Below are 57,671 nucleotides of genomic sequence, written 5' to 3' on the forward strand. Positions count from 1 at the left end.
ATCTGGCGCAATAAAATGGCCGATGTTGCGAGCATTTTAAAGTAAATCGCTTATGCATTAAGGGCATAGCGCACACTAATCGAAAATAGTGCCAAGCTTTTCACGATCGCGTTAACCGGCGGTTACATTACACCCTTACGTAACATCAGAACAACATCATTTTAATAACATTTTCGTTACCGGAGAGCTGACTCGCTTCCCGCACCGAAAGGGCATATTCATGAGCAACGGATTTTGTTAAAATTGCGCTCTTGCCTTTCTGTCTGGGCATTTTTGATTTTCCAGACGGCCCCCATATTGCATAAAAATGCATTTATATGCATAATAATCAGCTCTATTACCAACATTCCACGGTGCAAAATGCGTAATCCCGCAAAGCAAGAAGATCTGATCAAGGCGTTTAAGGCGTTATTGAAAGAAGAAAAATTCAGTTCTCAAGGCGAGATCGTTTTGGCGCTGCAAGAAGAAGGCTTCGAGAACATTAACCAGTCCAAGGTATCACGCATGCTGACCAAGTTCGGGGCGGTACGCACGCGTAATGCAAAAATGGAGATGGTGTACTGCCTCCCGGCCGAACTCGGTGTCCCAACCACCACCAGCCCGCTCAAGAATCTGGTGCTGGACGTGGACCATAACGATGCGGTGGTGGTGATCCATACCAGCCCAGGTGCGGCGCAGCTGATTGCCCGTCTGTTGGACTCACTGGGTAAATCCGAAGGGATCCTGGGCACCATTGCCGGTGACGACACGATTTTTGTCACTCCGGCCAGCTCCTTTACCGCACGCCAACTGTTTGAAGCCATTCTCTCCTTGTTCGAACAGGAACTTTGATGCATTCAGCACAGCCTGCGGCTTTCCGTCGCGGGCAGTGCACCCTTTATTAACCCCTCGTTTACTTCTCCAGCGCTGCCTACCACGTTTAAAACTGCCAATAAGCCGACCTGCAGCACATTTCAATGACATTTCTTGGTGACTAGTGTTAGTGACTGGAAGCTTCCGCACTTTTAGTCAAAAGCACTTAGCTCATTGAAATTACATAAATTTAACATCGGAAGTGCATTTTATCGCCGTTTTTTATTCCATTAGGTTATTAAAAGTAACGGCCACCCCAATAAAGTTTCACTAGAAACTGTTAGTCAGCTATTAATTTTTGCCGTTACTAGATGTATACTCATTTTCGTGACGTAAATCACAGTTCACTGGAACTGATAAAAGAATACGAAGAGGATAAATCATGAAAATTAAAACTACTGTAGCGACAATTAGCCTGCTGTCCATGCTGTCTTTCGGTGCATTCGCAGCACAATCCATTGATGCTTCGCAGGCTGAAAAACTGCAGTCTGCCGGTACCATCACCGTGAGCGGCGTCGGTGCAGCGCCTTCTGATATCCGTCAGGCACTGTCTGCTAAAGCCGATGCCCAAGGCGCGACCGCTTACCGCGTGATCGAAGCTCGTAATGAAGGCAACTACCACGCTACCGCCGAGATTTACAAATAAGTACAAGATGTTATCTGAGCATTGCACGACAACTCTCTGGTAAAAACCAAGTAGATAACCGCCTTCAAGTATAAGAAACGCTGTAAAGCCCTTCCAGGCCGTTATCTCTGAACGATTAAGGATCCAAGTATCATGAACATGAAAACTACTCTCGTTGCACTTAGCCTGCTGTCTGCCGTTTCTTTCGGTGCTTCTGCGGCTAACCTGGTCACTGATGCCCAAGCCAGCAATCTGCAGTCTGTCGGCACCATTACCGCTAGCGGCGTGGGTGGTGCACCTTCTGATATCCGTCAGGCGCTGTCTGATAAAGCGGACCAGCAAGGGGCCAAAGCCTACCGTGTGATCGAAGCCTATGAAAATGGCAACTGGCACGCAACGGCTGAAATCTACAAGTAAAAATCCAAGGTCGCGCTTACTGAACTGACTACCCTCGTCACTGCCACTGCCGAGTTCTCAGGTAAACGCCAGTATCTTGGAAATTATCGTCGTCCTATCCGACGAACCCCATTGCCCTCGCTCGCGAGGGCTTTTTTATTGGGGCAAAAAAGGCCGCATCAGCGGCCTCATAGTGGTAGGGTCGCCGCATGCGGCACCCGTTTAACTAAACGTCAGTAGGTTTCTTTCGGTTCGGCCTTGTTAGCCAGCCCTGCCAGCAGTTTGTCATGAATGCCGCCAAACCCGCCGTTGCTCATCACCAGAATATGGTCACCCGGCTGCGCGGTTTTCACAATCATCTCCACCAGCGTATCCAGATCGGCACTCCAGTGCGCGGGCTGAACGCAAGCTTCGGCAACTTCCGCTACCTGCCACGGGATGTGGTGAGGCTGGAACAGGAACACTTCGTCGGCACGCCCCAGTGAGGGGGCCAGATCGTTTTTGCTGATCCCCATTTTCATGGTGTTTGAGCGCGGCTCCAGCACGGCCAGGATGCGTGCGGTGCCGCCCACTTTGCCACGCAGCGCCGCCAAGGTAGCCAGAATGGCGGTCGGATGATGGGCAAAGTCGTCATACACCGTGACGCCGTTGGCTTCACCACGCAATTCCAGACGGCGGCGGGCATTGATAAAGTCACCCAGCGCACGGCATGCATCGGCTGGCTGTACGCCAACATGGCGGGTGGCGGCGATCGCCATCAGGCCGTTATGCATGTTGTGTTCGCCCACCAGCGCCCAGTTAACCTCGCCCACCTTCTCGCCGTTGAGGAACACTTCGTAATGGCTGGCATCTATCGTCAGTTTGTGTGCACGCCACGCGCCCCCTTCCCCGACCCATTCCTGTTCGCTCCAGCATCCCATTGCCATCACCTGTTTCAGATGGGTGTCGTTTTCCGGCAGGATAATCTTGCCTTGGCCCGGCACCAGACGCACCAGGTGATGGAACTGTTTCTGGATGGCTTTCAGATCGTCAAAAATATCGGCGTGATCGAACTCGAGGTTGTTCATGATCAACGTGCGCGGGCAGTAATGAACAAACTTGGAACGTTTGTCGAAGAAGGCACAGTCATACTCATCGGCTTCGATGACAAAGAACGGGCTGCCGCCAAGACGGGCCGAGACATCAAAATTGCCCGGTACGCCGCCGATCACAAAGCCCGGCTGATAGCCGCAGGCTTCCAAGATCCAGGTCGCCATCCCGGCGGTGGTGGTTTTACCGTGTGTTCCCGCTACCGCCAGTACCCAGCGATCGCGCAGGACATAATCATGCAGCCACTGAGGGCCAGACATGTAAGGAATGCTCTGTTCAAGCACCGCTTCTACGCAAGGATTACCACGGCTCATGGCATTGCCGATAATCACCAGATCCGGAGCCGGATCCAACTGGGCAGGATCGTAACCCTGGATCAGATCGATCCCCTGCTTTTCCAGTAAGGTACTCATCGGAGGATAGACGTTGGCATCTGAACCGGTGACCTCATGCCCCAGTGAACGAGCCAACATGGCTAGCCCACCCATAAAGGTGCCGCAGATCCCAAGAATATGTATGCGCATTAGGTCTCTCATTTTAGTGCATCGATTTACTGCCTATTCTAGCGCTCAGAATCGCTCAGAAGAAATGGATTTGCCTATGAATCGCAAGTTGCTTTGGGCTACACTGCTGACGAAAACGTTGGCGGTATGTTAACAAGCCGCTATCCATCCGTAGATTCAGGGATTGTGTCATGAAAACGTTAGGCGAATTTATCGTCGAGAAACAACACGACTTCTCTCACGCCACCGGTGAGCTGACCTCATTACTTTCTGCCATCAAACTGGGTGCCAAGATCATTCACCGTGATATCAACAAGGCGGGTTTAGTTGATATCTTGGGGACTAACGGCATTTCCAACGTTCAGGGCGAAGTTCAGATGAAGCTGGACCTGTTCGCGAACGAAAAGCTGAAAGCAGCTTTGAAGGCTCGTGGTGAAGTTGCAGGCATCGCGTCGGAAGAAGAAGACGAGATCGTGATTTTCGACGGCGAGCGAGCTGAGAATGGTAAGTATGTGGTGCTAATGGATCCGTTGGACGGCTCGTCCAACATTGATGTGAACGTCTCTGTCGGGACGATCTTCTCTATCTATCGCCGCATCACCCCGATTGGCACGCCAGTCACCGAAGAAGATTTCCTGCAGCCTGGCCATGCCCAGGTAGCGGCCGGTTATGTAGTTTATGGCTCCTCCACCATGCTGGTATACACCACCGGTTATGGCGTACATGCCTTCACCTACGATCCGTCTCTGGGGGTGTTCTGCCTCTCGCACGAGAAAGTGCGCTTCCCGGAAAAAGCCAATATGTATTCCATCAACGAAGGTAACTACATCAAGTTCCCGCTCGGGGTGAAGAAATACATCAAATACTGCCAAGAGCAGGATGAAGCCACCCAGCGCCCTTATACCTCACGCTATATAGGTTCACTGGTTGCCGACTTCCACCGTAACCTGCTCAAAGGCGGCATCTATATCTACCCAAGCACCGCCAGCCACCCGCAGGGCAAGCTGCGTCTGCTGTATGAATGCAACCCGATGGCGTTCCTGGCTGAACAGGCCGGAGGTAAAGCCAGCGATGGCAAAAACCGCATTCTGGATATCGTGCCACAACAACTGCACCAGCGTGCGCCATTCTTCGTCGGAACCAAATCGATGGTAGAAGACGCCGAACGCTTTATTGCTGAGTTCCCGGACCAGTAACGAGTTAAAAGGGGCGGCATGCCGCCCCTCCACATCACAGTTTGAACACAGCCATACTCTGTGCCAATAGCTGCGCCTGCTCTTCCAAAGAGCGCGTTGCCGCCGCAGACTCTTCCACCAGCGCCGCATTCTGCTGTGCCACCTGATCCATTTGCACTACCGCCAGGTTAACCTGCTCGATACCACTGCTTTGTTCGCGAGTGGCCGCCGAGATTTCACGCATCAGCGCCGTGACACGCCCTACTTCCCCGGTTATTCCGTTCATGGTCTTCGCCGCCGTAGCCGCCATCTGTTCACCCTCCCGCACGCGGTGTTGTGAAACCTCGATCAGCCCTTTGATCTCTTTGGCCGATTGCGCACTGCGTTGGGCCAGGCTGCGTACCTCACCGGCCACCACGGCAAAACCACGGCCTTGCTCACCGGCGCGTGCTGCCTCTACTGCCGCGTTGAGCGCCAGAATATTGGTCTGGAAGGAGATACCGTCCATTACGCTGATAATGTCGGCGATGCGTCGTGAGCTGTCGGTAATGGCCTGCATCTTGCTCATCACCTGGCTGACCACGTCACTGCCCTGCTCGGCAATATCAGAGACGCTCAGTGCCAACTGGTTGGCCTGTTCGCAGTTTTCAGCATTCATTTTCACCGTAGAGGTCAACTGCTCCATACTGGCGGCGGTTTGCTCCAGCGAAGCGGCCGATTCCTCCGTACGCTGCGCCAGATGAACATTACCCGCAGCCAACTCGCGGGAGCCGGTATCGATCTGGCTGCTGGCATCGCGGACTTTACTGACTGACATCACCAGCGATTGCTGCATACGCTGCATGGCGTGCACCAAGCGCCCCATTTCGGTATCACCTTCACCGCTAATTTCGTGGGTCAGATCCCCTGCGGCGATATGTTCCAATTGGACGATCGACTCATCTAACGGGCGCAGCAAGATCACACGCATAGCAAACCAGGCCAGCACCGCCAGTAACACGCTGAGCAGCCCAGCCGCAACGATCAGGATAATCTTGGTGCTGGCATTACTTTCTGCCTCATGCGCATGCTGCTGGCCAATCTCCATGGCAAACGCGCGGAACTCACTGAGGTCGGCTTCAAAAGCAATGCTCAGCTTAGAGATATGATTTTCTTGAATGGCGTAATAATCATCCAACTTCCCCGCCTTTATCGCCGCCGCCATGGGCGCAATGCCTTGTTCCAGATAGGCGCGATAGCTCGCCTGCATGCGCATTGAGAATTCGCGACCCCGTTCGGTCACCGTTCCCACGTCGACAAAGCGCGCCATTTCCTTTTTCGACTGTTCCAGATAGCCATAAATGCGCCCCACCGAGGCGTCAGCAACCTCAATCTGACCAATCTCGCGCTGGCGTACTGCAAGCGAGGCCGCCGTTCTGGCCCGTAGCGCCAGGTTCGAGCTATTGGCCAATGAACCCAGCTCTTCTCCCAGGATCTGGTTCAGAGTCTGTAGCGAACGTGTTCCGTCGTTAATGGCTTTAACCCCGATGATGCTGACAACAATCAACAGCAACGTCATCAGGCTCAACAAGGCAATCAGCCCGGCCTTAACGGTGATCTTCTTTAACATGAGTGTTTCCCGGCTTTAGAAAAAAGTAGCTTCAGATGTAGAGGAGGCAAGAAGGCAGGGCCAGCTAGCGGCTGGACCATTATTATTTGAGGAAGTTATCGGCAGCCGGGGAGTAAACTTCAATCAATAGAGGATTAATCTGGAAAAGTTGCTGTTACAGGCCAGGCAGCAGCTCAATGATGAAAAGGACGGGAAATCGCAAAAGACTCCGCTATAATAGCCGCCACTCCATTTCTGGTTTGATTAAAGGAAACCGACATGAGCTTGAACCTGGTCCCTGCTGGCAAAGACCTGCCAGAAGACATCTACGTAGTTATCGAAATCCCGGCTAACGCCGATCCAATCAAATACGAAATCGACAAGGAAACCGGCTCGCTGTTCGTTGACCGTTTCATGTCTACGGCGATGTTCTATCCGTGCAACTACGGTTACATCAACCACACCCTGTCACTGGATGGTGACCCGGTAGACGTGTTGGTGCCAACTCCATACCCACTGCAACCAGGCTCAGTGATCCGCTGCCGCCCAGTTGGCGTGCTGAAAATGACCGACGAAGCCGGTGAAGACGCAAAACTGATTGCCGTACCGCACAGCAAACTGACCAAAGAGTACGATCACATCAAAGATGTGAACGACCTGCCAGAACTGCTGAAAGCGCAGATCAGCCACTTCTTTGAACACTACAAAGATCTGGAAAAAGGCAAATGGGTGAAAGTGGAAGGTTGGGCAGACGCTGCCGCAGCCAAAGCTGAGATCGTTGCCTCTTTCGAGCGCGCCAAGAAGTAATTCTCGCCCGAACTGATAAAAAAACACCGCCCAGATGAGCGGTGTTTTTTTTACTGCTTTTCGTCAAGACGCTTGAGCCAGTCACCGCTTTCAATCCGCGGGAAACCGTCCACGCTGTGTCTATACAGGTAGATCCACGCACTGCCATAAGGCGTGCGGATCAGCTCGCGCTTGTAGTCTTTGGTATTGCTTTTCAACTCGTCCAGCTCGGCCAGAATCGATGAGTTAATACGATACACTTCGCAGTGTACCGTGCCCTCTCCAGGGATCGCCGCCGGGTAGTGCCCCAGATTATAAAGCTGGTAGCCTTCTAACTCATGTTCACCCAACCATTGGGCGTTGGTCATCCAATGGCTGTTTCCCTGTTTGCGTCGTAAACTGCCGTAGACAATTATTCGCATAGCTAAAACTCAAACTGATAGAGCACATCCAGTGCCTGGTCGAGACCAGACACCGCTTCCAGATACAACCTAGGCATCAGGCGGTATCGCAACGTCAGCGTGGCCAATGAGTCGAAGATCCCCACCCCATATTTTACTTGTAAGCCAGGGAGGACATAGCCGCTCACCACTACCTGAGAGCTGTCGCCAACTCCCTCGGTATCAAGGGCCAGATTACTTACGCCAAACGCCTCGCCGATTTTACCCACAAGTTGACCACTTTGTGCAACCCCCATACCAATTAACATTGAGGTCATGGCGTTGCCATCGGCACCGCCAGCCCCTAATCCCTGGCCGCGCAGCAGGTAGGACAGCGCTTCTTGCTGAGACTTGGCCGGATCGGAGAACACTTCCAGCCTTGGAGCATCGGCCATGCCGGTCACGCGAACACCTGCAACCACGTCATCTTCCGTCGCATCCGGATTACGGATCGCTTCGATATTCAGCAACGGTTGATCCGGTGGCCCAGAGAAGATCAGTTGGCCTTTGCGCACGAGCAGATCCTGGCCATAAGCATGGAAACGCCCCGATGGAATATTAATCTGACCATGCACCCCCAGACCATTCTGGTCCTGTGCCACACGCAGATCGCCACGCAGTCTGGCTTTCAGGCCGAACGCATCCAGACGAACGTCGTTGCCCACGCGGATCGTCAGATTGCTGTTGATTGGGATCCCTGCCGTCGCCGGTTGGATCGGCTTGAGCTGGTTATTCAACATCACTTCATCAGGAGAAACCCCGACGGCGCTTTCTGGTAGCTCTTGCACCGTGATACGAGCCCAAGGGATACCTACGCTACCGTTGAGTGAGAACAGTTGCGGTGTGGCTTCAAACACCACATCTGGTGAAACATCAATACGGACCATTGGCGGCAGGGTCACCCGCAGCCGATCGCCCTTGGCTGCAATACGTGCACGCCAGGCATTGATATCCCGCCAGTCGGCATCCCCAGACAGATTGAGCTGCCCATGCGTGGTCGCCAGCAATCCTTCCAGGGTCGAGGTCATCCCGTTGAAGTTCAGCGCCAGGCGGCCTTCGGTCATATCAAACGGCATCCAGTGGCCAACGATCGCCACCTTATCCAACGCCAGACGGCCAAATACCAGCGGGTTCTGCGCGTTGCCGCCTAATTGCAGGTTGGCATTCAACATCCCCGCGGCTTTCTCGCCCTGCGTCAGTATTGGGTTAAGCAGCGCCAGCGACACATTGGTGATATTGACGTTGCCGCTGATGGTACGACGTACCTGCGGATCGGCGATCTGAACGTTACCGTTAAACTGGCCGTTATTGGTCAGCTTGATCAGCCAGTCTGCCTGTGCCCGTCCATTGTTCAGGCCCGCATTGAGGTTTAGCGTGTCAAAGGCGATCGGCAATGCGGCACCCTGCACCTGCTGCACCACTTTCACCCCCTTGCCCACCAGGGAAACCTTCGCCTGTGGCAATGCCCCACCCGGTTGCCAACTTACGTCAGCCCGGCCAGTAAAGACCCCGTTCATGGCGGTATCCGGCCCCAGGAACGGTTTGATCATTGCCAGGTCAAAGCGGTTGAGTACTACGCTAGCCTGGCCGCTGGCCCCTGCCTCGATGGTTCTAGGTACGCACAGCTCGGCATTCGGGTTCACCCAGCAATGCGGTCCTACGCTGATCTTCTGTTGCGTATTCAGGTAATCCAACGCGATGGCACGGCTAAGACGCCATTCACCCACCGGTGTATCAAAACGAGTGTTGTTCAGGTTGCCTCGCCAGCGCTGTTGCTGACGATCAAAGCTTCCCTCCAGGGCCAATTGCCCGGAAACCGGCTTACCGTCGATATTCACTTGCAGCCGATGTTGGCGCTCGCTGCCTCTGGCATCCAGCGTCAACAGATTGACCTGCAGCGCATCCTGTTTGAGCTGTTCAACCCGTACCGCCAGTTGCCCCTGGATCTGATCGCTGGAACGGACATCGCCGTTGACCTTCACCCGATTGATGTGCAGCGCCTGCCATTGCAAGCCCGTCGCGGTCAGGTCTGCCAACAGCTGCGGTGCCTGCAAATTCCCGCGCAGCTTCAACTGCCCGCGGACATTGCCTGCAAGCCCCGGTAAAGCACCGTCGAGATGCGCTGCATCAACATTGGCATCCAGCACCCAGCTTTTCTCATCCAACTGTCCTTTAACGTTGAGCGTATTGCGCCCCAACGCCAGATCGATACCCGGGATCGTCCATTGCCCGGCCGCATTGCCACGCAGGGAACCGCGCGCCGATACCTTATTTTGTTTCACATTGCCGTCGAGCTGCAACACCGGCACCTGTAATTGCCAACTGCCGCCGTGCAGGCTGCCACGGGTGGTGATTTTCCCTTCCAAGCGCGCTGGCCATTCCGGCCATTGCTTGGCAGTATTAATGCCCGACAGTGTCAGTTGTGACGTCCAACTGATCGCTTTGCTCCAGTCCACCAGCGCCGTCAGATCGGTATTCCCCTCCAGCGCAACCAACCGCAGGCGCTCGAGTCTGAACTGTTCAAGATTACCTTTACCATCCAGCTGTAGCACTGCCGGTGGCAGATCCTGGCCTTTGAAATTGGCGCGGGTAGAGAGCGCATAATCTGCGGCCTTGCCGTTAAAGCGCAGGCGGAAATCATTAACCTGATACTGTGCCTCGCCGGTCAGCGGCCATTTCAGCTGTTTGCTTTGCAGCGTCAGCGCCAAGGGTAAACCCGCCTCTGCCAACTGGGTTTGCACATCCAGTTGCGCACCAACGGGGCCAGACAGGTTAAGCGCTACTTTCAGCTCTTCACGCAGCCCACCAGACACATTCAGCTTCACCTTCTCGCCTTTCAGCGGATCGATATTCAGCGTGCTGTTGGCCACCATTTCCACCGGCCAATTGCCGGTCAGCGTTGCCTGCCCTTTGGCGAAAAGCATGCCCTGCGGCGATCTCACGTCAAAGCGATCCAGCTGAATATGCTGATCTTTGGTGCTGGCCTGCAGCTGCAAGCGGGTGATCGACACCTCAGTGTCCCCGGTCAGATGTAGCTGCTCACCGTTGATTTCCTCAACGGTAATATCCAACGGCAGGCGAATTTCTGGCAGGTCCGGCAGCAGCGGTTTGGCAAACAGCGCTTTCAGGGTTTCGCCCAACGGTTTCTCTTCCGCTGGCGGTGGTACCAATGCTGGCGCAACCGTCGTTTTCTCTGCTACCTTGTCCGCCACCTTCTCCGCTGCGGGCTGCAGCGCTTCCGGTAAAGGATTCACCGGCGTTTTTGGCAGCGCGATCAGCAAAGCGCGCACCGTAGTTGGCATCAACGTCAATGCACGTTCTTGCCACTGTGCGCCAGTGCTGAATTCTCCCAGCGAGATCGCCGTATCGTCCACGGTAACCTTGACGTTATTCAACGCCAGCTTACGCAGGGTAATCGGATAAGGTGTGCTGAGATCGCCGATCGGCTCGTTGCTTTCCTCAACTGGCGCAGAAGGCGTCATTTCGGCGGTTTTCACCACCACATCAACATCCTGAGCGGTCAGCGCATTGACGCACAATGAACTGCGTTTAAAACAGGAGAGATCGAGCGAGAGATGGAACTGCCCGGCGTTAACTGCCACACCCGGCATCTGATACTTCACGCCTTTCAGGGTCAGATCGCGCCAGCCACCGCTGACCGCCGCAATTTCCAACCCGGGTACCCAGCGGGCGGCCCCGTTGATCACCATATGCAAGCCGGTCGTGGTGCCAAGCAGAAACGCCAACGTGCCGATCAGCAGTAACAGCAGGATCAAAAATCCCAGACAAATCTTTTTTATCAGGCTCATAGTTCAGGCCCCAAACCGATATAAAACTGTAGGCCGTGGGTTTCTTGATCCCCAACCGGCGCGGCGATATCCAGTTTCACCGGCCCTACCGGCGATTGCCAGCGCACGCCAACGCCCGCACCGGTCTTGAAATTGCTGTCTGAGAATTTATTGACCGCCTGCCCGGAATCCACAAACATCGCCCCCCACCAGCGGCCAGTGACGTTATATTGGTACTCCAGCGACCCCGTCACCATTTTAGAGGCACCGGTCAGCTTGCCATCATCGCCACGCGGGGAAATGCCCTGGAATTTATAACCACGGATACTGCGATCGCCACCGGCGAAGAAGCGCAAATCCGGCGGCACCTTGTCAAAATCGTTGGTTTCGATCCAGCCAACCTGACCACGGATCACAAAGCGGTTTTTCTCCCCCAAGCTACGGATCCAGACGTTTTGTGCCTGCAATAGCGCAAAGTCCACCCCGGAGCCCCAGGTAGTGTCCGACACGTCGATGGAATAGCGCTGGCTGTCGCCCCACACGGGCATCAGGCCTCCCCGTGAACGAGTTCGATTCACGGTCACCCCAGGATAAAGCAGCATGGTGGTATTGGTGACGGAACCCTGGGTAAAGTGGTCCAGACGCCAACTGAGGTTCACCGCATGCTGCCAGCCGCTGGAGAGATCCCAGTTACGCGAAGCCACGACCTTGGTACTGTCAGATTGAGTGTCGTTCAGATCGGTACGTTTGAAACCGCCCTGTAACAGGTAATACTGTTCTAGTGGGTTGCGTAGCAATGGGATTCTATAGGTCAGATCCAGCTGCTGCTGCGGCTGAGAGATACTGGCGGCGGTTACCAGGCTGTGGCCGCGATCGTTCAGCCAGGGTTTTCTCCAGGTTCCTAGCACACGTGGACCAATGTCGGTAGAAAAACCACCGCCTAGCTCCACGATATTGCTGCTACGCGGCGTCAACACCGCATCTAGCGGCAGGATCTTGCTCTCTTTGGAGTCGGTAAAGTCTGGGGACACCACCACAGAGTTGAACCAGTTGGTGGCAGATAAACGGCGGTTCAGCTCGGCAAGATCGTTCGAACTGTAATAATCACCCTGATGGAAGGGAAGCAGATTTTGCAAATAGTCCTCGCGGATTTGCGAGCCCTTGAAAATCACTTTGCCGAAGTGATAACGCTCACCACTGTCGAAATCAATGTCCCAGAATGCCTTATGCAACTCTTCCGCCACGCCAAGCTGGCTCTTGAGCATTTGAGCGTCAAAATAGCCTTTACGCAGTGCCAGGTTGGTCAGCGAACTTTTAAAACTGTCGAACTGACCATGGTTGAGGATCTCACCTATCGTTGGCCGATCGGTTCGGACCAGATTCAGGTAATCTTCGTCGGTTCTGGCCCCGCCTTGCAGTTGGATATCCACACCTGCAATACGCACCGGCTCACCCGGATCGACCTTGGCGGTCAATACCGGCCGCGAAAGCTTCGGGTTATCATCAAAGGTGAATTCAATCGTAGGCTGATAATAGCCCAACGGCCGCAGCCCCAGGCGGATGGCAGCGTCCACCCGAGCGCGAAAACGCCCCTCGGCATTGACCTCTTCCGGCGTGATCGCTGAAAGGCGCACACGAACGTTGCGCTCCAAATCCCCACTCAGGCCGTCAACCTGCAGCCGCACATTCGCCGCTAACACCGACGGCATAACGAATAGCGCACATAACACGCAAAGGACACGATATCGTGGCACTGGTGCTCCTTAATTGATTTTTCTGTCCTGTCAGTACCTTTGCTCTGGTGCTGGGGCAGCGCTATCAGACTGCCCCCCTTACCTTTAGATCCCGGACGTTGCCCATACGGCATCAACCGTTACCGAAAACAAGACGCATTCTTAGCTTTTGGCGCTCAAAATACTGCGTTAAGCTGATACATAAACCTTAGATAGGGCTTATTGTGGGCAAAGAAGCGGCCAGTTACAACTGACACGCGTTCCTATTAGGCTAATTCTTATTATGGCAACAGGAGTCAAACGTGGTGCAATCTTTTGATAAGTCTCAAAACATCGATAAGGCGAGTGCGCTTCCTGGCCGTACTACGCCGATGCCCGTCGCTACGCTTAACGAGGTGACCGGCCATTCCATGACCTTCGTGCCCGAGGGGATGGCAACGGCCATCTTTGGCATGGGCTGTTTTTGGGGCGTTGAACGCCTGTTTTGGCAGCAGCCGGGGATTTATAGCACTGCCGCAGGCTATAGCGGTGGCTATACGCCAAATCCAACCTATCGCGAGGTATGCAGCGGCCAGACTGGTCATGCCGAAGTGGTACGCGTAGTGTTTGACCCGCAGGTCATCAGCTACCGCAAGCTGTTACAGATCTTCTGGGAAAACCACGATCCTGCGCAGGGCATGCGTCAGGGCGGAGATATCGGCACCCAATACCGCTCTGCTATTTACTACCTGGATGCAGAGCAACAGGCCGAAGCGGAGCAAAGCCTGCAAGCTTTCCAGCAGGCAATGAATAAAGCGGGCGATCAGCGCACCATCACCACCGAAATCGCACCGGCACTGCCTTTCTACTATGCAGAAGATGACCACCAGCAATACCTGCATAAGAATCCGGGCGGCTATTGTGGCCTGGGCGGCATTGGGGTATGTCTGCCTCCACAGGGTTAAGCTGTTAATTTTTAACCACTGGCGGCCCTCACGGGGCAACTGCTATACTGTGTTGGGCCGCGTTTGCGGCCCGCTTTTGTGGGCGCGTGATATAACGGCCCTTGGATCCACCTTTTTTTACGGTATTACCCCTCCGAAAGATCGCCGACATCCCGTCGGTACGAATGGATAGACTATGTTAAACAGTATTTTACTGATTCTTTTTCTGATCGCAGTGAGTGCGTTTTTCTCGCTTTCAGAAATCTCTCTGGCCGCGTCACGCAAGATCAAACTCAAACTGATGGCTGACGAAGGCAACATCAATGCCGCCAGGGTCCTTAAGCTGCAGGAAACCCCAGGCCTCTTCTTTACCGTGGTGCAAATCGGCCTCAACGCCGTGGCCATCCTCGGCGGTATCGTCGGCGATGCTGCCTTCTCCCCCAGTTTCAAATTGATTTTCGACCGTTTCCTGTCACCCGAGATTTCCGAGCAGGTAAGCTTTATGTGCTCGTTCGTGATGGTGACCAGCATGTTCATCCTGTTCGCGGATTTAACCCCGAAGCGCATCGGTATGATTGCACCAGAGACGGTTGCCGTCCGGATCATCAACCCGATGCGTTTCTCTATCATGCTGTTCCGCCCGCTAGTCTGGTTCTTCAACGGCATGGCTAACCTGATTTTCCGCATGTTCAAGCTGCCGATGATGCGTAAAGACGACATCACCTCCGAAGATATTTACGCGGTGGTGGAAGCCGGCGCGCTAGCCGGGGTACTGCGCAAACAGGAACATGAGCTGATTGAAAACGTCTTCGAGTTGGAATCGCGCACCGTGCCCTCATCGATGACGTCCCGCGAAAGCGTGATTTACTTCGACCTGCGGGAAAGTGAAGACAGTATTAAAGAAAAGATTTCCACTCATCCGCATTCCAAGTTCCTGGTGTGCGACGGCCATATCGATCAGGTCGTTGGCTATGTTGATTCCAAAGACCTGCTGAACCGCGTTTTGGGCAACCAGAGCCTGGTACTGAGCAGCGGCGTGCAAATCCGCTCGGCGCTGATCGTGCCAGATACCTTGACCCTGTCAGAAGCGCTGGAAAGCTTTAAAACCGCCGGTGAAGACTTTGCGGTGATCCTCAATGAATATGCTTTGGTGGTCGGGATTATTACGCTGAACGATGTGATGACCACGCTGATGGGTGACCTGGTAGGCCAAGGTCAGGAAGAGCAGATCGTGACGCGTGATGAGAACTCGTGGCTGATTGAAGGTGGGACGCCAATCGAAGACGTGATGCGTGTACTGCATATCGATGAGTTCCCACAGGCTGGAAACTATGAAACCATCGGCGGTTTCATGATGTACATGCTGCGCAAAATCCCGAAACGTACCGACTTTGTGAAATATGCCGGCTACAAGTTTGAAGTGGTCGATATCGACAGCTACAAAATTGATCAGCTATTGGTCACCAGGCTGGTCGACAAACCGATCACGGTGCTACCAAAAGCCCCGGACGAAACACCTCAGGCATAAACATTAGCGGCCCCTTCGGGGGCCGCAATTACTTTTCTTTGCAGGTGGCTCTACAATTACCCTAAGAATTTCAAGTCGCAGCTAGGCGACAAGCTTGTTCATCCCCAGGAGCTTACTATTGTAAGTGACTGGGGTTAACAAGTGCAGGTAACAACGCTGCGGCTTGAAAGGCGACGGGTATCGCGCTTTAGCCCATTTCGGCCTGTAGCAACAACACCTGCCGGTTGACCTCGGACATCACGTTGAAGTGGCGCTTGTCACGAACCTTCGGCAACAGGATTTTCCCCTTGTCGAATTCGAACGCCCCCACATCCTTGATGTACAGCCGCCCCCGGAACAGGGTTTTTACATACGTAGCTACTTTCAGTGGGTTATAACGCTGGAAGATTCTCATAGTTGTTACTCTCCTCCCGTTGGATCCATGCGCTCAGCGAGCGGCCAAAGTGGCCACATCGACATTCGGAGCGCAACTTGATTGCTTTCTAGTAGACTGAGTAAAGACCATTTCGTTCGACTCCGCCTGGATTTCTATCCTGGATTTACACTTACTGACAGAATTGTGTATACCTATTTATAACCTTTGCAGTATATCCATTCAAAAACCGCGTGATTGCCCCCAGAAGGAAAAACTGCGATCCGGTTAACAGGACAGACCTCGGATGAGCACCTATGCTTTAATCACCTTGAGTCATATTGAGACTTATTTCCCTCTGCAGGAGAACGCATGAAAAATAGCATGCTGATAATATCGCTGCTGTTGGCCCCGATGTTGGCCTCTGCTCACAACCTTCAACTCCACCAGCGCGTGGCACCGATCGGCGTCAGCGATAAAGGCGAGTTGGACTATGTTGATAATAAGTTTAGCTACAAAGGTTGGAATAGCGCGCAGCTTGGTGGAAAAGTGCGAGTGGTGCAGCATATTGCTGGCCGCACTGCGGCCAAAGAGCTCAACGATCCGCTGATTGAAGCCATCAAGACCGCCAAGCTACCGCACGATCGTTACCAAACGACGACCATCGTCAATACCGACGATGCCATCATCGGTACCGCCATCTTTGTGCGTAACAGTATTGAAGACAGCAAGAAAGAGTTCCCTTGGTCGCAGTTCATTGTCGACAGTAATGGCAACGTCAAAAAAGCTTGGGACCTGCAACCAAAAGGTTCGGCAATTGTGGTGCTCGATAAAGAAGGCAAGATCCAGTTTGCCAAAGATGGCGCACTGACGCCGCAAGAGGTGCAGCAGGTGATGGAGATGCTGCACCAGTTGCTGAAATAGCGCTTAAACGACGTCCCGCACGGCGATGAGCGGGACGCTACCTAAAACAGAGAAACCCTAAAGCCAGGGTTCAGGAAAGACTCACGCGGGGTATATAACAGCGGCTTGCCTTGCCAATCGTGGATCTGAGCCCCGGCTGCTACCGCAACCGCGTGCCCTGCCGCCGTATCCCAGATATTGGTTGGCCCAAACCGTGGGTAAAGCTGCGCCCGCCCTTCCGCCACCAGGCAGAACTTCAGTGATGATCCTACCGAGATGGTTTGGTGTTCGCCCAACTGTTGCAGGTAATCCTGTAATTCCTCATCGCTATGAGAGCGGCTGACCACCACCAACGGTAGCTCGGCATTACTGACGCTAATCTCACGACGTCGGCCCCCTTCTTCCTTCCAGGCCTTGCCGCGTTCGGCCAGATACAGCACGTCCATCGCCGGCGCATAGACCACGCCCATTACCGCCTCACCCTCTTCGATCAACGCGATATTGACCGTGAACTCACCGTTACGGTTTAAAAACTCTTTGGTACCGTCCAGCGGGTCGACCAGCCAGTAACGCGTCCAGTTACGGCGGACTTCCCAGGCGGGAGGGTCTTCCTCTGACAGCAGTGGGATCTCCGGCGTCAGTGCCGCCAGACCTCGTTTGATAATATGGTGCGCGGCCAAATCCGCGGCTGTCACCGGTGAGTCATCTTTTTTCTGTGCCACATCAAGCGGTTGTTCACCATGATATACCGCCATGATCGCCGTACCCGCCTCGCGGGACAGCTGGCAAATCTGCTCCAACATAGTGCACCTCAGACATTCAGTTGCGTGGGAAATTTCCCCTTTCTATAGCTTGCAGCCTAGTTTTTTTTGGGCGGAATATCCATCTCAACTCGCTAAGCTGTGGTAATTATTCAAGTCTTCTCCGTCACAACTTTGCATAACGATAGGTTATATTCGGCCAGTTTATGCCAGACTTCACAGTTTGCTGAGAGAGGTAGTGGTAATTACATACCCCCTTGAGATGCCCCTCTAAGATTAATCGAATGGAGATAACCATGATCAAGCGCCCTTTGGGACTATCTGCCCTGGCCCTGCTGGTCTGCGCCTCAACGCAGGCAGCCACGGTTGACCTGCGCGTGCTGGAAACCAGCGACCTGCACGGCAATATGATGGACTTCGACTATTACAAGGATAAGCCCACCGATAAATTCGGCTTGGTGCGTACCGCCAGCCTGATACAACACGCTCGCCAGCAGGTGACCAACAGCGTACTGGTCGATAACGGTGACATCATCCAGGGTAGCCCAATGGCCGACTATATGGCTGCCAAGGGCTTGAAACCCGGCGACATGCACCCGGTTTACAAGGCGATGAATACCCTGGATTATGTGGTGGGCAATATCGGTAATCACGAGTTCAACTACGGGCTCGACTATCTGAAGAATGCCCTGGCGGGGGCCAAATTCCCCTACGTCAACGCCAACGTTATTGATGCTACCACGCAAAAACCGTTGTTCACTCCCTACATTATTGTCGATACCCCGGTAAAAGACCGTGATGGTAAAGCTCATACTTTACGTATCGGCTATATCGGCTTTGTGCCGCCGCAGATCCTGGTGTGGGACAAAGCCAATCTGCAGGGGAAAGTAACCGTAAACGACATCACCGAAACCGCCAAACGCTACGTACCGGAAATGCGCAAACAAGGGGCCGACCTAGTCGTCGCGATCCCCCACTCTGGCCTTTCCAGCGACCCCTATAAGGCTATGGCTGAAAACTCGGTGTACTACCTCAGCCAGGTTCCAGGCATCGACGCCATCATGTTCGGCCATGCGCACGCGGTGTTCCCCAGCAAGGACTTCGCCAATATCAAAGGCGCGGATATCGATAAAGGCCTGCTGAACGGGGTGCCTGCGGTGATGCCCGGCCAATGGGGAGATCATCTCGGCATCGTGGATCTGCAGTTGAATAACGATGGGGGAAATTGGAAGGTTACCGCAGCGAAGGCGCAGGCCAGACCGGTTTATGACAAAGAGAACAAACGTTCGTTGGCAGTGGAAGATCCCGCGCTGGTCAAGGTGTTAGAGGAAGATCATAACGGAACGCGTGAGTTCGTCAGCAAGCCTATCGGCAAGTCGGACGGCAATATGTACAGCTATCTGGCCCTGATCCAGGACGATCCTACCGTGCAGATCGTCAACAATGCGCAAAGAGCCTACGTTGAGCGCTATATTCAAGGCGATCCGGATCTGGCCGATCTGCCGGTATTGGCCGCTGCTGCACCGTTCAAAGTGGGTGGCCGCAAGAACGATCCCGCCAGCTTTGTCGAGGTGGAAAAAGGCCAGCTCACCTTCCGCAATGCCGCCGATCTCTATCTCTATCCCAATACTTTGGTGGTGGTCAAAGCCAGCGGTAAGGAAGTAAAAGAGTGGCTGGAATGCTCCGCCGGGCAATTCAACCAAATTGACGTTAACAGCAGCAAACCGCAGGGGCTGATCAATTGGGACGGTTTCCGCACCTATAATTTCGACGTGATCGACGGCGTCAATTATCAGATCGACATCAGCCAACCGGCACGTTACGACGGAGAGTGTACGCTGATCAATGACCAGGCGGAGCGTATCAAGCAGTTGACCTTCAAGGGCAAGCCGATCGATCCTGACGCCCAGTTCCTGGTGGCGACCAACAACTACCGCGCCTACGGCGGCAAGTTTGCCGGAACGGGCGATAAGCATATTGCCTTTGCTTCACCGGATGAGAACCGCGCGGTATTGGCGGCCTACATCAGCGAAGAAACCCAGAAGCACGGCGCGGTACATCCACAGGCGGACAATAACTGGCGTTTGGCCAGCTTCCACAGCGCGCAGCCGTTGGATATCCGCTTTGAGACCTCCCCTAGCGAGAAGGCTGCCGCGTTTATTAAAGATAACGCGCAGTATCCGATGAAGTCTGTAGGTAACGACAGCATCGGCTTTGAGCTGTATAAGATCGACCTACAAGCAAAATAATTGTGCGTTAGGCCGCGTTAAGGCGCGCCTTTTCGCCTCTACCCCTTTTTAACCATGGTGCGCCCTTTAAATTGCATTTAAAATGCATGTTATAGTTTTCTTCCTTTAAAGGGGCATCATCATGGATTACCGTAACCAATCCCTAGGCGCACTCGCCATCGCAATCCCACGTGCCAGCAAGCTGTTCCGCGACTACGATCTGGACTTCTGCTGCGGGGGTAAACAAACCCTGGAGCGTGCTGCCAGCCGCAAAGAACTGGATCTGGATAAGTTGGAAAGTGAGCTGGCCGCGCTGGCGGCAGACCCCGTGGATACCCGCGATTGGCGCCTGGCTCCGCTGGCTGAGATCATCGATTACATCCTGCCACGCTTCCACCAACGCCATCGTGAACAGCTGTCAGAACTGGTATTGATGGCGGAAAAGGTTGAACGCGTCCACGGCGATAAGCCCACCTGCCCACGCGGGCTGGCCAAGCAGCTAAACCTGATCCGGCTCGATCTGGAAAATCACATGATGAAGGAAGAACAGATCCTGTTTCCGCTGATTAAACAGGGCATGGGGCAACAGGCGGCAGGGCCGATTTCGGTGATGGAGCATGAACATGATGAGGCTGGCGAACAGTTGGAAGTGGTGAAATTCCTCACCAACAACGTCACGCCACCGGAAGGGGCCTGCAATACCTGGCAGGCGCTGTATAACGGTATCAATACGTTTATCAGCGATCTGATGGAGCATATCCATCTGGAGAATAACCTGCTGTTCCCACGCGCACTGAGCGGCAAATAGCCCCCTCACCCTAACCCTCTCCCAAAGGGAGAGGGAACATAACGCGGATTACAGAATTTCGAGCAACTCAACGTCAAACACCAGCGCGCTGAATGGCGGGATGGATGCGCCTGCACCACGCTCGCCATAGGCCAGGTTGTGTGGGATATACAGCTGCCACTTGGAGCCAACCGGCATCAGCGTCAGAGCTTCTATCCAGCCAGGGATCACACCGCTGACCGGGAACTCGGCAGGTTGACCACGTTCAACGGAGCTATCGAACACATCACCGTTGATCAGGCGGCCGGTGTAATGCACACGCACGCGATCCTGACGAGATGGGATTGGACCATTGCCCTGCTCCAGCACGGAGAACTGCAGGCCAGACTCGGTCAGCGTCACTTCATCACGCTTGGCGTTATCTTCCAGGAACTTCTGGCCTTCAACGGCCATCGCCTGCTGGCGCTCAAGGCGTACAGCATCCGCACGTTCGTGGATTTCGCGCAGCGCACGATGAACCACATCTACCGGAACCGCCGGGGCATTCCCTTCCAGCGCGTCACGCAGGCCAGCCAGCAGAGCTTCTGGTTGTAAACCTTGCAGGCCGGACTCTTGCAGTTGCTGACCGACCTGTAAACCAATCCCGTAACTTGCTTGCGCTTCAACGCTATCAAAAGAAGGGGTTGTCATGGGGTTTTCCTTTAGTCTGTAAAAAGTCGAAAGCGCAGCATAACAGCGCGGCAAAGCCGGGTAAAATCTTGTGTGGAGAATGATGACTTTTGTCGTAGAAAAAGAAACAATAACCTGCTGTTAACGTTTGGTGTCATTATTCTCTCGGCTACCAATCGTTTCAAACAGTTAGCGATTAGACCCAGTACGGTTCAAGGCCGGCACCGAAGTGGCGCAGTACGGAGACTATTCGGCCCTCAAGGTGCACAAGTGCACTGCGGCTTGAAACCATAGGGTATACTGGGGTCAGCGATACACTTTTTGTAAAGTGACAAATTTACGCAGTTGAAGAGAGGTCACCATGGGCAGAATCGCGCCCAGGAGAAGGAAAACCACCCGTGTCTACCAGCCATTGCTGCGCACCTGGCTGAACCTGAGCCAACGCCTGAAGCCTGGCCCGGCACCGGAAACGCCAGCAACCACCGATGAGCCGGACTCACCACCGCCACAACAGAGCGGTAAGGGGCAAAGGCTCAAAGCATTGCTGCTGAAAATATGGCACCTGCCGGACAGCCTCCACTGGATGGAACCGCTGCCCTATTTTCACCGCCGTTGGGTGATTATTTTTGGTGCTATCCTGCTGCTGTCGCTGCTTTGGCCGTATTCCGACGATAACGCGCGCCCGTTCCCGGTCACCAGCCAGGAAAACCAGATCCCTTTGCAGGCTCAATTGCAAAACGATAGCCAGCAAACGGCAGGCGAAAGCGATAGCTGGCAGCGTTATCAGATCCAGGCTGGCCAAACTCTGGCGCAGCTGTTCCGTGACAACAACCTGCCGGTGAACGAGGTGTTTGCCATGGCGCGGGTTGAGGGGAACGATAAGCCGCTCAGCAATCTGAAGGCCGGGCAGGAAGTGCGTATCGAACGTAATGCTAACGGCGTGATCACCGCGCTCTCAGTCACCACCGTGGATAACAGTGAAGCCCTGTTCCGCCGCCAGAGCGATGGCAGCTACCTGCGCGTTCGCTAATCTTTGAGCTGATCCAGCAGAAAATCACGCAGTACAACCCCCTGGTTGTGCTGTGTGTCCTTGCTGCCATACAGCAGCGTCAACGGCTCACCTTGCTTTAACAACGCCACCAGCGGCTGCCAGGCCTCATTGGCGACCAGTTGTTGGCGATAAAGCGCAACAAACTCATCCCACTGGTCGGTATGCTGATGAAACCACTGGCGTAACGCCGTATCCGGTGCCACCTGCTTAAGCCAGATGACGCCCTGCAATCTCTCCTTACTCACACCGCGCGGCCATAGCCGGTCAGTCAGATAGCAGTGCTCCGGTGCCGGGCCACTGAAATCGTAGACTCGCTGTAAGATAATTTCTGCCATTTTCGCCTCTCCTTGCCAACAGATGGCCTCAGAGTAGCGCGTTTTACCCGGCGCTGAAAAGCAAAACGCCAGCACTAGGCTGGCGTTTTAACTTGGTGTACTAAAGCCGATTAAGCTTCAGCAACCACAACTACATTCAGCTGTGCGAACACGTCGCTGTGTACCTGGAAGTGCACTTCGTGCTCACCAGTGGTACGCAGAACGCCGTTCGGCAGACGAACTTCGCTCTTGGCAACTTCAACGCCTGCCGCAGTCACTGCGTCAGCGATGTCGCGGGTGCCGATAGAGCCGAACAGTTTACCTTCGTCGCCTGATTTAGACGCGATGGTGACTGAACCCAGTTCGTTGATCTTGGTTGCGCGAGCTTCAGCAGCAGCCAGAACGTCAGCCAGTTTGGCTTCCAGTTCAGCACGGCGTGCTTCGAAGAACTCTACGTTTTTCTTGGTAGCAGGAACAGCTTTGCCCTGTGGTACCAGGAAGTTACGGGCATAACCCGCTTTAACGTTAACCTGATCACCCAGGCTGCCCAGGTTTGCTACTTTATCAAGCAGAATAACTTGCATTACCTTATCCTCTCAAAGTCGTTAATGGACAGTGGCCGATTACTGATGACGATCAGTGTACGGCAACAAAGACAGGTAGCGCGCGCGCTTGATAGCACGGGCCAGCTGGCGCTGATATTTTGCACGAGTACCGGTGATACGGCTCGGGACAATTTTACCACTTTCAGTGATGTAGTTTTTCAGCGTAGCGATGTCTTTATAGTCAATCTCTTGAACGCCTTCCGCGGTGAAACGGCAGAACTTGCGACGACGGAAATAACGTGCCATTTGGCTAGTCTCCAGAATCTATCAATTCAATCTGCTCGGCATGCAGGACCAATTTGTTCAGCCCGTTGCGCCCTTGATGGCAGCTAACGAAGCCTTGAACGGTAACCTGACTGCCGACCGTTAATCTTTGAGTTAAAGCTTGTGACTGTTGTCCGCTGACAACCACGGGCATTCGGCACCATGCTTGCCTGCTGAATCCGGCTTCCATCTGCGACGATCGGTGCTCAAGCACAAACTGGCAGTGGGGTATCCCGGAAGGACTCACCTTTCGCACCGGCGTCTTGCACACTGTGCCAGACAACACCAGACGATTAGCCGTCACGACAGCAATTACTCTTCAGAATCCCCAGCATCTGCATCATCTGCGGTTTCGTTAGCGAAGTCTTCGCGGCGATCGCCACGACGTTCGTCTTTCGCTTTAACCATCGGAGATGCTTCAGTTACCGCGTGCTTAACGCGCATAACCATGCTACGGATAACGGCGTCGTTGAAGCGGAAGTTAGTTTCCAGCTCATCGATCGCTTCCTGCGGAGCTTCAACGTTCAGCAGAACGTAGTGGGCTTTGTGCAGTTTATTGATCGGGTAAGCCAGTTGACGGCGGCCCCAGTCTTCCAGACGGTGAATCTGACCTTGCGCGTTAGTGATGGTAGCACTGTAACGCTCGATCATGCCCGGAACCTGTTCGCTTTGGTCAGGATGGACCATAAAAACGATTTCGTAATGACGCATCGAATTGCTCCTTACGGATTATTCAGCCTCCTGTCAGGGTCAACCGCGGCCCATGGAAGCAAGGAACGTGTGTATGTGTGCGGCTGAAAAATGACGCGTAATCATACCGGCGCAAGGGGGGGAACTCAAGGACTGAGTAGGATTTATTGAGGTTTATGCGTAAGGCCACGAGAAATAGCACGATTTGCTGGCAGAAAAAGCGATGTATGCCGATCCATAGGTTTTAAAAATCCTTCAACAAAATCATCAGCCCACTGGAAATCATTATCATTTTTTTTGAATAAGGCCATCAAAATCTCCCCCTTTTTAATCCTGACTATCGGACTAAAGTTAAATTATCCGCCGCAGAAAGCGCAGCGATAAAGGGTTGCAGTTATTCAATACTGATAAATAACTTTTTGCTTAATGGGCAGTATATCGGAGGCGGACACAGCGACACGCCGCTGTAGCAAAGAGTTAAGAGAGGTGCCTATGAAACGTATCACCATCGCTACCGCTATCGCGTTGCTGTTTTCCGCCAACGCCATGGCCGCCACTGAAATCACCGCACACCAGGCCGCGGAACGCCAAAGCATTGGCTTCGTCAGCCTGACTCAGGAAGTGGTTTCACCCGACGATGCGACGTCACAAATCAACAAGATTGCCGATCAACGCGGTGCCACAGCTTACCGGATTGTTGCGCTACATGAGCCAGGCAGTACCGCGTCTATCCACGTCAGCGCAGAGCTTTATCGCTAACCGAAAATGCGGCGCCAGGGAGCCCAGCCGCACCAAGAGGCGGTCAATCAGTAACAGCCATGCCTTGCCCCCTCCCTCGGGGGCTTTTTACAGTGAATCCCTGAAGAAAGCGGCGGTAGCGTTCAACGCGCCAGGAGTAATGCGATGGCGTACTTCCGCTTCAGTGAGGTAGGTCAACCTCCGATCCAGGCCGCGCTGGCGTAACTCACCGGCCAAGCGCTCACTCTGATCCGCTGGCACCACATCATCGGTTTCACCATGCCATAACAGCAGTGGCCGCCCGGCAAAACTCTCCCAATGCTGTTCAACCTCATAAGAGGCCAAGGGCGCAAGGCGTGCCTTGAGCGCGGACTGCTCCAGCGGCTGGCCCTGCGCATCCAATGGCGGATACAGCGTCTGCGCCAGCGAGGTAAAGTAGCCCGACCCCATCAGGCTGGCGGCCGCTTTCACCCAAGGGTAACGGATAAAGGCCCCCAAAGTGGTCATGCCCCCCATAGAAGCGCCCGCCACGCCAATGCGATCCCCGGCAATTAGCCCACGCTGCTCAAAGTGCGTTTTGAGTGCGGGTAACTCATCGACGTTACTTTTGAGGATTTCCCAGAAATGCGCCAGCCGCCGTGCTTCATCACCATCAAACCGCTCTCCGTGCATCGCACAGTCGGGCAGCACCACACGGAAACCGACCTTGGCCAGCGCATAGGCAAAATAGGCGTACACCTCTTTCGATGAGGTAAAGCCGTGATAGAAAAAGATCGTGGGTAACGGCTGTTCATAGCGCCCGGCCGGTACCGCATGGATCACCGCAACGTCATCCACCCGCTCATCATGGATCTCGATCATGTATTCCCCCTGTGGCTAATCTTCACTATGATGGCAAAAATCGGACCGAAACCTTAGTCCAACCTATTCTACTCTATGCGAAAGAGTAATGAGGCCAGCATGGATCTTTCCCGTACGTTGATCACCCTATTGCTGTTTGGCTTGCTGTCTGGATGCAGCGTATTTAAAACCACGCCCAAGCCCCCGCCGCCGCCTACCACTCAGGCACAGGAGATCTCCCGCGCCCAAACCACCGAGCTGGAGAAAATGGGAACGATCAGCGCGCTGGTGCATGGCAGCCCGATGAACGTGGAAGCCGAGATCCAGCGCAAAGCTAACGCCAGCGGGGCACGCTATTACATGATCATCATGAACAGCGAAACCATCGTGCCGGGCCAGTGGTATTCACAGGCGATACTTTATCGGTAGCGCTGGCTCTGAGAGATAAGTAAAAACGGGTGCCTGAATAGGCACCCCTAGAAGAGATTTTCGCGATTACTCTTTGATTACCGGCCCTGTTACATCACCGTTATTGGTGTATCTGCCCGTCGGGTTCAGTTTCACACCTTCCAGGCCGCCGATCACCGCGCCACGCCGGTTAGTAAGATTCTGGCTGTTGATCGTGGTGACCTTGTCGGACCATAATTGACCGCTGTTGGTCAATGCCCCGTTGACGCGAATACCCAGCCCCTCTTTACCGTGGACCAAGCCGCTGTTGGTAAAGGCTGAAGTTACTTCTACGCTACTGCTCCCTGTAGAAGAAATCGTGCTATTGCCGTTATCCAGGCGGTTAGCCAACAGCGACAGAGAAGCCACACTTGAAAGGGTGCCGCGGTTGTTATCCACGTTGCCAGCATACTGCATGTTCAAGTTGCCGCCGCTGGCAGCAATCAGACCCCGGCTGTTGTACACCCGGTTACCGGCCATGCTCAGATCGCCCATGCTGATAATGCCCCCCTGGGTATCTTCCGGCATATCGATATGCACGCCCATCACCCGACCAAAATTCTCACCATTACGGTTATAGAGAGTCACCGCCTTTATTTCTGCCGTCTTATCGGCATAAATCAGACCCTCGTCATTGCGCAATGTGTCGGTATGCACATGAACTTCCTGCCCCGCCAACAAGCCCGCATTGTTGTTGACCGTGCTGGCGTAGAGCTCCGTGCTACCCAGCGCGCTACGGATCACGCCATAGTTGTTATTAAGGGCATTGTTGACGCGAACGTCATTGCCCTTGTCCAGGGTTAACCCACCCGTGCGGTTATCCAGGCTATTTGCTCGCAGCACCAGCTTACCCTCACCGCTAACACTACCATCCCGGTTGTCCATGGCGTTGATATTGGCGAGCTGGATATCCCCCATTGCAGAGATCTGCCCACTCTCGTTAAGCAGGTTACTGCCATTGGTGTTTACGTTCAGCATCTTGGTCGCTTGCAGACTACCGGTTCTATTGGTCAGTAGCCCACTGTTGATATCCAACACCCCAGCCGACTCAATCAAGCCGTTGGTGTTATTGAGCGCAGCTTTGTTTGTCGTCAGCTTAAAATCGTCACCCGCGCTCATTTTGCCGTTAGCGCTATTGTTCAAAGTACTGCTGGTAGACAGATTGACATGATGTTGAGCCGCTATTTCGCCGCCACGGTTATCAAGCGTGCCGCCAACGGTCATCGACAGATCGGACAACGAAGAGCCAAAGGCAAAAATCTGCCCATTACGGTTATCCAGCGCACCGCTGATGATAGTGGAGTGACCACTGGTAGCGATCAGGCCATTGTTATTGTTCAACTGACCCGTTTTCAGGGTCATACCCAAGGTGCTGTAAATGCCGGTATCGTTATTGCGGCCAGTATTGGTCAGCAACTGCCCATGCGTATCGATAGTGACCTGTGAACTGGATTGCACCCTACCGTTGGTATTGTTCAATTGCCCACTATTGATGCTCACAGAGCCGATAGCGGCTATGTTGCCGTTGGTATTGGTAAGGCGGTTTTTATGAGTATCGATAGTGATACCGCCGTTCCCTCCGGTGATTTTCCCCCTGGTATTATTAATAGTGCCTGCGGTGTTCAGTTTGTTGGCGTGTGCGGCGGATAGGGTCCCTGAACGGTTATCCAGCACACCATTAACGTCCATCACCAGGTCTGAGGTGGAAGCCGCGATGGTACCGGCATTACGAACGCCCACTCCGCTTTCTGTCCCCACCAGGGTGATCTTGCCGGCATACATCCCCCCCAAAGCAGCAACGTCAATCCCGACACCAGGTCTGCCCAACGCCGAGGCCAGCGCAGTCGCCTGGGTATTGTCCGCATTGACGTTATTACGGCCAGTGGTCACTTTCAAATCCTTGGCCCAGACACCGGCATTAATCGCCACCGAGCGGGCAATCAGATCGGTATAATTACTGTCGCCGCTGTTCAGGCCATTGCCATTAATAACAATGCTGCCCTTCTCCGTTTTATATCCCTGTATGGCACCATCGACAATCTGGGCACTACCGGTGGTCAGCGTTGCTCTGCCAGCATTAATAAACCCGCATCCGCTACAGGTAATACCTGCCGGGTTGGCAATAATGACCTGAGCCTGCTGGCCTGCAACCTCCACCATGCCATTTAACACGCTGGCCCGATTAGAGTTGACCTCATTAAGGATCACCGAGGCTGCCCCACCGCTTAAATTCGCATTACCCACAAGACTCCCCGCCAGTTGGCTATTCGCCCCGTCGACGCTGTTATTCAGTACAACGCCGTTTTTATCAAAATTGAACTGGTTGAAGATATTATGTGCCCCCCCCCTTTACCCGCAGCGTTGATATTCACCATGGTCGAACCATTCGCACCGGCATTAACCGCAGGGCTAGAGGCCTGCCCGGCATCGGCAACGATTGCCGCATTAGCCACGGAAACGCAGCCAAAAGCCAGCAGCCCGGCAAAGTAGAGTGGCGAAAGGGTCATCCGCAAAGATGAATTGCTCTTTTCTTTACGTGCCGATAAATCGGTTGTGGATGAATGATAACTATATGTCATGCTGTTAATTCCTTTTAAACAATAGGAAAGCCAGTGGATTGACCTGAACAAGCCGCCATAAAAAAAGACTTTCCCAAATAAATAATTAGCGCAGATTGGCACTCACGAGCCGTGCTTAATCTCCATTACATTAAAAATGTAACATACAACCCGTTACCCACTCAGCCAATTAGTTAAGCATAACCCAAAAAAGGGTATATCCCATGCATTAACGAGAATCGTCCTTAAAATTACAGCAGAATACATCTTGGGCGCTTACACGAAATTAATATCACGCGGGATATTTCTATAATTGATCATTCGAGCTGAAATCAGGCAGGAAATTATACATCCAATGCCATCAGCCTATTATCTGATGGCATTTCCCTCTAGACTATAAGCCCCGAGTTCCTGTTTATCCCCCCATAGCCCGCTGGAGCAGCGTATCGCACACCTCCGCGGGCAGCACTCTATCTCCACGATAATCCAGCGTTAAGTGGCACCAGGCTTCCCCAATGGGCGGGCTGGCATGCTGCAGCAGTTGGGCGGCACAGCACAGATCGAATAACTGCTGGGTTAACAAGCGCCCCATTTCTTCACGCGGCTGGCGCATACGCTGTTGCCATTGCCGCCAGGCGCGATCGAACAACCGGTTCTGCCCGCGTACCGGTAGCAACTCCTGTTGCAGCAACTCCAACGCACCAGGCAACTTATGCAGGCTGCGCATCACATCCAGGCACATGATGTTGCCCGACCCTTCCCAAATGCTGTTTACCGGTGCTTCTCGATACAGACGCGGCAGCTCGCTGTCTTCGCAATAGCCGATCCCTCCCAGTACTTCCATGGCCTCCCCGATAAATGCCGCGCCTTGATGACAGATACTGTATTTTGCCGCCGGGGTCAGTAAGCGGCTGTAGACCACTTCGCCTTCATCCCCCCGGCTTTCCCAGGCTCGCGCCAAACGGAGCAGCAAAGCGGTATGCCCCTCAAGCCGTAATGCCATACGGGCCAACACCTGCCGCATCAACGGCTGTTCAATAAGACATTTACCAAACGCCTGCCGTTGCAGAGCATGGTACAGCGCCACCGAAAGGCCGCGGCGCATCAGCCCATGGCTACCCAAAGCGCAATCGAAACGGGTCATCCCCCCCATCTTGAGGATTTGCCTGACGCCATCCCCTTCATCGCCCAATAACCAGGCCGTTGCGTCCTGAAACTCGGCTTCGCTACTGGCATTGGAACGGTTGCCCAACTTGTCTTTAAGCCGCTCCAAACGGATGGCGTTACGGGTGCCGTCTGGCAGGAGCCGGGGTAGGAAGAAACAGGAAAGCCCTCCCTCCGCCTGTGCCAATATCAAATGGGCATCGCTTTGCGGCACAGAAAAGAACCATTTATGGCCCACCAGGCGATAAGCCTCTCCATTGCCACGACTAGCGAGCGGTACGGCGGTGGTGGTATTACTCAGCACGTCCGAGCCGCCCTGCTTTTCCGTCATCCCCATACCGATCAACAGCCCACGCTTTTGCGCACCGGGCAGCAGATGAGGATCATAACGATCGGAAAGTAACGGGGATAACCAGGATTGATACTCTTTTGGCAGGGAACGCTGTAGCAGTGGGATAGCACCAAAGGTCATGGTGATTGGGCAGAGCGTGCCGGCCTCCACCTGAGCATGCAACACAAAGCGGGCGGCACGGGCCACCAAGGAGCCAATACGGGCATCTTCCTGCCACGGCAGGTTATGCACCCGGTTAGCGACCAGCCCCTGCATCAGGATGTGCCAGGCTGGATGAAAGCGCACGTCGTCCAGGCGTTGCCCGGTGGCGTCATAGCGCAGCAACTCCGGTGGGTTGGTATTGGCCAGCCGCCCCAACTCCAGTGACTCCTGTGTGCCTAACTGTTGCCCAAGCGAGGCCAGAACATCGCTATCCCAACCCGCCAACTCGCGCTGCAACGCTTCACGCAGCGGCGTATCGGACAGGAAAAGGTTGCTGTTCCCCAAGGGCTTGGGTTGGTTAAAGACGGTATGCGTAGTCCAGACCATGAGCTTGCTCCCTGATTAACGCTTCAGGGGTAATTATGGTCATTAGCCGGATTTCTGCCGCTGGCGGGATCACAAGATAGGAGATTAGAGGTAGGGGTGACAGGTTTCACCCCTATTAAATCATCAGCTGCGCTGACGCACCGCTTCAAACAGACAGACACCGGTCGCGACCGAGACGTTCAACGAGGAAACCGTACCGGCCATCGGAATGCTGATCAGTTCGTCGCAATGTTCACGGGTCAAACGACGCATACCTTCACCTTCCGCGCCCATCACCAGCGCCATCGGGCCGGTCATTTTGCTTTGATACAGCGTGTGGTCGGCTTCACCCGCCGTGCCCACGATCCAGATATTCATCTCTTGCAGCAAACGCAGGGTACGAGCCAGGTTGGTGACGGTGATCAGTGGGACGTTCTCGGCCGCACCACAGGCCACTTTCTTCGCCGTTGCGTTCAGTTGAGCTGAGCGATCGCGTGGGACGATCACCGCATGGACACCGGCAGCATCGGCACTACGCAGACAAGCCCCCAGGTTATGGGGATCGGTAACGCCGTCCAGCACCAGCAGGAATGGTGTTTCAACGCTTTCCAGCAGCCCAGGCAGATCGTTCTCCTGATATTTCCGCCCTTCACGCACCCGCGCAATAATGCCCTGGTGGACGGCCCCTTCGACCTTCTCATCCAGCCATTGGCGGTTAGCCACCTGGATCACAATACCGGTCGCTTCCAGCTCGGCAATCAAAGGCTGTAAGCGACGATCGTCACGCCCCTTGAGAATAAACACTTCCAGGAAACGTTGTGGATCGTTGTCTAGCAGGGCTTTGACAGCGTGAATACCGTAGATAATTTCGCTCATGATGCTCTTTTAACTGTGCGGCCGGGGGTGCCCGGCCGGGGATAATAACGTGCGGCAGGTTAACCCTGCTCGGCACCTTTCTTCTTGCTGGCACGCTTGGCTTTGGTCGCGGCCGCTATCTTTTTGGTTTTGTCAGACGCTTTTTTGGCTTTCGCCTTCGGAGCGGTTTTCGCTTTCGCCTTCGGGTCTGGCTTCACCTTGTCTGCGGGTTTGGCCTTGGCCCCCTCTTTTTTACGGAAGGCGCTGTCTGGCTCAAAGTTGGCAGGCGTCTTGCCGCCACGGCGTTTACGTTGAGCCTGACTACGGCCCGCTCCGGCACCGTCGCGCAGCGTACGCTGGCCGCCATTCTTGGCACGTTCGCGCTCGGTTTTGCCTTCACCACGCGGTTTGCGGGTGCTGGAAACCAGAGCGAAGTCGATCTTGCGTTCGTCCATATGCACGGCCTCAACGCGGATCTCCACCGTATCCCCCAGGCGATAGACCATGCCGGAAGATTCGCCGATCAGACGCTGGCCGATGTTATCAAAACGATAGTAATCGTTATCCAGCGTCGACACGTGTACCAGACCATCGATAAACAGATCGCTCAGGCGGACGAAGAAACCAAAGCCGGTGACGCTGGCAATAACGCCGCTAAACACTTCACCGACGTGATCCTGCATAAAGTCGCACTTCAGCCAGTCCGCCACGTTACGCGTAGCTTCATCGGCACGGCGCTCGGTCATCGAGCAGTGCATACCCAGTTGCAGCATCTCTTCCAGATCGCTGTGCCAGCCTCCGGTTGGCGTCCAGCGCTCTTTCTGTTCACCTTGCTCCTTCGCCAACACGTACTTGATGGCGCGGTGCAGCGACAGGTCCGGGTAACGACGGATAGGCGACGTAAAGTGGCCATAAGATGCCAACGCCAGGCCGAAGTGGCCACGGTTTTCCGGATCGTAGATCGCCTGTTTCATCGAACGCAGCAGCATGGTTTGCAGCATTTCACGGTCCGGACGTTCCGATACTTCGTCCATCAAAGTGGCGTAATCTTTTGGCTGCGGCTTCAGGCCTCCACCCAGGGTCAGGCCCAGTTCGCTCAACACGCTGCGCAATGCGGAAATGTGATCGTCGCTTGGGCGATCGTGCACGCGGAACAGCGCAGGTTCGTTATGCTTCTCAACAAAGCGTGCCGCAGCAACGTTCGCCATGATCATGCACTCTTCGATCAGTTTGTGCGCGTCATTACGTACCGTTGGCTCTACGCGCTCAATACGGCGCTCGGCGTTGAAGATAAACTTGGCTTCTTCGGTTTCGAAGGCGATACCACCGCGTTCGGCACGAGCCTGATCCAGCACTTTATACAGCGCATGCAGCTCCTGCAGGTGTTTGACCAACGGATGATACTGCTCGCGCAGCTCCTGATCGCCCTGCAAGATATGCCAGACCTTGGTGTAGGTTAAGCGCGCATGGGAGCTCATTACCGCTTCGTAGAATTTAAACGAAGACAGACGGCCCGATGCGGAGATCGTCATCTCACTCACCATACACAGGCGGTCGACCTGCGGGTTGAGCGAGCACAGGCCGTTGGAAAGCACTTCCGGCAGCATTGGTACCACTTCCGACGGGAAGTAGACTGAGGTGCCACGGCTACGGGCTTCGTCATCCAACGCCGTGCGAGGGCGCACATAGTAGCTGACATCTGCAATCGCGACCCACAGGCGCCAGCCGCCACCGCGTTTCTTCTCGCAGTACACGGCATCATCGAAATCGCGCGCATCTTCGCCATCAATGGTGACCAGCGGCAGGTGACGCAGATCCACACGCCCTTTCTTGGCGACTTCCGGCACCTGCTCACTTAGGTCGGCAACCTGCTTCTCCACCTGAGGTGGCCAGGTATGCGGGATCTCATGGGTACGCAATGCGATATCCACCGCCATGCTGGTGCCCATTTTATCGCCCAGGATCTCGACGATTTTGCCCACGGCTTTGGTGCGGCGCGTTGGGCGCTGGGTCAGCTCGACCACCACCATAAAGCCCATCCGCGCCCCGCTGACCGAGTCGGCAGGGATCAGAATATCGAAGCTCAGGCGGCCGTCATCCGGCACCACGAAGCCGGTACCGGCATCGGTGAAGTAGCGACCAACAATCTGGCTGGTTTTAGGCACCAGGACGCGCACGATACGCGCTTCGCGGCGGCCTTTGCGGTCTTCGCCCAGCGGTTGAGCCAACACCACATCACCGTGGATGGCCATTTTCATTTGCTCGGCGGAGAGATAAAGGTCGTCTTTACGCCCTTCAACCCGCAAGAAGCCGAAGCCATCGCGGTGGCCGATCACCGTGCCACGCAGCAGGTCCAGACGCTCCGGCAGGGCATAGCACTGGCGGCGGGTAAAGACCAACTGGCCATCACGTTCCATCGCACGCAGGCGACGGCGCAGGGCTTCCAGCGCTTCTTCGCCGGATAAATTCAGTTCATTGCCCAACTCTTCGCGGCTGGCCGGCGTTTCACGTTTCGCCAAATGGGCCAGAATAAATTCGCGGCTAGGAATTGGGGATTCATATTTTTCTGCTTCTCGTTCCAGGAATGGATCTTGTGACATTGAGGTTCCTCCGTTGTCATCAGCAGGGTGTCGCTGAGCCTTGTCTTCTCAGTAACGCTTTATTCGACAAGCAAAAGCTTGTAGAGCGGTGAATTGTCTTCGACCATGTCGGCCAATGTGTGACTATCCAGCTCCTCAAGGAAATTCTTTACCGCCTGCTGGAGCACTTGCTTCAAACGGCAGGCTGGGGTGATATGGCAGAAATCGCCGCTGCAGTTAACCAACGAAAGCGGCTCCAGCGCCCGCACCACGTCGCCAATACGGATGCTTTCAGCCGGTTTACCCAACCGTATACCGCCGTTTTTACCCCGCACGGCGGTGACAAAGCCTTCACGGCTCAGCTGATTGATAATTTTTACCATATGGTTACGGGAAACTCCGTACACCTCCGTAACTTCAGAGATGCTGGTCATTTTGTCCGCAGGCAATGATGCCATGTAGATCAATGCCCGTAGGCCATAGTCAGTAAAACTTGTTAACTGCACGTTTACCTCTGGGTATCTGCCGATTTTCGGCGATTTTCTTTACTATCTTATTGGATGATAAACCAGCCGGAGAGTTCGCAGCTAATTATTTAGCGCATAGGTGACTCTCAACCGGAGCAACGAAGGGATTTTGTGAGGTGAAAACGCCATCGGGGAGGATACATGAGGCAAACAAACCGGGACTTGGCCCGGTTTGTTTGATGACAGTAGGCAAACAGATTATGCGTCGAACGGATCGCGCAGGATCATGGTTTCGCTACGGTCTGGGCCAGTAGAGATGATATCTACCGGTACATCGGTCAGCTCTTCGATGCGTTTGATGTAGTTCAGCGCTGCCTGTGGCAGTTTGCTGTAGTCTTTCACACCAAAGGTCGTTTCGCTCCAGCCCGGCATGGTTTCGTAGATTGGCTCGATACCTTCCCAACCTTCTGCAGCCAGCGGCGTGGTGGTCATTTCGCGGCCGTCCGGCATGCGATAGCCCACACAGATCTTCACTTCTTTCAGGCCGTCCAGCACGTCCAGCTTGGTCAGGCAGAAGCCAGACAGGGAGTTGATCTGCACGGCACGGCGAACGGCAACCGCATCCAGCCAGCCGGTACGACGGCGACGGCCAGTGGTAGCACCAAACTCATTACCCTGTTTGCACAGGTATTCGCCGGTTTCGTCGAACAGTTCGGTTGGGAACGGGCCTGCACCTACACGGGTAGAATAGGCTTTCACGATGCCCAGCACGTAGTCCACGTAACGTGGGCCAATGCCAGAACCGGTTGCTACGCCACCCGCGGTGGTGTTGGAAGAAGTCACGTACGGATAGGTACCGTGATCGATATCCAGCAGCGTACCCTGTGCACCTTCGAACATGATCAGATCGCCACGCTTGCGCGCACCGTCCAGCAGTTCGGAGACGTCTACTACCATCCCGGTCAGGATATCCGCAATCGACAGCACATAATCAAGGGTGGTCTGGTAATCGACGGCTTCTACTTTGTAGTAGTTAACCAGTTGGAAGTTATGGTAATCGATGATGTCTTTCAGCTTGGTCGCGAAGGTGGCTTTATCGAACAGGTCACCCACGCGCAGACCGCGACGGGCAACTTTGTCTTCGTAAGCCGGGCCGATACCACGGCCGGTGGTGCCGATGGCTTTGGCACCACGCGCTTTCTCACGCGCATTATCCAGAGCGACGTGATAAGGCAGGATCAGCGGGCAGGCTTCAGACAGTAACAGACGTTCGCGTACCGGGATGCCGCGCGCTTCGAGTTCACCCATTTCCTTCATCAACGCGTCTGGGGCCAGAACCACACCGTTGCCGATGACGCTGGTCACGTTTTCACGCAGGATACCTGAAGGAATTAAATGAAGAACGGTTTTTTCACCGTTGATAACCAGAGTGTGGCCAGCGTTATGGCCACCTTGGTAGCGCACAACATATTGAGCCCGTTCAGTCAGCAGGTCTACGACCTTACCCTTACCTTCGTCACCCCATTGGGTGCCCAGTACGACGACGTTCTTACCCATTTTAAAATCACCAGGTTGCTTAAAAATGGATTCTACCACCCTAATTCTTCAGTTTCAGCACTTTTAGCATACGATTGCGTACTTTTTCGGCTAAACTTTAAACCCCCGTGTGTGCACGCAACATGTAGTAGATCACACAGCCTGCAACCACTAATCCCCCACCAAAACGCCGCAGCGTAGCATCGGGTAGTTGCGACATTGTCTGAACCATTTTACGCCAAGCCTGTGGGAACAACATCGGCCCCAGCCCTTCCAGCACCAAAACCAACCCAAGCGCCAGCCAGATTGTCGAATTCATCCTTCCCCCAAAAAAAGAAAGGCCCGCGTTTAAACGGGCCTTGGTTCTACCCCTGTTGTTTCAAACCATGGCCTGAAAGCTATCGGGGATCGCCATCATGCTGACGTTATCTGTTGCGCGTAGCAACCGGCGACTTCATGTAGCGGAAGAAATCGCTGTCCGGGCTCAGCACCAACACGTCCTGGTTGCCAGGGCCGAAGCTGGTTTCATAAGCACGCAGGCTACGGATGAAAGCATAGAAATCCGGATCCTGACTAAAGGCATCGGCAAACAGTTTAGCTGCTTCCGCATCGCCCGCACCGCGGGTGATACGCGCCTGACGCTCGGCTTCCGCGATGGTACGGGTCACTTCGTAGTCGGCGGTGGCTTTGAGCTTCTCAGCCTCTTCCTTACCTTGTGAACGGTGACGACGGGCTACCGCCTCACGCTCTGCACGCATACGCTGGAAGATCGCATCGGACACTTCCGCAGGCAGGTTGATCTGCTTGATACGCACGTCCACTACTTCAATACCCAGTGCCGCCATGCTGTTCGGGTTAACCGCTGGCTGTTTGCCATTGGTTTCACGCTCAACACGGGCTGCAGCAGAAGCAATAGCGTCATCGGCTTCGGTAGCGGCGGCTTCTTCGCCGTCACCCACGGTACCGGTGTTCAACGCATCACGCACGTCTGCCATCAGACGGCCACGGGAGTCGGTCACGATATCACGCACGTCCAAACGGCCAATCTCGGAACGCAGACGGTCGTTGAACTTGCGTTTCAGCAGCAGTTCCGCCTGAGAAACGTCACCACCACCGGTGGCCAGGTAGTAGCGGCTGAAATCACTGATACGCCATTTCAGATAGGAGTCGACGATCAGGTCTTTCTTCTCGCTGGTCACGAAGCGATCGGCCTGGTTGTCCATGGTCTGGATACGAGCATCCAGCATTTTCACGGTTTCAATAAACGGGATCTTGAAGTGCAGACCCGGTGCATAAACCAGCGGTTTGTTTTCGCTGTCGCGCAGGACTTTACTGAAACGCAGCACGATGCCGCGCTCGCCTTCCTGAACCACAAACATTGAGGCGTAAAGGGCTACCAACACCACCGCGAGGATAACTATGAAAGACTTACGCATTGATTATTCTCTCCCTACGCGTGTGTTGTCGCTACGCTGCGCATTAGCCCGGCGTTGGTCCATGATGGAACCACTGCTGGAACTGCTGGTGCTCGCCTCCGATGAAGGAGCCGAGGCTGGCGCAGGGGCGAGAAGGTTCTGCCCGGCATCTTTGCTGCCTTCGGTAGCCGACTTACCGGCACCGCGCAGCATCTGATCCAGTGGCAGCACCATCAGATTGTTATTGCCTTTATTGTCTGCCACCAACACCTTACGGGTGTGGCTCAGCACTTTTTCCATGGTTTCGAGGTACAGACGCTCACGGGTAATTTCCGGTGCGGCTTTGTACTCCGGCAACAGCTTGGCGAAACGAGCAACCTCACCCTGGGCTTCCAGAACGGTCTGGGCCTGGTAGGCGCGCGCATTTTCCAGCAGGCGCTGTGCAGCACCGTTGGCACGCGGCTGGACTTCGTTGGCGTAAGCTTCTGCTTCACGAATGGATTGCTGCTCGTTCTCACGTGCGGCGATCGCATCATCAAACGCGGCTTTCACCTCTTCCGGCGGACGTGCAGCCTGGAAGTTGACGTCCAGCAGAGTGATACCCATTTTGTACGGACGGATGGTATCTTCCAGTACACGCTGAGTGTCGCTACGGACGATGGTACGGCCTTCGGTCAGGATCTTGTCCATGGTGTATTTACCGATAACACCACGCAATGCGCTGTCTGTCGCCTGTCTCAGGCTGTCGTTGGCATCGGTTACGCTGAACAGATAGGCTGCCGGATCGGAAACGCGGTACTGCACGTTCATCTCGACACGCACCACGTTCTCATCGGAAGTCAGCATCACACCGGACGCGGACAGGTCACGGACCGACTCCACGTTAACCGGGCGAACCTGATCGATAAACGTCGGTTTCCAGTTCAGACCTGGCTGCACCAGATGGCTGAATTTACCAAAGCGAGTGACTACACCACGCTCGGCTTCTTTGATGGTATAGAAACCGCTGGCGGCCCAGATCACCACCACCGCAACCGCAGCGATGCCGACAATCTTGCCACTGAATCCCGGCCCGATTGACCCCGTGCCACCGCCGTTATTACCGTTGGAGCCTTTGCCACCGCCGGTCAGGCTGCTCAATTTCTTGCTCAGCTTGCGGAAGATATCGTCTAAATCCGGTGGCCCTTGATCGCGACCGCCTTTATTGTTACCGCCAGAGTTGCCGCCATTATTATTGCTGCTCCCCCACGGGTCGCGGTCCTGTCCGTTATTACCGGGCTGATTCCACGCCATGTTTTAGCTCCATTATTCTGTGATTGGGTACTTCAGGCTAATGCTTAGCCCACTCTTCTATTGAGCGGGCACACAAATGTAACAGGATATGATCATACGATAAAGTTAATCAGTTCCTGTTCCTGCTTGCAGAGGCGACGCCACTCCACGATCGGCATACGCACCACCACGCCGATACTGCCGTCCTCTTCATTCCACTCTTTTTCGATCGCCTGAAGCTTGTAGAAACGGCTACGAAGACGGCCTGCCTGTGGCGGTAAGCGCAGCTCAAAATGCGCGATTTCCCCCGATAAGCGCTCCGTCAACGCCTGAAATAGCAACGGGATACCTTCACCGCTGGCGGCGGACAGCCACACTCGGATCGGTAAATTTTCCTCGTTGCGATCGATACGCGGGACAAAATCATCCAGCATATCTATTTTGTTCATCACTAACAGTGTAGGGATCTCATCCGACTCAATCTCTGCCAACACGGAGTTCACCGCTTCAATGTTTTCATCCACCCGGGTATCCGCAGCGTCGATCACATGTAACAACAGAGAGGCCTGGCGCGTCTCTTGCAGTGTCGCTTTGAACGCGGCAACAAGATCGTGCGGCAAGTGCCGGATAAAGCCTACGGTATCCGCCAACACGGTATCGCCTACGTCCGCCACGTCAATACGCCGCAGGGTAGGATCCAGGGTGGCAAATAGCTGGTCCGCCACATACACTCCGGCAGACGTAATTCGGTTAAACAGGGTTGATTTGCCGGCGTTGGTGTAACCCACCAGCGATACGGTTGGCACATCGGCACGGGTACGCGCTCGTCGCCCTTGATCGCGCTGCTTCTCTACGCGCTCAAGGCGGCGCAAGATCAGGCTGATGCGATCGCGTAGCAGACGACGGTCAGTTTCTAACTGAGTCTCCCCCGGCCCGCGTAGGCCAATCCCCCCTTTCTGACGTTCAAGGTGAGTCCAACCACGAACCAGACGAGTGGCAATATGACGCAATTGCGCCAACTCTACCTGCAGCTTACCTTCATGGGTACGGGCACGCTGGGCAAAGATGTCGAGAATCAACCCGGTGCGATCGATCACCCGGCATTCACACAGGCGTTCGAGATTTCTCTCCTGCGCTGCGGAAAGGGCGTGATCAAACAGGACAACAGACGCGCCGCTGGCTTTCACCGCATCTGCAATTTCTTCGGCCTTTCCTTCACCGACAAAGTATTTTGGGTGAGGTGCTTTGCGGCTACCAGTAACCACTTGCAAAGCCTCAACGCCCGCAGAGGACACCAGCGATTCGAACTCACTGAGATCTTCTGTATCTTTGTCTTGCGAGAAATAGATATGAACCAGGACGGCCTGCTCACCGGCTTCATAACGGTCAAACAAGCGTGCAACCTCTCAAACGGAACAAAACCGCGAGTTTGGGGGACATAAACAGCACTGCGCTGCTTATGCTCCCCGTCATGGTTGACTCGCAACGCGCTTTATTCAGCGTCATCGCTTTCCTGCTGCGGCTGTTGCGGCGCAGACGGGTTGTTACCATGGTGATAATTGCTGGTGCCGCCGCTGCTCGGGGTGTTGCTGTGGTGCGATACCGGGCGCGATGGAACAACGGTAGAGATAGCGTGCTTATAAACCATCTGGCTCACCGTGTTCTTCAACAGGATGACAAACTGGTCAAAAGACTCAATCTGGCCTTGCAGCTTAATACCATTCACCAAATAAATAGAAACCGGAACACGTTCACGACGCAATGCGTTCAGGAACGGATCTTGCAAAGATTGCCCCTTAGCCATTCTATCTTTTCCTTATTTGTTTGTTGTTTTTAACCAAGAACCTGTCGGCTCAAAATAAACGACCTAAAAAATTTGCGCGCTGAATACTCATCAATTGTACACAATCACTCAACCTATGCACTAACAACCTGTGTTACCGAGTCTAAAGCCTCTCCCGGCTTTTCACTGTCCAACCACCGAACCGACTCCCAACCCCGTAACCAGGTCATCTGGCGTTTGGCCAACTGACGTGTTGCGCAAATACCTCGAAAAACCATCTCATCGTAACTAATCTCGCCAGAAAAATATGACCACATCTGGCGATAACCGACACAGCGAATGGAAGGCAAATCCGTATGCAAATCACCCCGTGCAAAAAGTGCACGCGCTTCCGCCTCAAAACCCGCCGCCAACATCTGATTGAACCGCAGCTCGATACGTTGATGCAACAACTCCCGGCTGACTGGCGCTATCGCAAATTGGTGAACATGATACGGCAACGATTCACCCGAAATTTTAGTCAGTTCAGTTAAAGTTTTACCCGAAATCAAAAAAACTTCCAGTGCTCTGGAGAGTCTCTGTGGATCATTCGGATGAATACGTAAGGCGGCAACCGGGTCTATCGCCTGCAATTGGCGGTGCAAAGCCTCCCAACCAAGCTCCGCCGCCTGCTGCTCAATCCGCTCGCGTACTGCGGGATCGGCAGAGGGTAACGGCGATAACCCTTCCAGTAACGCCTTAAAATAAAGCATTGTGCCCCCCACCAACAGCGGAATACGTCCGGCGGCAGTAATATCAGCCATTTCCCGCAACGCATCGGCACGAAAATCGGCCGCCGAGTACGCCTGCGCAGGATCGCGGATATCAATCAAACGGTGTGGTGCCAGGGCAAGCTCTTCCGCCGAGGGCTTGGCGGTACCAATATCCATACCGCGATAAATCAGGGCGGAATCGACACTGATCAGTTCGACGGGCAAGCGCTCACGCAGCGCCATCGCCAAGGCGGTTTTGCCTGAGGCCGTTGGCCCCATGATAAAAATGGCTGGGGGACGAGGGTTCATTTCAATTTCAGTCATGCTTAAGCGCTGCCAATGCAGCCTGCAAATCAACGGGTTGTAAAAGAGCGGCAGGAGGGGATTTGACCAGTTGCGGGCAAAGTCGTTCAACTTCTGTCAACAATTGTATCGCTTGCGAGCTGTTCCACACTTCGTGTTCGCTGCCTAATTGGCTGGCGATCCAGATGGATAGCACCGTTGGCGACATCTCCTGATGTTCGGCCAGATAGCCTAACAGCTCGGGTATCAACTTTTGTAAATTTTGTTGGCGTAATGGTAAAGGTACTGCGCGCAACGTCACACGACCGTGATCGGATTGCAGCTCCAACCCCATTTTGACCAGCAGTGCCTGATGTTGCACACAGGCGGCCGCTTCATTTTTATTCAACGTCAGCTTGATCGGGATCAGCAGCGGCTGCGGCCGTAATCCCTCTTCCGGCGGGCAAAGCTGCGCCTGACGCAGCCAACGTTCGGCCATGGTCAGATTCAGTAACGCCAACTGCTGACGCTGTTCAACCAGCGCATAGCTCGGCGGGCAAATCATCAGAACGCGGCCAAAACTGTGCTGACTACCAGCGAGCGGGGTTTCCTGCACGGCGTTAACCGGCGGGAACAGCGGCTGTTTTACCGTATCTGCTGGCGGAGTAGCCTGCAACAGCTTGCCATACAGCTCGCCTTCACGCTTTTGGTAACCCGCACCGGCCTGATAGGCTGGCTGCGGGGCACGTTCACGGGCAACGGAGGGTTGAGCAGGCTGACGTTCACGCTGTGGCGCAGGCTGGGAGAAGTGGTTGCCACCGGCAGCAACGCGATTCTCGGGCTGCCAGATGGGCGCCTCCTGCTCTGAGGACTCTTCAGCCAATGGCAGCGTGACATTACCCGCCTGCTGCAACACCGTGGTAACCGCCTGGTAGATAAAATCATGTACCAGCCGAGCCTGATGAAAACGCACCTCATGCTTGGCCGGATGAACGTTGACATCCACCTGATGCGGATCCACTTCCAGATACAGCACATAGGCAGGCAGTTGATCGTCTTTCAACTGATCCTGATACGCCTGACGAATGGCATGATTAATCAGCCGATCGCGCATCATCCGGCTGTTGACATAGCAATACTGAATTTCGCCAAGCTGACGCGCTCCCTGCGGGTCCGCCACCCAGCCGCGGATGCTGAGATCGCCATGCTGCCAGGAAATCGCCAACGCATGCTGCAAGAAGGCCGGGCCACAAATGCTGGCCAGACGCCGCTCATGCTGGCTTTCTTCTTTTGCCGCGCGGTACTGACGCATCAGCTTGCCGTTATGGCTGAGGTTGATCGCCACATCGAAACGCGCCAGCGCAATGCGCCGCACTACTTCGTCGATATGGCCAAATTCGGTTTTTTCGGTGCGCATGAATTTGCGCCGTGCGGGGGTGTTGTAAAACAGATCGAGTACTTCGAGCGTGCTGCCCACCGGATGAGCTGCCGGTTTGACGGTGACCGCCTGATCGCGCCCTTCCGCGTAGGCTTGCCAGGCTTCGCTCTGTTCCGCCGTGCGTGAAGTCAATATCAGGCGTGACACCGAGCTGATACTGGCCAACGCTTCGCCGCGAAAGCCCAGGCTGACTATGGCCTCCAGATCGTCAAGCGTACTGATTTTACTGGTGGCATGGCGCGCCAGGGCCAAGGCCAGGTCGGCTTTGGCAATGCCGCAACCGTTATCACGGATTCGGATCAGTTTGGCCCCGCCGCGTTCGATATCAATATCAATCCGCGTTGCCCCGGCATCCAGGCTGTTTTCTACCAGCTCTTTGACTACCGACGCAGGCCGTTCGACCACTTCTCCGGCGGCAATCTGGTTGGCTAGCTGTGGCGGTAACACCTGGATAGGCATGGGGCTCCCTCTGTTGTTGGCATCAAGCCTACGGAATGATCAGCGTCCGATCCAGCGGCGCAACATCCGACTTTAATTTGTTAACCCGTTTAAGCTCGCTGACGCTGACGCCATATTTCGCGGCGATGGATGACAGCGTATCACCGCGAGTCACCTTATGTTTGCTCGGTTTAGCGCTTTTTGCCTTGGCCTTGGCCTGAACCGGTGCTGCCGCCTTTTTCCCGGCGGGGACCTTCAGACGCTGGCCAACCCAGACGCCATCTTTTTTCAGTTTGTTCAGCTCACGTAGCGCCGCCATACTGGTGCCATAACTATCGGCAATGCCGGAAAGCGTTTCCGCCCGCTTCACCACATGGATCTGCGTTTTTCCTACGCTGGCGCTGCTTCTGGCCCGGCTGGTCACCGGCTCAGGCTGTCTGAGATCGTCTGTCGTGGAGTTAACCGCCGCTGCGACGTCCAGCGGGCGGTTTTCCACCTTTGGGTCGGCTTGTAGCGGATGCGCCAGGAAATAACTGCGCAGGCCGTTGTGGATCGCCCGTGCAATTTTATCCTGATATGCGCTACTGCCCAGCAGTCGCTCCTCCGTGCTATTACTGATAAACCCGGTTTCCACCAGTAAAGATGGAATATCCGGTGAACGCAGCACTCCCAGGCTGGCGTGTTCCGGACGGCGTTTGTGCAATGAACCTACGACCTGTAACTGCTGTAATACCTTAACGGCCACGTCATAACCGACGCGCTGCGAATGACCGAACTGCAGATCCAACACCGCCTGGCTCAGATAAGGGTCGGCCTGGCTGTTAGCCAACAGATCGCCCGCACCGCCCAGCAGTTCGGACTGTTTCTCGTGCTGTTCCAACCAACCAGCCATCTCGCTGTTAGCCCGGCGATTGGACAATACCCAAACCGAAGCCCCTTTGGCGCTACGATTCGGCGCGGCATCCGCATGGATGGACACCAACACGTTGGCCCCCTGCTTGCGCGCCACATCAGAACGGCCCATCACCGAAATAAAGTAATCCCCGTTACGCGTCATCACCGCTTTGAACATCGGATCGGCATCCAACAACGCACGCAGACGATGCGCGATAGCAATGGTGACGTTTTTCTCTTTCAGACCGTTTGGCCCGATGGCGCCAGGATCCTGTCCACCATGGCCGGCGTCGATCGCCACCACCACCCGATCGCCAGAACCGGCGGACACCCGGCTGCTACGTGGGGTAATGCTGGTAGCCGTGCCTGATACCGCAGCCGACTTCGGAGTAAATGGATTGGCGCTACTTGACGTGACAGGCGCTTTACGTACTGGCTCATTCACCACCGGCACAGGCACAGGAACCGGCGCCTTACGGACGGTGTTAGTCGTCGTCTTGGCTTCTGAGGTGATGGTGAAGACGACGATGTAACTGTTGCCCTCTTGGCGCGTCGCCACACGGGTTTTGGCACGTTGGGTTAAATCAAACACCAAGCGGACGCTTTGCGCATCTTTCGGCTTGCTGGAACGAATACTTTTTACCAGGTTTTGGCCGCTGAAGTTCAACGGTAGGCCGCCCACTTTACCCGTTTGGTTCACATCCAGGACCACCCGTTCTGGACCATGTATGGTTGAGAAGCTATACGAGGGAGGGCCAGTAAAGCTCACTGACACCGTGGCTTCACGCTGAGCATTGGTCACTTTGACGTCGGAGAGGGACGATGCCGCCCAGGCACCAAACGGCCCCAGCAACGCAAGCAAGGCAATTACAGCAAATCTTCTTAACCCATACATCATTGCTGCGTCATCCTTGTTGCCTCTGGATACTTTCTAATAAGTGTTCGCCGTAGGCGGAAACCGCCTGGAGCTTCGCCTGACGACCTTCGTCTTGGTAACTGAGATGCAGTTCCAGATCGGGATCGGGCAGCACGCCGGTGCCCTGCTGCGGCCACTCCACCAGGCAAATCGAGTCCTGGGCAAAATAGTCGCGAATACCCATAAATTCGAGTTCTTCCGGGTCGGCCAAGCGATAAAGATCAAAGTGATAGACCGCCAGCGGTTGCAGCGCATAAGGTTCCACCAGCGTATAGGTTGGGCTTTTCACATTGCCCTGATGGCCTAACGCCTGCAGAAAGCCGCGGCTGAAGGTGGTTTTACCGGCACCCAAATCCCCATAAAGATAAATCACGCTGGCACGATCGCACGCTTGGGCCAAGACGGCCCCCAGTGCGACTGTGGCTGCCTCATCCGGCAGCGGTAAAACGAGTTCTTTCATTCGATAATGTCTATTTTGCCAACTCAGGGTTAACGTAATGAGGGATCACCGCCAGCAGATCGGTGGCCAGTAATCCCCTTGTTCCTTGTTTTGCAGCAACCTGATCTGCCGCTGCACCGTGCACTACGCAGCCCGCGCAGGCAGCATCATACAGCGGTAGCTTTTGCGCCAGCAAACCGCCAATGATACCCGACAGCACATCTCCCATGCCACCGGATGCCATGCCAGCATTACCAACGTCGGCGATCGCCATCTGTCCATGCTCATCGGCGATCAAGGTACCTGCGCCTTTCAGCACCACAACGCCGCCGTATTGCGCGACCAACCTGCGGGTTGCAAGTAAGCGATCACTCTCAATATCAGCGGTGCGGCAGCTCAATAATCGCGCGGCTTCACCAGGATGCGGGGTAATAATACGATTCTGACGCTTCTCGGGGTGTAATGCCAGTAAGTTAAGCGCATCAGCGTCCCATAATGTTGGTTTATCACTGGCTTGCAGCTGTTGCAACGCGTTGCGGCCCCAATCGCCCTGGCCAAGCCCCGGGCCAATCACGACCACATCGGCCCAGTCCAGCGCCTGTTGCAGGATATCATTACTCAGGCGTTGCACCATCAACTCAGGCCGGGCGGTCAGCAGCGGCCCAATGTTCTCACTGTGAGTAAGCACTCGCACTAGTCCAGCCCCGGTACGCAGTGCGGCTTCCGCTGCCATGCGGATGGCTCCGCCAAAACCGTGATCGCCACCCATCAGCAGTAAACGACCATGCTCCCCTTTATGAGAACAAGGGCGGCGAGGCTTCAGCCATCTGCCCAAATCGTCAGCCGTAATACGCTCGATCTGCGGGGACTGTGTTGTCAGCCAATCCGCTAATCCTAGCGTACTGTAATGCAGTTGCCCCACCCAATCACGCGCCTGCCCGGTCAGCAACCCTGGTTTGAGTGCAATAAAAGTCAGCGTATGGGCCGCACGGATCGAGACTACCGGCACGGCTCCGCTTTCAGCCAGCAGGCCAGAAGGGATATCCAGAGCAACCACTGGCGCCTCGGCTCGGTTGGCCGCTTCGATCAGGGCATCATAGGGCGCTCTGGGGGCCGCCCCCAATCCGGTGCCTAATAAACCATCAATGATGAGATCGACATCCTCTGGCCAACGGCTGGTCGCGGGCAGGACTTCTCCGCCACTTGCCAACCAGGCTTGCCGGGCGTTGGCAGCCTCTGGTGGCAATGGACGAACGCCTTCGCAGGCAATGAGCGTCACCTTGATACCCGCCGCACGGGCCAGACGAGCAACCACATAACCATCGCCACCGTTATTGCCATGCCCACACAGCACCAGCCAATGCCTGCTGGCCGGATACCGGTCGCACGTCAGCTCATAAGCCGCCGCACCGGCACGCTGCATTAACGAATACAAGGAGAGGCCCAGCGATGCGGCAGCAGCAGGTTCTGCCTGGCGGATCCAGTCTGCAGACCAAACAGAGTGTGGTAAACTGGAACAGTATTGTTTCTCACTATGGCCCGTCATGACACACCCCCTCGATCTCGATCAACTAGCCCAACATATCAAGCAATGGGGGCAATCGCTAGGATTCCAGCAGGTGGGGATCTGCGATACCGATCTCAGCGCGGAAGAACCCCGATTGCAGGCGTGGCTGGATAAGCAATACCACGGCGAGATGGAGTGGATGGCACGTCACGGCATGATGCGCGCGCGGCCACATGAATTATTGCCCGGCACACTGCGGGTGATCAGCGTGCGCATGAACTATCTCCCCGCGAAAGCCGCGTTCGCCAGTACGTTAAAAAACCCGCAGTTGGGCTACGTTAGCCGTTATGCGCTGGGGCGTGACTATCATAAGCTGCTACGCCAGCGGCTAAAAAAACTCGGCGATCAAATCCAGGCTTACTGCGGTGAACTGAATTTCCGGCCCTTTGTGGACTCGGCCCCCATCATGGAGCGAGCCTTGGCCTCAAAAGCCGGCATTGGCTGGGTTGGTAAACACTCACTGATCCTCAACCGCGACGCCGGTTCCTGGTTTTTCCTGGGCGAGTTGTTAATCGATCTGCCCCTGCCGGTGGATAAGCCGCAGGAAGAGCAGTGTGGCCGCTGTGTCGCCTGCATCACCACTTGCCCCACCGGTGCGATAGTTGCCCCTTACACCGTCGATGCCCGGCGCTGCATCTCCTATCTGACCATCGAGCTGGAAGGTGCTATTCCAGAAGAATTCCGCCCTCTGATGGGCAATAGAATCTACGGCTGCGACGATTGCCAGCTCATTTGCCCGTGGAACCGCTTCTCGCAGTTGACGGATGAAGACGATTTCAGCCCTCGCGCTGCGCTGCATGCCCCGCAACTGATCGAGCTGTTTGGCTGGAATGAGGAGAAGTTTCTCCGTATCACCGAAGGCTCTGCCATCCGGCGTATCGGCCATTTGCGCTGGTTACGCAATATCGCGGTAGCACTCGGCAACGCCCCTTATCTGGATCAGATCGTTATCAGCTTGCAGACCCGGCAGGGTCAGGATCCGATGCTGGACGAGCACATCAGTTGGGCACTGGCTCAACAGCTTGCACGCCGTGAAGCCCTGGCAGTTGAGGTGCAGACGATGCAGAAAAAACGTTTAATTCGGGCGGTCGAGAAAGGATTACCGAGGGATGCCTAGAAACCCCTCAGACTCTCCCTGTGGATTTGTGCATAAAAATAAAAATGCGTTGTCTTTCAAGCGTCACAAAAAGAGCAAGTGATCGAGATAACGTTTTATAAGAAATAAATATTGATTATTATCAATAAGATATAAATTTCATTTGTGAGGCGTTGCAATTTTGCACAGAAGGTATTATGTACAGAATCTGTGGATAACTCTGTTCACAACCTATTTTCTGAGTATGTATAACTGAGCGAAAGTCACACCGGAAGCGGCGTAGGATTGAATGTAAACTGGAGATAAATTTGGAGCGGGAAACGAGACTCGAACTCGCGACCCCGACCTTGGCAAGGTCGTGCTCTACCAACTGAGCTATTCCCGCATTGATATGCTTGAAGCATGCGGCCAACAATGAACAACATGGCCTTTGAAATTTTTGGAGCGGGAAACGAGACTCGAACTCGCGACCCCGACCTTGGCAAGGTCGTGCTCTACCAACTGAGCTATTCCCGCGTCGCATGGGTGTTACTTTAACTACTTTTTCTTCATCATGCTACATCAGCAGCATTTTTGAAGTTGGAGCGGGAAACGAGACTCGAACTCGCGACCCCGACCTTGGCAAGGTCGTGCTCTACCAACTGAGCTATTCCCGCCCGGCGTAACGATGGTGAATGAAACGAAATTCTTCATCGGTACGGGGTGCGCATTATACGAGAAATCCTTTTCGCCGCAAGCCCCTGAAAGCAAAAAAACGCTAATTTTGTCTGATTGCTGCTTTAAGCACCGAAATGGTGAATTAAGCGACAGCAAGGCTTTCAGGGGCACTGCATGCGTTACAGCTGAATAAAATGCTCGCGGTAGTACGCCAGTTCCGCAACGGATTCGCGGATATCATCCAACGCCTGGTGAGTGCCCTGCTTCTTGAAGCCTGGCAGGATCTCCGGTTTCCAGCGGCGCGCCAGCTCTTTCAGGGTGCTGACATCCAGATAACGGTAATGGAAGTAGGCCTCCAGCAGCGGCATATAACGGAACAGGAAACGGCGATCCTGGCCAACGCTGTTGCCACAGATAGGTGATTTACCTGCTGGCACCCACGCTTGCAGGAAAGCGATAGTCGCCAACTCGGCGGCACGATCGTCATGTTTGCTGGCTTTAACGCGCTCCACCAGCCCACTGCCGGTATGCGTGCGCACATTCCAGTCATCCATTCGCGCCAGTTGCTCATCTGATTGATGCACCGCGATCACCGGTCCTTCGGCAAGGATATTCAAATTGGCATCGGTCACCAATGTCGCGATCTCGATAATACGATCGCGTTCAGGGTCCAACCCGGTCATCTCCAGATCGATCCAAATCAGGTTGTTTTCGTTTCCTGTCATGATTTTTCCTGCGTAAAAGCCGAAAGATAAACAAACCACGGGCAAACCCGCGGCTAATGCCAGCGTGCGTGGCGGTCAAGAACGGTTATTTAATATAAAATAGCGTGTATCATAGCCTTTTTGCTCGCCCCGAGCGATAAATGCCGATTCAAGTGAGGCTCAGTGAGTAAGAACAAACTGTCCAAAGGTCAAGAACGCCGCGTACAGGCCAACCATCAGCGTCGCCTGAAGCGTACTGACAACAAGCCGGAGCTGGATGATTCCCAATTGGGCGAACCGCAAGACGGGATCGTCATCAGCCGCTTTGGCATGCATGCCGACGTGGAAGCCGCAGACGGCGTCCAGCATCGCTGCAACATTCGCCGCACCCTACGTTCGCTGGTTACCGGCGATCGCGTGGTCTGGCGCCCTGGAGTAGGCACTCATGCGGGGGTCAAAGGCATCGTAGAAGCGGTGCATGAACGCACCTCGGTGCTGAACCGCCCTGATTTCTATGACGGCGTTAAACCCATCGCCGCCAATATCGATCAGATCGTCATCGTGTCGGCCATTTTGCCCGAACTTTCACTCAATATGATCGATCGCTATCTGGTCGCCTGCGAAACGCTGCAAGTCGAGCCGCTGATCGTGCTCAACAAAATCGACCTGCTGGACGCCGCAGCGCGTAAGGTAGTCGACGGAATGATGGACATCTATCGCCATATTGGTTACCGCGTTCTCGAAGTGTCCAGCCAGACCCGCGAAGGGATGGAAGCCTTTGAGCAGGCGCTGGTCGACCGCATCAGTATCTTTGCCGGGCAGTCCGGCGTGGGCAAATCCAGCCTGTTGAACGCCCTGCTGCCGCAGACGGAAAAGCAAATCCTGGTAAATCAGGTTTCCGACGTCTCCGGCCTGGGGCAACATACCACCACGGCGGCGAGGTTGTATCACTTCCAACATGGCGGTGATGTTATTGACTCCCCCGGCGTGCGTGAATTTGGTCTGTGGCATCTGGAGCCAGAGCAGGTCACCCAGGCCTATGTCGAATTCCGCGACTATTTGGGCGGTTGTAAATTCCGTGACTGCCGCCACGACACCGATCCGGGCTGCGCCATTCGCGCCGCGATGGAAAGTGGCGCGATAGCCAAAGAGCGTTTCGACAACTATCACCGCATCCTGGAAAGCATGGCGCAGGTTAAAACCCGCAAAAACTTCCCGGACGCAGATAACTGATCCACAGTGCGGGGGTTGCGCTAATCGCCACCCTCGCCCTTATATCCCCTTTCAAGAGGTTAATGTGCTGGATAGCATCAAGATTAAATTACAGTATTGGCTGCCAAAGCTGGCGTTAACCCGCCTGGCGGGCTGGGGCGCAGATAAAAAGGCCGGTTGGCTGACTAAGCTGGTGGTAAAAGCGTTTGCCCGCTATTACCGCGTGCAGATGCAGGAAGCACAGAACCCGGATTTAGCCTCCTATGCCACGTTCAATGAATTCTTCGTTCGTCCATTACGTGATGGCGCACGCCCGATCGTAACGGAGCCTCACGTACTGGCACTGCCGGCAGATGGTGCCATCAGCCAGCTCGGTGCGATCCGTGACGATCAGATTTTCCAGGCCAAAGGCCATAACTACACGCTGGAAGCCTTGTTGGCCGGTAACTATCTGTTGGCGGAGCCTTTCCGTAACGGCCTGTTCGCCACCACCTATTTGGCCCCAAGCGACTATCACCGTGTCCATATGCCTTGTGACGGCGTACTGCGCGAAATGATCTACGTGCCGGGCGATCTGTTCTCGGTCAATCCGCTAACTGCCGCCAACGTGCCGAATCTGTTTGCGCGCAATGAGCGTGTGATCTGCGTATTCGATACCGCCTTTGGGCCGATGGTGCAGATCCTGGTCGGCGCGACTATTGTGGGCAGCATCGAAACCGTCTGGGCCGGTACTGTAACGCCCCCCCGCGAAGGCATCATCCGCCGCTGGACCTATCCAGCCGAAGGCATGGAAGGCGCGATCCAACTGGTTAAAGGTGAAGAGATGGGCCGCTTCAAACTCGGTTCCACGGTCATCAACCTGTTCACACCTGGCAGCGTACAGTTCGCTCCGCACCTGAACAACGGCACCGTAACCCGGATGGGCCAGGCTTTTGCTGAAGCCGCAGCCGCGCCAGAAGCCACCTTCGAAGGGAATTGATGCTGTGCGCCTGATTATCGCTTTATTGCTCAGCCTGCTACTGATCCAGCCGGCTCTCGCCGCCGCGATCCCCAACGAGTCCCAGTTACGGCAAGAACTGAAGCTGGCCGAGGGCAATAAAAACGCGCCTAATCAGGCGGAAACGGTTGAGGCGCTGCAAAGCGCCATCAACTGGCTCACCGAACGTAAAGAGTCGCAGAACAATTCCCAGCAGTATCAGCGGGTGATCGACGATTTCCCGAAGATGACGCAGGAACTGCGCCGCCAGCTCACCCTTGAAGAAACCAAAATCCTGCCCAACGGCGAAAATCTTCCCGCCAGCGATCTGGAACAGTTAATCCTGCAAACCAGCAGCCAACTGCTGGAACAGGCCCGCCTGTTGCAACAGGAGCAGGACCGGACACGCGAGATCAGCGACTCTCTCAGCCAACTGCCACAGCAACAAACCGAAGCTCGGCGCGCATTAACGGAAGTTCAGCGCCGCCTACAGGCTCAGGGCAATAACCAAACCACGCCATTGGCACTGGCACAGCTTGCTCTGTTACAAGCAGAAGCGGCGGCACGTAAAGCGAAAGTGGATGAGCTGGATCTGGCTCAACTCTCGGCCAATAACCGCCAGGAACTGGCGCGGATGCGTGCCGATGTCTACAAAACGCGGCATGAAAAAATTGATGTCCAGTTACAGGCGCTGCGTAACAACCTCAACAGCCAACGCCAACGTGAAGCGGAACGGGCGCTGGAAAAAACCGAGCAATTGGCCGAACAGAATGGCGATTTACCCGCCAGCCTGCGCAAGCAGCTGCAAATCAACCGTGAACTTTCTGCTGCGCTGAACGATCAGGCGCAACAGATGGATCTGATCTCTTCCCAACAGCGCCAGGCCGCCGCACAAACGCTGCAGGTACGCCAGGCATTGAGCACCATCATTGAGCAGTCCCAATGGTTGAGCGCCTCTACTGCACTGGGGGAAACCCTGCGCGCCCAGGTCGCCATCTTGCCTGAAATGCCAAAACCCCGGCAGTTGGACAGCGCCATGGCCGATCTGCGTGTTCAACGCCTGAATTTTGAAAACCAGCTGGAAAGCCTGCCTCAGCGAGCCAAAGAGCTTAAACAAGACGACGGTAGCCCCCTGACCAGCGCCCAGCAGCGTATCGTCGATGCCCAGCTACGCACCCAGCGTGAGCTACTGAATTCGCTGCTTTCCGGCTGCGATACCCAGATCCTTGAGCTGACCAAGCTGAAGGTGGCCAACACCCAGTTGGTCGATGCGCTGAACGAAATTCAGGATGCAGCGCACCGTTACCTGTTCTGGGTACCAGACGTCAGCCCCATCACCCTGTCGTATCCGCTCAATGTGGCACAGGATCTGACCCGTGTACTGTCACTGGATACCCTGACGCAGCTCAGCGGCGCTTTCGTGATGATGGTCACTAGCCGGGAAACCTTGATCCCGCTGTTTGGTGCGGTGCTGTTGGTGATTTTCAGCATCAGTTCGCGCAAGCATTACCATGCGTTCCTGGCACGGGCCAGCAGTAGAGTAGGCAAGGTCACGCAAGATGAATTCCTGCTGACGCTGCGTACCGTATTTTGGTCAATCCTGGTGGCCTTGCCGCTGCCGGTCTTGTGGGCAGCGCTGGGCTTCGGCTTGCAGAATGCCTGGCCGTATCCGGTTGCTGTCGCAATTGGTGAGGGCGTCACCGCCACGCTGCCAGTGTTGTGGATCTGTATGATCAGCGCCGCCTTCGCCCATCCGCAGGGGTTGTTCATCGTGCATTTCGGCTGGCCGGTGAAGCAGGTTTCCCGCGCCATGCGTTATTACCAGATGTCGATCTGGCTGATCGTGCCGTTGATTATGGCGCTGATCACCTTCGACAATCTCAACGATCGCGAATTCGCCAATACCCTTGGCCGCCTGTGCTTCATTCTGCTCTGTCTGGCGCTGGCTCTGGTCACCAACAGCTTGAAGCGGGCCGGTATTCCACTGTATCTGGATAACAAAGGCTCCGGCGAAAACCTGATTAACACCGCGTTGTGGGGGCTGTTGCTTTCCGCACCGCTAATTGCTGCGCTGGCTTCCACCGTCGGCTATCTGACCACCGCACAGAAGCTGCTGGCACGCCTGGAGACCTCGGTTGCCATCTGGTTCCTGCTGTTGGTGATTTACCACATTATCCGCCGCTGGATGCTGATCCAACGGCGTCGCATCGCCTTTGATCGTGCCAAGCAACGCCGTGCCGATATCCTGGCGCAGCGTGCCAAAGGCGAAGAAGAATCCACACATACCCCTAACAGCATCGAAGGTGCGATTGAGGTAGATGAAACGGAAATCGATCTGGATGCCATCAGCGCCCAGTCGCTGAGGTTGGTGCGTTCGATCCTGACGATGGTGGCACTGGTCTCGGTGATCGTCCTGTGGTCAGAGATCCACTCGGCCTTCGGCTTCCTGGAAAATATCAAGCTCTGGGATGTCAATTCCACGGTGAATGGCATCGATATCGCTCAGCCGATCACCTTGGGGGCACTGCTGATCGCCATCCTGGTGCTGATCGTCACCATGCAACTGGTGCGTAACCTGCCAGCGTTGCTCGAGTTGGCGGTGTTGCAGCACCTGGATCTGACGCCTGGCACCGGCTACGCCATTACCACCATCACCAAGTATCTGTTGCTGCTGTTCGGGGCGATCCTCAGCTTTTCCTGGATCGGTATCGAGTGGTCGAAACTGCAATGGGTGGTCACCGCGCTCAGCGTGGGCTTGGGCTTTGGTATGCAGGAGATCTTCTCCAACTTTATTTCAGGCCTGATCATTCTGTTTGAAAAGCCGATCCGCATCGGCGATACGGTGACAATCCGTAACCTGACGGGCACGGTTACCAAGATCAATACCCGTGCCACTACCATTTCAGACTGGGACCGCAAAGAGATTATCGTGCCTAACAAGGCCTTTATCACCGAGCAGTTTATCAACTGGTCGCTGTCCGACACGCTGACCCGTGTGGTGTTGACCGTACCGGCACCGGCAGAGGCGAATACGGAAGAGGTGACCAAGATCCTGATCAACTCAGCCGAACGTTGCTCACTGGTGCTGGATAACCCAACACCGGAAGCCTATCTGGTCGATCTGCAACAGGGTATTCAGATCTTCGAACTGCGTATCTACGCCGCCGAAATGGGCCACCGCATGCCGTTACGCCATGAGATCCACCAGTTGATCCTGGCGGGTTACCGTGAACACGGCATCACGCTGCCATACCCACCGTTCCAGGTTCGCACCGAGACGCTGTCGCGCATGACCAGTAATGGCCGCACACCGCCTTCAACTCCACCGCGCAACACGCGCCGCGAGTCGGGCGGGCTATAAAAGCAAAAAGGGTTCGGCAAGCCGAACCCTTTTTCATTGAGGCAAAAACGTTATGCCCGGCTGACCGGAAACGCGATCACTTCGCTCAGGCTTTCGGCTCCCAACGCCAACATCACCAAACGATCGACGCCCAATGCCACGCCCGCACACTCCGGCATACCATGCTTCAGGGCATCCAGCAGGTTGTTATCAATCGGGTGCTCCGGCAAGCCACGCGCCACGCGTTTACGATTGTCCTGCGTAAAGCGCTGGCGCTGCTCATCGCCGTCAGTCAACTCGCGGAAACCATTCGCCAACTCAAGACCTTTGAAATAGACCTCGAACCGCTCTGCGACACGGTGATCTTCGGTGCTGATTTCTGCCAACGAGGCCTGTGAGGCCGGGAAGTGGTAAACGAATGCCGGTTTATCACGGCCGATATGGGGTTCGACGCCCACGGTAAACAGCAGTTGCAGCAGGGTATCGCGGTCTTCTTCCGTATCGGCAATGTTGCTCAGATCGAGCTTGGCCGCAGCCTCACGCAGCTGTGCCTTCTCCGCCGACAGCGGATCGAGATCCAGATGGCGCAGGAACGCCTGCTGATAGGACAGGGTTTCGGCGCTGTCGCAATCCAGTACCTGTTGCAGCAGATCGTCCACCTCGTTCATCAGGCGGTACATATCATAGTGCGGGCGATACCATTCCAGCATGGTGAATTCAGGGTTGTGATGCCGCCCCGCTTCTTCATTACGGAAGCTGCGCCCCAGCTGATAGATCGGGCCGCTCCCTGCCGCCAGCAGGCGCTTCATGTGGTATTCCGGGCTGGTCATCATGTACAGCGTCAGGCCATCTGCCGCGCCCGGGCCGACGAAACGCGTCTGGAACGGGACCAGGTGGATGTCGGTGACTGTCGCCTGGCTCATCGCCGGGGTCTCCACCTCCAATACGCCACGATCGGCAAAGAAACGCCGGATCTCAGCCAGTATCGCTGCGCGCTTCAACAAATTGGCGATGGGTGCACTTGGCTGCCAGCTTGCCGTTTCGCTCATGGTAATTACTCCGAAATCAAACAGGGGGTGCAGTCTACTCGCATCCTCTCAAGCAAACAAATTCTTGGCTATTGTGTGCGCTGGTCTACATTAAAATCATAAAAAACATATAAGCCATATAAACCACCGACAATCGCGCTAATCAAAGACAAAGGCGAGGCAACACCTTATTTTTGCAGGAATGCCTCTTGCGTAACGGTTAAAAGGCAAAACAATCGATCACATCAAATTTCTACTACTTAACTTTAGGTATAGTGATAACCCTATATTCGGTAGCGGTAATCTATCCTTAGTGTTTAGTTTAAAAAGTCACTGAATTTAGCTTAGCACCCGAAGCACCTTTATAAATATTAAGCATAGATTAATTAAATTGTCGTTTTAACGAGAACATTGGAGGAGTGCAGTGCAAACCTTTAACGCCGACCTAGCCATCATTGGTGCCGGGGGAGCTGGTTTACGGGCCGCTATAGCCGCCGCGGAAGCCAATCCCCAACTGAAAATCGCGCTGATATCTAAAGTATACCCAATGCGTAGCCACACGGTAGCCGCCGAAGGGGGCTCCGCCGCAGTCACTCAGGATCACGACAGCTACGACTATCACTTCCAGGACACCGTAGCCGGTGGCGACTGGCTGTGTGAGCAGGACGTGGTCGACCACTTTGTTCACAGCTGCCCACGTGAAATGGCCCAGTTGGAGCAATGGGGTTGCCCGTGGAGCCGTAAGCCAGACGGTTCGGTCAACGTGCGCCGCTTTGGTGGCATGAAGATTGAACGTACCTGGTTTGCCGCCGATAAAACCGGCTTCCACATGCTGCACACTCTGTTCCAGACTTCGCTGAAGTACCCACAAATCCAACGTTTCGACGAGCACTTCGTGCTGGACGTACTGGTGGATGATGGCCAGGCGCGCGGCGTGGTTGCCATGAACATGATGGAAGGCACCCGCGTGCAGATCCGTGCCAACGCGGTCATCATGGCCACCGGCGGTGCGGGCCGTGTTTATCGCTATAACACCAACGGCGGCATCGTCACCGGCGACGGTATGGGGATGGCGTTCCACCACGGCGTGCCACTGCGCGATATGGAGTTTGTGCAATATCACCCAACCGGCCTGCCAGGTTCAGGCATCCTGATGACCGAAGGCTGCCGCGGTGAAGGCGGTATTCTGGTTAACAAAGACGGCTACCGCTACCTGCAAGACTACGGTATGGGCCCGGAAACCCCGCTGGGTGAGCCAAGAAACAAATATATGGAGCTGGGCCCGCGTGACAAAGTGTCGCAGGCTTTCTGGCATGAATGGCGTGCTGGCCGCACCATCGCCACCCCGCGCGGCGACGTGGTCTATCTG

The 57,671-nt window shown here is 54.9% G+C and carries 52 protein-coding genes and 3 tRNA genes (1 of these 55 running past the window's edge); 18 read left to right on the top strand and 37 right to left on the bottom strand.

Going from position 1 to position 57,671, the window contains the following annotated elements; translation table 11 throughout:
- The first annotated feature begins 360 nt into the window (after positions 1–360).
- The 3 genes from argR to yhcN (AC6HVW_RS23940) all read left to right on the top strand — a co-directional run bounded on the left by argR (position 361) and on the right by yhcN (AC6HVW_RS23940) (position 1,894).
- Positions 361–831, top strand: coding sequence for a transcriptional regulator ArgR (gene argR, locus AC6HVW_RS23930; protein WP_021179033.1), 471 nt, complete (start codon positions 361–363; stop codon positions 829–831).
- Between the two features lie 403 nt (positions 832–1,234).
- A complete protein-coding gene (yhcN, locus tag AC6HVW_RS23935; RefSeq protein ID WP_021807531.1) occupies positions 1,235–1,498 on the top strand; it encodes a peroxide/acid stress response protein YhcN in 264 nt (87 codons plus the stop codon).
- 132 nt (positions 1,499–1,630) lie between these two features.
- Positions 1,631–1,894: a peroxide/acid stress response protein YhcN gene (gene yhcN / locus AC6HVW_RS23940; protein WP_021179031.1), complete on the top strand. Its 264-nt coding sequence runs from the start codon at positions 1,631–1,633 to the stop codon at positions 1,892–1,894.
- 212 nt (positions 1,895–2,106) lie between these two features.
- On the opposite strand, the gene mpl is transcribed toward yhcN (AC6HVW_RS23940), so the two are convergent.
- Positions 2,107–3,486 (bottom strand): UDP-N-acetylmuramate:L-alanyl-gamma-D-glutamyl-meso-diaminopimelate ligase, encoded by a 1,380-nt coding sequence (gene mpl, locus AC6HVW_RS23945; RefSeq protein ID WP_071682905.1) that lies wholly within the window; start codon positions 3,484–3,486, stop codon positions 2,107–2,109.
- Between the two features lie 170 nt (positions 3,487–3,656).
- Here mpl and fbp point away from each other — a divergent pair, with 170 nt between their 5' ends.
- Positions 3,657–4,661 (top strand): class 1 fructose-bisphosphatase, encoded by a 1,005-nt coding sequence (gene fbp / locus AC6HVW_RS23950; RefSeq protein ID WP_021179030.1) that lies wholly within the window; start codon positions 3,657–3,659, stop codon positions 4,659–4,661.
- Between the two features lie 34 nt (positions 4,662–4,695).
- Here fbp and AC6HVW_RS23955 read toward each other — a convergent pair whose 3' ends face one another.
- Positions 4,696–6,249 (bottom strand): methyl-accepting chemotaxis protein, encoded by a 1,554-nt coding sequence (locus tag AC6HVW_RS23955; protein ID WP_071682906.1) that lies wholly within the window; start codon positions 6,247–6,249, stop codon positions 4,696–4,698.
- A 258-nt stretch (positions 6,250–6,507) separates the two neighbouring features.
- Here AC6HVW_RS23955 and ppa point away from each other — a divergent pair, with 258 nt between their 5' ends.
- On the top strand, positions 6,508–7,035 hold the full coding sequence (ppa, locus tag AC6HVW_RS23960) for an inorganic diphosphatase (protein WP_021179028.1): 528 nt from the start codon (positions 6,508–6,510) through the stop codon (positions 7,033–7,035).
- Positions 7,036–7,085: 50 nt separating this feature from the next.
- Here ppa and AC6HVW_RS23965 read toward each other — a convergent pair whose 3' ends face one another.
- From AC6HVW_RS23965 to tamA, 3 genes are read right to left on the bottom strand one after another with little or no spacing between them, the layout of a single operon-like run.
- Entirely contained in the window at positions 7,086–7,436 is a 351-nt protein-coding gene (locus tag AC6HVW_RS23965) for a gamma-glutamylcyclotransferase family protein (protein WP_024483355.1), read from the bottom strand.
- Between the two features lie 2 nt (positions 7,437–7,438).
- Positions 7,439–11,263: an autotransporter assembly complex protein TamB gene (gene tamB / locus AC6HVW_RS23970; protein WP_071682907.1), complete on the bottom strand. Its 3,825-nt coding sequence runs from the start codon at positions 11,261–11,263 to the stop codon at positions 7,439–7,441.
- The gene (gene tamA / locus AC6HVW_RS23975; protein ID WP_071682908.1) at positions 11,260–12,996 is read right to left on the bottom strand and encodes an autotransporter assembly complex protein TamA; all 1,737 of its coding nucleotides are present in this window, start codon (positions 12,994–12,996) and stop codon (positions 11,260–11,262) included. Before tamA ends, tamB begins: the two co-directional genes overlap by 4 nt.
- 284 nt (positions 12,997–13,280) lie before the next feature.
- On the opposite strand from tamA, the gene msrA reads away from it, so the two are divergent.
- Positions 13,281–13,919: a peptide-methionine (S)-S-oxide reductase MsrA gene (gene msrA / locus AC6HVW_RS23980; RefSeq protein WP_137751231.1), complete on the top strand. Its 639-nt coding sequence runs from the start codon at positions 13,281–13,283 to the stop codon at positions 13,917–13,919.
- A gap of 175 nt (positions 13,920–14,094) precedes the next feature.
- Positions 14,095–15,426, top strand: coding sequence for a polyamine export protein PaeA (gene paeA, locus AC6HVW_RS23985; RefSeq protein WP_065684098.1), 1,332 nt, complete (start codon positions 14,095–14,097; stop codon positions 15,424–15,426).
- Positions 15,427–15,613: 187 nt separating this feature from the next.
- Here paeA and AC6HVW_RS23990 read toward each other — a convergent pair whose 3' ends face one another.
- Positions 15,614–15,820, bottom strand: coding sequence for a DUF1107 domain-containing protein (locus tag AC6HVW_RS23990; protein WP_021179022.1), 207 nt, complete (start codon positions 15,818–15,820; stop codon positions 15,614–15,616).
- A 330-nt stretch (positions 15,821–16,150) separates the two neighbouring features.
- On the opposite strand from AC6HVW_RS23990, the gene AC6HVW_RS23995 reads away from it, so the two are divergent.
- Positions 16,151–16,702, top strand: coding sequence for a YtfJ family protein (locus tag AC6HVW_RS23995; protein WP_071682910.1), 552 nt, complete (start codon positions 16,151–16,153; stop codon positions 16,700–16,702).
- A 41-nt stretch (positions 16,703–16,743) separates the two neighbouring features.
- Here AC6HVW_RS23995 and cysQ read toward each other — a convergent pair whose 3' ends face one another.
- The gene (gene cysQ / locus AC6HVW_RS24000; RefSeq protein WP_024483350.1) at positions 16,744–17,484 is read right to left on the bottom strand and encodes a 3'(2'),5'-bisphosphate nucleotidase CysQ; all 741 of its coding nucleotides are present in this window, start codon (positions 17,482–17,484) and stop codon (positions 16,744–16,746) included.
- A 254-nt stretch (positions 17,485–17,738) separates the two neighbouring features.
- Here cysQ and AC6HVW_RS24005 point away from each other — a divergent pair, with 254 nt between their 5' ends.
- Both AC6HVW_RS24005 and ytfE read left to right on the top strand, forming a co-directional pair.
- Positions 17,739–19,691, top strand: coding sequence for a bifunctional 2',3'-cyclic-nucleotide 2'-phosphodiesterase/3'-nucleotidase (locus AC6HVW_RS24005; RefSeq protein WP_071682911.1), 1,953 nt, complete (start codon positions 17,739–17,741; stop codon positions 19,689–19,691).
- A gap of 121 nt (positions 19,692–19,812) precedes the next feature.
- Entirely contained in the window at positions 19,813–20,478 is a 666-nt protein-coding gene (ytfE, locus tag AC6HVW_RS24010; protein ID WP_021807542.1) for an iron-sulfur cluster repair protein YtfE, read from the top strand.
- 48 nt (positions 20,479–20,526) lie between these two features.
- Here the strand turns inward: ytfE and bamJ are convergent, their stop codons facing one another.
- Positions 20,527–21,147 carry a BamJ family beta-barrel-assembly machinery protein gene (bamJ, locus tag AC6HVW_RS24015; RefSeq protein ID WP_021179017.1) on the bottom strand — a complete coding sequence of 207 codons (621 nt, stop codon included), beginning with the start codon at positions 21,145–21,147 and terminating at the stop codon, positions 20,527–20,529.
- Positions 21,148–21,487: 340 nt separating this feature from the next.
- Between bamJ and AC6HVW_RS24020 the strand changes: the two genes are divergently transcribed.
- A complete protein-coding gene (locus AC6HVW_RS24020) occupies positions 21,488–22,156 on the top strand; it encodes an OapA family protein (protein ID WP_071682912.1) in 669 nt (222 codons plus the stop codon).
- Here the strand turns inward: AC6HVW_RS24020 and AC6HVW_RS24025 are convergent.
- The 6 genes from AC6HVW_RS24025 to AC6HVW_RS24050 form a co-directional block, all read right to left on the bottom strand.
- Positions 22,153–22,512, bottom strand: a complete 360-nt coding sequence (locus AC6HVW_RS24025) for a DUF488 domain-containing protein (protein WP_021807544.1) — start codon at positions 22,510–22,512, stop codon at positions 22,153–22,155. The genes AC6HVW_RS24020 and AC6HVW_RS24025 overlap by 4 nt on opposite strands.
- Positions 22,513–22,622: 110 nt before the next feature.
- The gene (gene rplI / locus AC6HVW_RS24030; protein WP_004933629.1) at positions 22,623–23,075 is read right to left on the bottom strand and encodes a 50S ribosomal protein L9; all 453 of its coding nucleotides are present in this window, start codon (positions 23,073–23,075) and stop codon (positions 22,623–22,625) included.
- Between the two features lie 39 nt (positions 23,076–23,114).
- Entirely contained in the window at positions 23,115–23,342 is a 228-nt protein-coding gene (gene rpsR / locus AC6HVW_RS24035) for a 30S ribosomal protein S18 (protein ID WP_000135199.1), read from the bottom strand.
- A gap of 4 nt (positions 23,343–23,346) precedes the next feature.
- The gene (gene priB / locus AC6HVW_RS24040; RefSeq protein ID WP_065684090.1) at positions 23,347–23,664 is read right to left on the bottom strand and encodes a primosomal replication protein N; all 318 of its coding nucleotides are present in this window, start codon (positions 23,662–23,664) and stop codon (positions 23,347–23,349) included.
- Positions 23,665–23,672: 8 nt separating this feature from the next.
- On the bottom strand, positions 23,673–24,071 hold the full coding sequence (gene rpsF, locus AC6HVW_RS24045; protein ID WP_004933634.1) for a 30S ribosomal protein S6: 399 nt from the start codon (positions 24,069–24,071) through the stop codon (positions 23,673–23,675).
- A 143-nt stretch (positions 24,072–24,214) separates the two neighbouring features.
- Positions 24,215–24,361: a hypothetical protein gene (locus AC6HVW_RS24050; RefSeq protein WP_161629501.1), complete on the bottom strand. Its 147-nt coding sequence runs from the start codon at positions 24,359–24,361 to the stop codon at positions 24,215–24,217.
- A gap of 181 nt (positions 24,362–24,542) precedes the next feature.
- On the opposite strand from AC6HVW_RS24050, the gene AC6HVW_RS24055 reads away from it, so the two are divergent.
- On the top strand, positions 24,543–24,809 hold the full coding sequence (locus AC6HVW_RS24055) for a YdgH/BhsA/McbA family protein (RefSeq protein ID WP_071682913.1): 267 nt from the start codon (positions 24,543–24,545) through the stop codon (positions 24,807–24,809).
- Between the two features lie 87 nt (positions 24,810–24,896).
- Here AC6HVW_RS24055 and yjfP read toward each other — a convergent pair whose 3' ends face one another.
- Positions 24,897–25,649 carry an esterase gene (gene yjfP, locus AC6HVW_RS24060; protein WP_071682914.1) on the bottom strand — a complete coding sequence of 251 codons (753 nt, stop codon included), beginning with the start codon at positions 25,647–25,649 and terminating at the stop codon, positions 24,897–24,899.
- A 99-nt stretch (positions 25,650–25,748) separates the two neighbouring features.
- On the opposite strand from yjfP, the gene bsmA reads away from it, so the two are divergent.
- Positions 25,749–26,057 carry a biofilm peroxide resistance protein BsmA gene (gene bsmA, locus AC6HVW_RS24065; RefSeq protein ID WP_071682915.1) on the top strand — a complete coding sequence of 103 codons (309 nt, stop codon included), beginning with the start codon at positions 25,749–25,751 and terminating at the stop codon, positions 26,055–26,057.
- Positions 26,058–26,123: 66 nt separating this feature from the next.
- Here the strand turns inward: bsmA and AC6HVW_RS24070 are convergent, their stop codons facing one another.
- From AC6HVW_RS24070 to nnr, 17 genes are all read right to left on the bottom strand, one after another.
- Positions 26,124–28,406, bottom strand: a complete 2,283-nt coding sequence (locus AC6HVW_RS24070) for a two-partner secretion domain-containing protein (RefSeq protein WP_368664545.1) — start codon at positions 28,404–28,406, stop codon at positions 26,124–26,126.
- A complete protein-coding gene (locus AC6HVW_RS24075) occupies positions 28,364–28,654 on the bottom strand; it encodes a hypothetical protein (RefSeq protein ID WP_071682917.1) in 291 nt (96 codons plus the stop codon). The genes AC6HVW_RS24070 and AC6HVW_RS24075 overlap by 43 nt, the downstream gene beginning before the upstream one ends.
- 394 nt (positions 28,655–29,048) lie before the next feature.
- A complete protein-coding gene (locus AC6HVW_RS24080) occupies positions 29,049–30,677 on the bottom strand; it encodes an isovaleryl-CoA dehydrogenase (RefSeq protein WP_071682918.1) in 1,629 nt (542 codons plus the stop codon).
- Between the two features lie 123 nt (positions 30,678–30,800).
- The gene (rlmB, locus tag AC6HVW_RS24085) at positions 30,801–31,532 is read right to left on the bottom strand and encodes a 23S rRNA (guanosine(2251)-2'-O)-methyltransferase RlmB (RefSeq protein ID WP_021179009.1); all 732 of its coding nucleotides are present in this window, start codon (positions 31,530–31,532) and stop codon (positions 30,801–30,803) included.
- Positions 31,533–31,591: 59 nt separating this feature from the next.
- On the bottom strand, positions 31,592–34,111 hold the full coding sequence (gene rnr, locus AC6HVW_RS24090) for a ribonuclease R (RefSeq protein ID WP_071682919.1): 2,520 nt from the start codon (positions 34,109–34,111) through the stop codon (positions 31,592–31,594).
- A gap of 59 nt (positions 34,112–34,170) precedes the next feature.
- Positions 34,171–34,596 (bottom strand): nitric oxide-sensing transcriptional repressor NsrR, encoded by a 426-nt coding sequence (gene nsrR, locus AC6HVW_RS24095; RefSeq protein WP_037376535.1) that lies wholly within the window; start codon positions 34,594–34,596, stop codon positions 34,171–34,173.
- Between the two features lie 219 nt (positions 34,597–34,815).
- Entirely contained in the window at positions 34,816–36,114 is a 1,299-nt protein-coding gene (locus AC6HVW_RS24100) for an adenylosuccinate synthase (protein ID WP_024483338.1), read from the bottom strand.
- A gap of 97 nt (positions 36,115–36,211) precedes the next feature.
- Positions 36,212–36,412: a DUF2065 domain-containing protein gene (locus tag AC6HVW_RS24105; RefSeq protein ID WP_021179005.1), complete on the bottom strand. Its 201-nt coding sequence runs from the start codon at positions 36,410–36,412 to the stop codon at positions 36,212–36,214.
- A 106-nt stretch (positions 36,413–36,518) separates the two neighbouring features.
- On the bottom strand, positions 36,519–37,529 hold the full coding sequence (gene hflC / locus AC6HVW_RS24110) for a protease modulator HflC (protein WP_021807553.1): 1,011 nt from the start codon (positions 37,527–37,529) through the stop codon (positions 36,519–36,521).
- A 3-nt stretch (positions 37,530–37,532) separates the two neighbouring features.
- Entirely contained in the window at positions 37,533–38,801 is a 1,269-nt protein-coding gene (gene hflK, locus AC6HVW_RS24115; protein WP_059199522.1) for an FtsH protease activity modulator HflK, read from the bottom strand.
- A gap of 92 nt (positions 38,802–38,893) precedes the next feature.
- Positions 38,894–40,174, bottom strand: a complete 1,281-nt coding sequence (gene hflX / locus AC6HVW_RS24120; protein WP_071682920.1) for a ribosome rescue GTPase HflX — start codon at positions 40,172–40,174, stop codon at positions 38,894–38,896.
- A 98-nt stretch (positions 40,175–40,272) separates the two neighbouring features.
- Positions 40,273–40,584 (bottom strand): RNA chaperone Hfq, encoded by a 312-nt coding sequence (gene hfq / locus AC6HVW_RS24125; RefSeq protein WP_021179001.1) that lies wholly within the window; start codon positions 40,582–40,584, stop codon positions 40,273–40,275.
- A gap of 113 nt (positions 40,585–40,697) precedes the next feature.
- Entirely contained in the window at positions 40,698–41,639 is a 942-nt protein-coding gene (miaA, locus tag AC6HVW_RS24130; protein ID WP_186486533.1) for a tRNA (adenosine(37)-N6)-dimethylallyltransferase MiaA, read from the bottom strand.
- Entirely contained in the window at positions 41,632–43,494 is a 1,863-nt protein-coding gene (gene mutL / locus AC6HVW_RS24135; RefSeq protein ID WP_186486532.1) for a DNA mismatch repair endonuclease MutL, read from the bottom strand. The genes miaA and mutL overlap by 8 nt, the downstream gene beginning before the upstream one ends.
- A 28-nt stretch (positions 43,495–43,522) precedes the next feature.
- Positions 43,523–45,265, bottom strand: coding sequence for an N-acetylmuramoyl-L-alanine amidase AmiB (gene amiB, locus AC6HVW_RS24140; protein ID WP_186486531.1), 1,743 nt, complete (start codon positions 45,263–45,265; stop codon positions 43,523–43,525).
- 7 nt (positions 45,266–45,272) lie between these two features.
- Positions 45,273–45,743, bottom strand: a complete 471-nt coding sequence (gene tsaE, locus AC6HVW_RS24145) for a tRNA (adenosine(37)-N6)-threonylcarbamoyltransferase complex ATPase subunit type 1 TsaE (RefSeq protein ID WP_021807559.1) — start codon at positions 45,741–45,743, stop codon at positions 45,273–45,275.
- Between the two features lie 10 nt (positions 45,744–45,753).
- A complete protein-coding gene (gene nnr, locus AC6HVW_RS24150) occupies positions 45,754–47,268 on the bottom strand; it encodes a bifunctional ADP-dependent NAD(P)H-hydrate dehydratase/NAD(P)H-hydrate epimerase (protein WP_497569720.1) in 1,515 nt (504 codons plus the stop codon).
- On the opposite strand from nnr, the gene queG reads away from it, so the two are divergent.
- Entirely contained in the window at positions 47,267–48,406 is a 1,140-nt protein-coding gene (gene queG / locus AC6HVW_RS24155) for a tRNA epoxyqueuosine(34) reductase QueG (protein ID WP_059199518.1), read from the top strand. The genes nnr and queG overlap by 2 nt on opposite strands.
- Before the next feature lie 288 nt (positions 48,407–48,694).
- Here queG and AC6HVW_RS24160 read toward each other — a convergent pair.
- From AC6HVW_RS24160 to orn, 4 genes are all read right to left on the bottom strand, one after another.
- Positions 48,695–48,770, bottom strand: a tRNA-Gly gene (locus AC6HVW_RS24160).
- Between the two features lie 55 nt (positions 48,771–48,825).
- Positions 48,826–48,901: transfer RNA gene (locus tag AC6HVW_RS24165), tRNA-Gly, on the bottom strand.
- A gap of 64 nt (positions 48,902–48,965) precedes the next feature.
- Positions 48,966–49,041, bottom strand: a tRNA-Gly gene (locus AC6HVW_RS24170).
- Between the two features lie 180 nt (positions 49,042–49,221).
- Positions 49,222–49,767 (bottom strand): oligoribonuclease, encoded by a 546-nt coding sequence (gene orn / locus AC6HVW_RS24175; RefSeq protein ID WP_021182111.1) that lies wholly within the window; start codon positions 49,765–49,767, stop codon positions 49,222–49,224.
- Between the two features lie 162 nt (positions 49,768–49,929).
- Between orn and rsgA the strand changes: the two genes are divergently transcribed.
- From rsgA to mscM, 3 genes are all read left to right on the top strand, one after another.
- Positions 49,930–50,979, top strand: a complete 1,050-nt coding sequence (rsgA, locus tag AC6HVW_RS24180; protein ID WP_021182110.1) for a small ribosomal subunit biogenesis GTPase RsgA — start codon at positions 49,930–49,932, stop codon at positions 50,977–50,979.
- A gap of 64 nt (positions 50,980–51,043) precedes the next feature.
- Positions 51,044–51,937 (top strand): archaetidylserine decarboxylase, encoded by an 894-nt coding sequence (gene asd / locus AC6HVW_RS24185; RefSeq protein ID WP_071682925.1) that lies wholly within the window; start codon positions 51,044–51,046, stop codon positions 51,935–51,937.
- 4 nt (positions 51,938–51,941) lie between these two features.
- On the top strand, positions 51,942–55,295 hold the full coding sequence (gene mscM / locus AC6HVW_RS24190) for a miniconductance mechanosensitive channel MscM (protein ID WP_071682926.1): 3,354 nt from the start codon (positions 51,942–51,944) through the stop codon (positions 55,293–55,295).
- A gap of 50 nt (positions 55,296–55,345) precedes the next feature.
- On the opposite strand, the gene epmA is transcribed toward mscM, so the two are convergent.
- The gene (gene epmA / locus AC6HVW_RS24195) at positions 55,346–56,323 is read right to left on the bottom strand and encodes an elongation factor P--(R)-beta-lysine ligase (protein ID WP_021807574.1); all 978 of its coding nucleotides are present in this window, start codon (positions 56,321–56,323) and stop codon (positions 55,346–55,348) included.
- Between the two features lie 403 nt (positions 56,324–56,726).
- Here epmA and frdA point away from each other — a divergent pair, with 403 nt between their 5' ends.
- Positions 56,727–57,671, top strand: partial view of a fumarate reductase (quinol) flavoprotein subunit gene (gene frdA, locus AC6HVW_RS24200; RefSeq protein WP_021807575.1) — the 5' portion only. Its footprint extends 858 nt past the window's final position; only the first 945 of its 1,803 coding nucleotides appear in the window; the start codon lies at positions 56,727–56,729; the stop codon falls past the right edge of the window.

This window comes from Serratia sp. NCCP-200 (assembly GCF_059697885.1).

Bases quoted from the DNA above. Each gene is read 5' to 3' on its own strand.
- mutL (WP_186486532.1), bottom strand. From the start codon at position 43,494: ATGCCTATCCAGGTGTTACCGCCACAGCTAGCCAACCAGATTGCCGCC.
- hflC (WP_021807553.1), bottom strand. From the start codon at position 37,529: ATGCGTAAGTCTTTCATAGTTATCCTCGCGGTGGTGTTGGTAGCCCTT.
- AC6HVW_RS24080 (WP_071682918.1), bottom strand. From the start codon at position 30,677: ATGGTCTGGACTACGCATACCGTCTTTAACCAACCCAAGCCCTTGGGG.
- paeA (WP_065684098.1), top strand. From the start codon at position 14,095: ATGTTAAACAGTATTTTACTGATTCTTTTTCTGATCGCAGTGAGTGCG.
- bamJ (WP_021179017.1), bottom strand. From the start codon at position 21,147: ATGACAACCCCTTCTTTTGATAGCGTTGAAGCGCAAGCAAGTTACGGG.
- rpsF (WP_004933634.1), bottom strand. From the start codon at position 24,071: ATGCGTCATTACGAAATCGTTTTTATGGTCCATCCTGACCAAAGCGAA.
- hfq (WP_021179001.1), bottom strand. From the start codon at position 40,584: ATGGCTAAGGGGCAATCTTTGCAAGATCCGTTCCTGAACGCATTGCGT.
- tsaE (WP_021807559.1), bottom strand. From the start codon at position 45,743: ATGAAAGAACTCGTTTTACCGCTGCCGGATGAGGCAGCCACAGTCGCA.
- AC6HVW_RS24005 (WP_071682911.1), top strand. From the start codon at position 17,739: ATGATCAAGCGCCCTTTGGGACTATCTGCCCTGGCCCTGCTGGTCTGC.
- argR (WP_021179033.1), top strand. From the start codon at position 361: ATGCGTAATCCCGCAAAGCAAGAAGATCTGATCAAGGCGTTTAAGGCG.
- AC6HVW_RS23990 (WP_021179022.1), bottom strand. From the start codon at position 15,820: ATGAGAATCTTCCAGCGTTATAACCCACTGAAAGTAGCTACGTATGTA.
- AC6HVW_RS24020 (WP_071682912.1), top strand. From the start codon at position 21,488: ATGGGCAGAATCGCGCCCAGGAGAAGGAAAACCACCCGTGTCTACCAG.
- AC6HVW_RS24075 (WP_071682917.1), bottom strand. From the start codon at position 28,654: ATGACATATAGTTATCATTCATCCACAACCGATTTATCGGCACGTAAA.
- AC6HVW_RS23955 (WP_071682906.1), bottom strand. From the start codon at position 6,249: ATGTTAAAGAAGATCACCGTTAAGGCCGGGCTGATTGCCTTGTTGAGC.
- bsmA (WP_071682915.1), top strand. From the start codon at position 25,749: ATGGATCTTTCCCGTACGTTGATCACCCTATTGCTGTTTGGCTTGCTG.
- nnr (WP_497569720.1), bottom strand. From the start codon at position 47,268: ATGACGGGCCATAGTGAGAAACAATACTGTTCCAGTTTACCACACTCT.
- mpl (WP_071682905.1), bottom strand. From the start codon at position 3,486: ATGCGCATACATATTCTTGGGATCTGCGGCACCTTTATGGGTGGGCTA.
- epmA (WP_021807574.1), bottom strand. From the start codon at position 56,323: ATGAGCGAAACGGCAAGCTGGCAGCCAAGTGCACCCATCGCCAATTTG.
- rnr (WP_071682919.1), bottom strand. From the start codon at position 34,111: ATGTCACAAGATCCATTCCTGGAACGAGAAGCAGAAAAATATGAATCC.
- AC6HVW_RS23965 (WP_024483355.1), bottom strand. From the start codon at position 7,436: ATGCGAATAATTGTCTACGGCAGTTTACGACGCAAACAGGGAAACAGC.
- fbp (WP_021179030.1), top strand. From the start codon at position 3,657: ATGAAAACGTTAGGCGAATTTATCGTCGAGAAACAACACGACTTCTCT.
- ppa (WP_021179028.1), top strand. From the start codon at position 6,508: ATGAGCTTGAACCTGGTCCCTGCTGGCAAAGACCTGCCAGAAGACATC.
- rplI (WP_004933629.1), bottom strand. From the start codon at position 23,075: ATGCAAGTTATTCTGCTTGATAAAGTAGCAAACCTGGGCAGCCTGGGT.
- hflK (WP_059199522.1), bottom strand. From the start codon at position 38,801: ATGGCGTGGAATCAGCCCGGTAATAACGGACAGGACCGCGACCCGTGG.
- rlmB (WP_021179009.1), bottom strand. From the start codon at position 31,532: ATGAGCGAAATTATCTACGGTATTCACGCTGTCAAAGCCCTGCTAGAC.
- yjfP (WP_071682914.1), bottom strand. From the start codon at position 25,649: ATGATCGAGATCCATGATGAGCGGGTGGATGACGTTGCGGTGATCCAT.
- yhcN (WP_021807531.1), top strand. From the start codon at position 1,235: ATGAAAATTAAAACTACTGTAGCGACAATTAGCCTGCTGTCCATGCTG.
- miaA (WP_186486533.1), bottom strand. From the start codon at position 41,639: ATGACTGAAATTGAAATGAACCCTCGTCCCCCAGCCATTTTTATCATG.
- orn (WP_021182111.1), bottom strand. From the start codon at position 49,767: ATGACAGGAAACGAAAACAACCTGATTTGGATCGATCTGGAGATGACC.
- AC6HVW_RS24105 (WP_021179005.1), bottom strand. From the start codon at position 36,412: ATGAATTCGACAATCTGGCTGGCGCTTGGGTTGGTTTTGGTGCTGGAA.
- yhcN (WP_021179031.1), top strand. From the start codon at position 1,631: ATGAACATGAAAACTACTCTCGTTGCACTTAGCCTGCTGTCTGCCGTT.
- tamB (WP_071682907.1), bottom strand. From the start codon at position 11,263: ATGAGCCTGATAAAAAAGATTTGTCTGGGATTTTTGATCCTGCTGTTA.
- AC6HVW_RS24050 (WP_161629501.1), bottom strand. From the start codon at position 24,361: ATGGCCTTATTCAAAAAAAATGATAATGATTTCCAGTGGGCTGATGAT.
- cysQ (WP_024483350.1), bottom strand. From the start codon at position 17,484: ATGTTGGAGCAGATTTGCCAGCTGTCCCGCGAGGCGGGTACGGCGATC.
- ytfE (WP_021807542.1), top strand. From the start codon at position 19,813: ATGGATTACCGTAACCAATCCCTAGGCGCACTCGCCATCGCAATCCCA.
- AC6HVW_RS24100 (WP_024483338.1), bottom strand. From the start codon at position 36,114: ATGGGTAAGAACGTCGTCGTACTGGGCACCCAATGGGGTGACGAAGGT.
- rpsR (WP_000135199.1), bottom strand. From the start codon at position 23,342: ATGGCACGTTATTTCCGTCGTCGCAAGTTCTGCCGTTTCACCGCGGAA.
- AC6HVW_RS24025 (WP_021807544.1), bottom strand. From the start codon at position 22,512: ATGGCAGAAATTATCTTACAGCGAGTCTACGATTTCAGTGGCCCGGCA.
- AC6HVW_RS23995 (WP_071682910.1), top strand. From the start codon at position 16,151: ATGAAAAATAGCATGCTGATAATATCGCTGCTGTTGGCCCCGATGTTG.
- amiB (WP_186486531.1), bottom strand. From the start codon at position 45,265: ATGATGTATGGGTTAAGAAGATTTGCTGTAATTGCCTTGCTTGCGTTG.
- AC6HVW_RS24055 (WP_071682913.1), top strand. From the start codon at position 24,543: ATGAAACGTATCACCATCGCTACCGCTATCGCGTTGCTGTTTTCCGCC.
- queG (WP_059199518.1), top strand. From the start codon at position 47,267: ATGACACACCCCCTCGATCTCGATCAACTAGCCCAACATATCAAGCAA.